Origin of the sequence: Mesorhizobium sp. B2-3-4 (genome assembly GCF_006442315.1) — a bacterium.
Lineage (GTDB): Bacteria > Pseudomonadota > Alphaproteobacteria > Rhizobiales > Rhizobiaceae > Mesorhizobium.
The window spans coordinates 549,845-603,256 of sequence record NZ_VFVY01000001.1 but is presented as its reverse complement, the minus strand read 5'-3'; the positions used below and the strand labels follow the sequence as shown (position 1 = coordinate 603,256).

Below are 53,412 nucleotides of genomic sequence, written 5' to 3'. Positions count from 1 at the left end.
GCCCAGCCGAGGCCGCACAGGAAGTGGGCGACCAGGAATTCCCTTCGCGTTTGCAATGGGTTGAGCGCGGAAGCTTCAGTCCGCTCGATCCGCCTCGCCATGAAGGCGACAATGGTGTAGCAGGTGAGCGTGACCAGCGCCCAAAGCCCGATCTCGTTGCCGACACCGGCGAGACGGCCGGCCGCGGCGATCGCCAGCACAAGCAGCGGGATGACCACGGCGCCGCTAGTCATGGCCCGCGCGTGGAGCTTCAGCAGTTCGCGATCGAAATCGGGGTTGCCGGCCTGCTGCGAAAGACGGTCGCGCGTCTTGCGCACCGCGCGCGCGACATCGCTGTTGCGATGCCGTTTCATGCGGTCCACAATGAACTTGTCCGCTGTGTTCGAGCGTTGCAAGGGCATCAAAAACTTCAGTTTATGCGTGCAGCGGTTTCAAGGTGTTAAGCTACGTTCGAATGATTAACCAACCGTTTGCCATATGAGCCGTTCGTGGTCGCCGAGGTCGCGCCGGCGGTACGCCGCACCGCGACCGAGAAGCCTGTGGCGCAAGCTGCTCGACTACGGGCTGGCCGTCATCATCCTGGGGCTGCTGATCCTGCTTGCGGCGCGTCTCGACCGGGTGGAGACGCGCAAGACACAAGGTACGGCCGTCATAAACGACGGCGATTCGATCACGCTGGGCACGGAGCGCATCCGCATGCGCGGCATCGATGCTCCAGAATACACCCAGACCTGCCGCAAGAACGGCGTCGATTATGCCTGCGGCACGCTGGCGCGCCAATCGCTGGTGCGCCTGATTGCCAGCAGGCCGGTCACTTGCAGCGGCTGGCAGCGCGATCGCTACGGCCGGTTGCTTGGCGACTGCAAGGCCGGCGACACCAACCTCAACCGCGCCCAGGTCGAAGCGGGCTGGGCTGTTGCCTATGGCGACTTCGAGGGCGAGGAAGCGACGGCGCGCGCGGCGAGGCTCGGCATCTGGGCAGGCACGTTCGACCGGCCGCAGGACTGGCGCGACAGCCACCATGGCGAGGTCGTCGAACGAAAACACGGGACGCTGGCGTCGATCGGCGACGCTGTTCGCGAGATCTTTCGCTTCTGGTGAAGCCTTGTCTGGCGTAACGAAAAGGAGGATGGACATGAAGCTGTTCGACGGCGGCCGGGCGCCCAACCCGCGGCGGGTTCGCGTTTTTCTGGCCGAAAAGGGGATCGCCGTTCCACTGGTGCCGGTCGACATGGGCGCACTGGAGCACAGGCAGCAGTCGGTCAGTTCGCGCAATCCGCTGCGGCGTCTGCCGGTTCTTGAGCTCGATGACGGCACCATCCTTACCGAATCCGTCGCCATCTGCCGCTACTTCGAGGAACTCCATCCCGAGCCGGCATTGTTCGGGCGCGGCGCGCTCGGCAGGGCGCGGGTCGAGATGTGGCAGAGACGGATGGAGTTCAACCTGCTCAGCAGCGTCGCGCAGGCCTTCCGTCACATCCATCCGGCCATGAAGGAATGGGAAATCCCGCAGATTCCAGAGTGGGGCGAAGCCAACAAGCCGAAGGCGGTCGAATTCCTGAAAATTCTCGACGGCGAGTTGGCAGATCGGGAATTCGCCGCCGGCGACAGCTATTCGATCGCCGACATCACGGGGCTGATCGCGATCGATTTCATGAAGCCGGCACGCATCAAGGTGCCGGAGGAATGCACCAATGTGTTGCGCTGGCACCAGGCTGTCTCCGGCCGGCCGAGTGCCGCCGCTTGAGCGTCGAACTGGACAAGCTCGCGGCAACGGTCCGCGCCTGCCGCATCTGCGTCGACAATCCCATCGGCAAGCCGTTGCCGCATGAACCGCGGCCGGTGCTGCGACCCTCGTCCAGCGCCCGCATTCTGATCGCCAGCCAGGCGCCCGGAACCAAGGTGCATCTGTCGGGCATGCCTTTCACCGATGCGTCCGGCGACCGCCTGCGCAGTTGGCTTGGCGTGACCAGCGAGGAATTCTACGACACCGGGAAGTTCGCCATCGTGCCGATGGGCTTCTGCTTTCCCGGACAAGACGCCGAGGGTGGCGACCTTCCGCCGAGACGCGAATGCGCCCCGGCGTGGCGCGCGCCCCTGATGGCGCTGATGCCGCGCATCGACCTGGTGCTGACGATCGGCATCTATGCGCAGACCTGGCACATGGGCGCGGCGCGGCGCCCCTCGCTGACGGAAACGGTGATGGACTGGCGCGCCATCTGGGAGAGTTCCGTCAGCCCCAAAGTGCTGCCATTGCCGCATCCCTCCTGGCGCAACACCGGCTGGTTGAAGCAGAATCCCTGGTTTGAAATGGATTTGCTGCCCTTCCTGCGGTCGGAAATCCGCTATCGTCTCCATTAGCCATTCAGCAAGAAATCACTCGCTTTTTCGCCTGATGGCAGAATTTCTTTCTTGTGAACGGCCTAGATAAAAGGGATTATGGCGAAACTATTCCACGAGGAGCCTCCGATGGACCGCCTTGACCGAAAAATTCTCCGCCTCCTGCAGGAGGACGCGACGCTCGCGGTCGCCGATGTTGCCAAGAAAGTCGGCCTGTCGACCACGCCGTGCTGGCGGCGTATCCAGAAGCTCGAGGAAGAGGGCGTCATCAAGCGCCGCGTCGCCATTCTCGACCACGAAAAGGTCAATGTGCGCGTCACCGTCTTCGTGTCGATCCGCACCAATTCGCACAGCCATGAATGGCTACGGCGGTTTTCCGAGGTCATCCAGGAATTCCCGGAAGTGGTCGAATTCTATCGCATGAGCGGCGATGTCGATTATCTGCTGCGCGTTGTCGTGCCCGACATCGCCGCCTATGACGCCTTCTACAAGCGGCTGATCGCCAAGATCGAAATCCGTGACGTATCGTCGTCCTTCGCCATGGAGCAGATCAAATACACGACCGAGATCCCGCTCGACTACATGGTGCTGGACAAGGAATCGGGCGCCAACGCGGCCTGAGGCCGCGCTCAGTTCTTCTTGTTGAGGAACGTCCAGGGCGAATTGACCGGCAGGACTACGGAGTCGGGTACGGTATCGATTGCCACGACCTCGGCCTTGCGCACCGAATAGCCGGACTGGATGACGCTGACGCCGTCGAGGATGAACAGCTGGCTCTTTTCCATGTCCGGCTTCAAGGCGCCGGTGACGGAGACGGATTCGTATGCCTCCGTCATCTTGTACGGATGGGCTGGCGTGACCAGCACGATCTGGTTGGGCGGCGGCGTCGGCATGTGGCTGCAAGCGCCGGTCCAGGGCACCAGCAGGAACTGGTAGACGAGGTCGCCGTCGCGATCGACCGGTAATACATAGCCGGCTAATTGTACCGTCTTATCCTGCAGTCCGACCGATAGCGTTTCACCGTGGTCGGGCAATTTTGCCGCGATCATCGGCAGTTCGGCGTCCTGTGCGACCGCCTGGGTTGCCGGGCGCAGGTCCTTCCAGAAGATGTGCATGGTCTCTGCCGAAGCGCCACCAGCGTCGAACGCGAATGTCGCGGCAGCGAGCGCGATGACGGATTTGAGATGAGTGCCCATTGGCCGTTTCCCTTCGCTGCGGAGTAAAGACGCCAGCGCCAGTCGCGTCAACGCGCCGGCGCAATCAACAGGTCGTCATCCGCGGCCCGAGGATAGCGAGGCATGGCGCGTTCGACCCCGTCAGGACACGCTCTCAAGCCTTGGCGGCGATACGCTGAAGCGTCCTGGCATCCGACAATTCCCTGACCGCATCCTTGCCGATCCAGCGCGACGTCTTGTCCGGGGAAGCCGCAAGTTCCTGCGCCAACGCAAGGGCAGAGGCGTGCAGTTCCGCCGATCGTTTGCCGATCTGCCGCAGCGCCCAGTTGACCGCCTTCCTGACGAAATTACGCTCGTCGCAGGCATGCGTTTCGATCAAGAACAGATAGGCCTGGAAGGTCGCATCTGGCTCCTTCTTCAGATGCACCGCTGCCCATGCCAGCATGGCGAATGCCGTGCGGCGGACAAATTCGCGCTCGTCGGAAGCGAATTCGTCGATCAGTTCGCGCCAGAACGGCGTATCGACGAACATGTCGGAGACGGTATCGACCACTTCCCAGCTGTCGAAATCGTCGGCCCAGCGGCGGCATGTCGCAATGGTGATCTTCTTCGGCTCGCCGGTGAAGGCGGCCATCAGCCGTGCTTCGCGAATGCCGCTGTCCCACAGCGCCTGGGCTCGCTCCTGGTCGCGTTTCACCTTGCGCGCCAAGGGTCGCAAGTCCGCATTGCCAACGCCGAGCGCGGTCGCGGTCTTGATGCCGAACCGCGCCATTCCGGCCCGGTTTTCCTCTGTACCGATCGAGCGCAAATGCGCGACGATCTCCTGCGCGGTCCAGTTCGGAGCGGGCAGGGACATTGCCGCCTACTTCTCCAGCCGCGCCAGCAGCGAGGACGTGTCCCAGCGCTTGCCACCCATCGCCTGCACGTCCTTGTAGAACTGGTCGACCAGCGCGGTCACCGGCAGCCGGGCGCCATTGCGGTCGGCCTCTTCAAGGCAGATGCCGAGATCCTTGCGCATCCAGTCGACGGCGAAGCCGAAATCATATTTACCGGCATTCATGGTCTTGTGCCGGTTTTCCATCTGCCAGGAGCCAGCGGCGCCCTTGGAAATCACCTCGATCACCTTCTCGATGTCGAGCCCGGCCTTCTTGCCGAAATGGATGCCTTCCGACAGTCCCTGCACCAGTCCGGCGATGCAGATCTGGTTGATCATCTTAGTCAGCTGGCCGGCACCCGCCGGCCCCATCAAGCCGACCATGCGGGCATAGGCGTCGATGATCGGCCTGGCCTGGTCGAACGCAGCCTGATCGCCGCCGACCATGACGGTCAGCACGCCGTTCTCGGCGCCGGCCTGGCCACCGGAGACCGGCGCGTCGAGAAACGAGAATCCTCCCGACTGCGCGGCTTCGGCCAACTCGCGCGCGACTTCGGCCGAAGCCGTCGTGTTGTCGATGAAGACCGAGCCCTTCTTCATTGCCTTGAAGGCGCCTTCCGGCCCCGTGGTCACCGAGCGCAGATCGTCGTCATTGCCGACGCAGGAAAAGACGAAATCCTTGCCTTCGGCGGCCTGCGCCGGTGTCGCGGCATGGCTGCCGCCATGTTGGGCGACCCATTGCTCGCCTTTCGCGCCGGTGCGGTTGTAGACGGTGACGTCGTGGCCGCCCTTGTTCTTCAGGTGTCCGGCCATGGGATAGCCCATGACGCCAAGACCGAGAAATGCCACCGATGCCATACCTTGTCCTTCCGGCGAAACAGAGTTTTCAGTCGCGGAAGCTCTAGGCCATGCGGCGAATTCGTCAAGGCGCGCGCCACCCGCATCGACTGGCACAGGCCAGGCGGAAACGGCTGGCTGAGGTCAGCGATGCAGATGGATGGTGATCCGGCGCTCTATCCATTCGACGCCATGGCGCAGAATCTCGACCATCACCAGATAGACGATGGCGACCCAGACATAGGCCTGGAAATCGAAGGATTTGGCATAGGCGAGCTTGGCGTTGCCCATCAGGTCATAGACGGTGATGATGGCGACGATGGCCGAAGCCTTGATCATCAGGACTAGCTCATTGCCGTAGGGCCGCAAGGCCACGATGAACGCCTGCGGCAGGATGACCTTGCGCAGCGTCTGCAGCTTGTGCAGGCCGAGCGAGGCAGCGCCTTCCCACTGGCCCCTGGGCACGCTCTCTATGGCGCCGCGCAGGATCTCGGCCTGGTAGGCGGCGGTGTTGAGCGCGAAGGCAAACACGCCGCAGTTGAAGGCTTCCCGGAAGAACCACCACAATCCGACGGATTCGAGCTGTGGCCGGAAGGAGCCCAGCCCGTAATAGACCAGGTATACCTGGACGAGCAGCGGTGTGCCGCGGAAGAAATAGACATAGCAATAGGCAAGGCCGGACAAGAACCGGTTCCGCGACATGCGGCCATAGGTGACCGGCAGCGAAAAGATCGCGCCCACCACCATGGAAATCGCGACGAGCGACAGCGTGGTCCAAAGCCCCTGCAGATAGGCCGGCGCATATCTGGCAAAGAACTCGCCATTCCAGGCGTAGATGAGATAGGCGAGGATGCCGATGCTGAAGAGGATCCATAAGCCGACGAGCGCATAGCCCACGATACGGGCGCGCGGCCAGCCGCGTGCCCGCGGCGGCGGCCGTTCGACTGAAATGGCCTCGCTGACGCTCATCGCGGCTGCCTCCGTCCCAGCGAGCGCAAGATGAACCCCGTCGCGATCGACGACAGGATCGCCAAAACGAGGAACACCAGGGCCGCCACGCTGTAGAACAGGAACGCGTGTTTCGTGACGCGCGCGGCCACGCCCGCATTGCGCAAGGTTTCGGCGAGGTTGACGACCGAAACCAGGGCGGTGTCCTTGAGCAGGCTGAGCCAGCAATTCTCGAGGCCGGGAAAGGCGATGCGCAGCAGTTGCGGCAAGATTATCTTGCGCATGGTCAGCCACTTCGAAAGGCCGATCGCGTAGCCGCCCTCATACTGGCCCTTGGGAATGGCGCGAAAGGCCGAGAGAAACACCTCGCTGGCATAGGAAGAAAAGATCAGCGACAGCACGATCATGCCGGCAATGAAGCTGTCGACGTCGATCGTCGCCTCGGGCTTGAAGAGGCGGATGACGTATTGCAGCAGAATGGGCATGCCGAAAAAGAACAGGAACAGCGTCACCAGTTCAGGCAGGCCTCGAAACACGGTGGTGTAGATATTGGCGGCCACCCGCAGCGACGGTTCTTCGGACTGTTTGGCCCAGGCTACGAAAAAGCCGATCGTCAGGCCGATCGGCAGCGTTGCAAGTGCGAGCGCGATGGTAACCAACGCGCCATAGGCAATATCGTCACTCCAGCCCTCGGGTCCCCAACTGAGCAGTGTCCATATGCTTTGGGCTGGCATTGACCGGTGTTACCCCCACGGCGCTCCCGAGACGAAAAAGGCGGCAGGGTATCCCTGCCGCCTTGGCATGACTATCAGGACTCGGCGCCGTAGACGTCGAACTTGAAGTACTTGTCGTTGATTTCCTTATATTTTCCGTTGGCGCGAATGGCGTCGATGGCGGAATTCAGCTTGTTGACGAGGTCTGTGTCGCCCTTGCGGACGGCAATGCCGGCGCCAGGCCCGAAGATTTCGACCGGTTGCGGCTTGGGCTGGCCGAGAATCTTGCAGCAGGCGCCGTCGGGCGAATCCAACCACTGCTGCAGCACGACAATGTCGTCCTCGATGGCGTCGAGGCGGCCATTGGCCAGGTCAGCCTGTTCCTCGGGGCTGCTCGGATAACCCTTGATGGTGCTGTCCGTATAAGTCTTCGAGGCATAGTTGAAATGCGTCGTCGTGGTGGCCACGCCGATGTTCTTGCCGGCAAGGTCTTCCTTGGTAACGCCCTTGAGCGGCGAATCCTTCGGCACGGCAAGCGCCGACGGGGTATTGTAGTATTTGTGCGAGAAGTCGACCTTCTCCTGACGCTCCGGTGTGATCGACATCGAGGCAACGATGGCGTCGAACTTGCCGGCTTGAAGAGCTGGAATGATACCGTCCCAATCCTGGGCGACGAAGGTGCACTTGACCTTCATCTCATCGCAAAGCGCCTTGGCGATGTCGATATCGAAGCCGACAAGCTGGCCATCGGCGGTGAGGTTGTTGAATGGGGGGTAGGCGCCTTCGGTGCCGATCCGCAGGGTCTTTTCCTGGGCCTGGGCTACGCCGAGCGTCAGCAGCGCAGCCGATGCGGCGAGCGCGATACGCAGTGCAATACGCATGATAGTCCTCTCTTTATGGTCCCGGCCGTCGTTCCGAAACGGCTCTGTGGGGCGGTGCTTTTGACCGCCCGCTGACGGCGATACTCCCACTCTTTCCAAGAAAAAAGCAACTGCAAAACCGCCGAAATCGGTAATGAGGTTCTGCCGTTACGTTACTTCTCAAGCAACGAGGCCGGTCGTGCGCTCGATGAAGTCGGCTATGGATTTTGCGTCGTCGAGGTCGAACACCGGCAGATGCTCGCCGGCAATGACGAAATCGGCGGCGATGGCGACAATATTGGGATCACCTGCTGAAAGCGGCGTGCGGTCCTTAGCCTCCAGCCGCCGCGCTTCGACCTTGAGGTGGGCTTCGCGCTTGTAGCCTTCGACCAGGACGATGTCGCAGGGGGCGAGCCGTGACAGGATGGCGTCCAGCGGCGGCTCCTGCTCGCCTCGCAGCTCATGCATCAGCGCCCAGCGATTGCCCGATACGATCGCAACCTCGGTTGCGCCGGCCTGACGGTGGCGGAAGCTGTCCGCGCCGGGCTTGTCGATGTCGAAATCATGATGGGCGTGCTTGACCGTGGAGACTGTCCAGCCGCGCCGCACGAGCTCTGCGACCAGCTTTTCGGTCAGGGTGGTCTTGCCGGAGTTTTTCCAGCCGGTGATGCCGAAGACGCGTCTGTTCATGATGTCATGCTCTGCAACAGGTCTTCGGCCCGGGCAAGATCGTCCGGCACGTTGATGTTGAAGAAAGGATCGACGGGTTGGCCGGCGGATTGCAGGACCGGGAATTCGACCTCGACATGGCCCTGCCTTTCGATGAAGGCCGAAACCCGCCTGTTGTCCTCGCCGACCAGGAAATGCCGCAAGGCGCCACGGCATTCGACGGGCCACAGCGCGAAAGTCGGGTGGCGCCTGCCTGAGGAGAACGCGACGGCGATCGAACCGGGATGTCCACCAGCCGCGGCCACCAGACGATCGACAAGATCCGCTGGCAGGAAAGGCGTGTCGCCGGCCGCGCTGACGATTGCCTTGCAAGGCGTACCGGCAGCGGCCCATTCGAGGCCGGTGAGTATCCCGGCAAGCGGCCCGGCAAAGCCTTCGACGGTATCGGCGAGCACCGGCAGCCCGAAACGGGCGAATCGTGCCGGGTCGCCATTGGCGCTCAGCGCCAGCATGTCGAGTTGCGGACCAAACCGGGACAGGACTTCATCAAGCACGCAGCCACCACCGAGCGGCAACAGGCTTTTGTCGCCGCCGCCCATCCGCCTCGACTGGCCACCGGCCAGGATGATCCCCGCTACATCCAGATTCATGCAATTCAGCCTGTACCCCGGCCGCCGGAAACCGCAAGCAACTTCACCACAAGCAACTTCAAGGGCCGTGGCTAGATTCCGTCCGGCGCCATGGCCGGACCGGTGGTTTCGGCGACGATCCTGCGCCGGCCGACCACCCGCTCGCGATAAAGCGCGTAGAGACCAGAGCCGACGACGATGGTGGCGCCGGCGATCATCGGCATGTCCGGTATGTCACCGAATATGATCAGGCCAAGCAATATCGACCAGAGCAGTGCGGTATAGCGGAAGGGCGCGATGAAAGAGATCTCGCCCGAGCGCATCGCCATGATGATGAATTGGTACCCGATGAGCACCAGAACCGCCGCAAGTGCCAGTAGCGCCGTGCCCTTGCCGGTCATCGGTGTCCATCCACCCATGGGAGACAGCAGCGCCGCGCCGACGATGGTCATGGCAAGCGCGGTGGCCGTCGAGACCAGCATCGTGGGGATGGCTTTCGGGATGCGCTTGGTCGAGAGGTCGCGCACGGTGCAACACGCGACGGAGGCAAGCGCCCAAAGAGAATAGACGCTGAAGCCGTCGAAGCCCGGCCGCACGATAACCAGCACGCCGATAAAGCCGACCGCGATCGCGAGCCAGCGCCGCCAGCCTACCGCTTCGCCGAAAAACAGGGCGGCCCCCATCGTCACGGCCAGCGGCAGCGCCTGCAGAACGGCGGAGACGCTGCCGATCGGCAAATGGGCGAGTGCGACCAGGAAGGACACCGTGGCGCCCGCTTCACCCAGCACACGGATCGCCACCATCGGATGCAGCATCAGGCGAGGCTGGACGAGGGCGCCGCGTTGCCAGGCAAGCACGCCGACGAAGAGCGAGGCGAATGCCCCTCTGATCAGCATGACCTGCGCCATGTTCATCGACTGCGAAGAGTATTTGGTAATGGCGTCGTTGAGCGTGAAGCCAACCATCGCCACCATCATGAACAATGCGCCGCGAAGATTTGGAGAAAGGGGCAAGACACCTACCGGTTGCTTTGGCAAGCAAGCCTGTAACAGCCCGCCACGAAACAGCAACGGCAAAGGGCTGGGCCAGAACCGGATATCCATCTTCGCCGGCGTGAAATCATCCTGCGGTCAGGTTACACTTGGTATCGGAAGGCGGTATCGCCTCCCGATACGTGTCCAGCCGCGGCGGCGGCTATTTCTTCGGTGTCAGCACTTCGGTGCCATTGCCTTCCTTGCCGGCAATGGTCCACAGGCCATGCAGCGACCCGTCATCCTCGACCTTGTAGACGACGAGGCCGATATCCTTGTCCATGACGTAGCCGGCGGAGAATGCGTTGTCGTTGCGCATGCAGATGCCATCCGAGGACGAGCCGCCCGTCTCCCAGTGGATCGTGCAGGTGGTGCCGCTGGTCAGCGTGATGGTGGCTTCGCCGCCATAGGTCGAGCCGTCGAAATTGGTGCCGGCGACGGTGTAGGTGCCGCCGATCGACTGGGCAGCCGCAGGCAAGGCAGCGAAACCGAGGAAGGCGAAGGAAAGAAGAAGTTTGCGCATGATGTCATCCCCCACAGAGCGATAGCCGCTACGCGACGTAGGCTAGGCGGGAAAATTCCGGGGGTAAATCAGGCGGGCATTCACTGACGGAGATTTGTTTGCGGTGTGGCTAAAATACTCGTGGTCCACCTAAGGTTCACGGTCCCTTGAGGCTGCCGGCGATGGCGCCGACCAGCGGATTATATTTAGATTTCAACGCCGGCAGATAGTCGATCCAGACCGTCCGGATCACGCCATCCCTGCCAAACAGACGCCGCTCGTAGAAGATCTTCCCATCCTTCATGCCCGACAGCACCGCCCAGTCCTTTCCGGTCTTGCTGTAGGTCACCTTGTAGCCTGGCTCCTTGCTCGCCTTTTCGCCGGCGACGAAGTTTTTCGGCGTGTCGTCGTCGATGTTGAGGATGCCCGAGCATGTCAGGCTGGCGCCGTCCTTGCTCAGCCATATCTGGCCATCGCCGTTTTCTGGCTCGGGCTGGCGATCGGTGAAGATTTCGTCGGGAAAGGTGCAGACGGTGCCGAAGCGCTCGTTCACGTAGGTGGATTGCGCGGCAATCGCGGCGCCCGCCGAGATCACGACCAGAGATGTAGCGATTGAAAAAATCCGTCGCATGTCTTGCCCCGAAGCCAATGATTGCGAGGCAATTCTCGCACAGGCAGGCGAGAAGGTCAGCCGCCCGTAACACTCATATGCCGCGATACCGATGGTCGGCTGGTGCGCCGGTCGATGATGAAGTCATGGCCTTTCGGCTTGCGGCCGATAGCCTCGTCTATCGCCGCGGCGACGAGTTCGTTGCCCTCGGACGCGCGCAGCGGCGCGCGCAGGTCCGCAGCGTCCTCCTGGCCGAGGCACATATAGAGCGTACCTGTGCAGGTCAGCCGCACGCGATTGCAGCTTTCGCAGAAATTATGCGTCATCGGCGTGATGAAGCCGAGTTTGCCGCCTGTCTCGGCGACGTGGACGTAGCGCGCCGGGCCGCCGGTCTTGAAGGGAATGTCGGTCAGCGTGAACTGGCGCTCGAGCGAGGCGCGCAGCAGCGACAGCGGCAGATACTGGTCGGTGCGGTCGGCGTCGATCTCGCCCATCGGCATGGTTTCGATGACCGTCAGGTCCATGCCGCGGCCATGCGCCCAGCGCATCATTTCGGGCAGTTCGGCGTCATTGAAGTCCTTCAGCGCCACTGCGTTGAGTTTGACCTTCAGTCCGGCCGCCTGCGCGGCATCGATGCCTGCCATGACCTTGCCGAGGTGGCCCCAGCGGGTGACGGCGTGGAATTTGTCGGCATCGAGCGTGTCGAGTGAAACATTGATGCGCTTGACGCCACAGTCGGCGAGTTCGGCGGCGAAGCGCGACAGCTGCGAGCCGTTGGTGGTCAGCGTCAGCTCTTCCAGCGCGCCGCTTTCCAGATGCCGCGAAAGCTGGCGCACCAGATGCATGATGTTCTTGCGCACCAGCGGCTCACCGCCGGTGAGGCGCAGCCGCCTGACACCCTTTTCGATGAACACAGTGCAGAGGCGGTCGAGTTCTTCGAGCGACAGCAGGTCCTTCTTGGGCAGGAAGGCCATATCCTCGGCCATGCAATAGGTGCAGCGGAAATCGCAGCGGTCGGTGACCGACACTCTGAGATAGCTGATCGTGCGACCGAAGGGGTCGATCATGTTCATGTTTGCGCGCTTCCGTGGCCGTTGCCGGCGTCGTCATATGCGTCGTTATATACAGCTATGTGATACGATCCAGCCCGCCATTCAAGATAGCCGGCCTCGATCTTTGGTAACATCTCCCGACCGACATTGCGTGTCGGACACCTTCCACGCCCTTTGCGCACGGCGCGAAGCAGAGTACGGAAGGACATTCAAGCAGGACCGACCATGACAGCGCCAAAAGAACTGAGGGTCTCCATGGACCGCAAGCTGCTTACCGTGACGTTTCCCGGCCATCAGCCGTTCGAACTGCCAGCGGAGCTTTTGCGCGTAGCCTCGCCCTCGGCCGAGGTACAGGGCCATTCGCCCGAACAGAGGGTGACGGTTCCCGGCAAGCGCAACGTGGCCATCCTCAAGATCGAGCCGGTCGGCAATTATGCCGTGCGCATCACCTTCGACGATTTCCATGACACCGGCATCTTCACCTGGAACTATCTGCACACGCTCGGCCACGAGAAGGACGAGCGCTGGAACATCTATGTCGCGGAACTCGCCGAGAAGGGCCTGAGCCGCGATGGTTAGCCGCCGTCGTCGTCGTCAAAACGTCATGGATCGGGAGTAGGGGGCGGCGGATCGGGAGACGAAGAAAGATGTCGGTCATCACCACAGTCGAGCAGCTCGAAGCCCTTTACGGGCTGCCCGGTGAAGCGTCCGTGGTCAAGGAACTCGACCATGTCATTCCCGAGTATGCCGCCTTTATCGAAGCCTCACCCTTTGTCGCACTCGCGACCAGCGGGCCGGAGGGGCTGGACTGTTCGCCGCGCGGCGATCTCGCCGGCTTCGTGCGCATTGTCGACGCGAAAACACTGATGATGCCCGACCGGCGCGGCAACAACCGTGCCGATTCGCTGAAGAACATCATCAGGGATCCGCGCGTCGGCCTTCTGTTCCTTGTGCCGGGGTCCGGCACCACGCTGCGCATCAACGGCCGGGCGCATATCACCACCGACGCAACGCTGTGCGCGTCGTTCACGGTCGACGGCAAGCCGGCGCGTTCGGTGACCGTGGTCGATGTCGATTCGGTCTATTTCCAGTGCGCCCGGGCGATCGTGCGGTCGGAACTCTGGAATCCGGCCAGGCACATCGATCCGAAATCGCTGCCAACACCCGGACAGATCCTGGAAATCACCAGCCGCAAGAACATCGACGGCGAAACCTACGACAGGGAATGGCCGGAGCGGGCGAAGAAGTCGATGTGGTAGCCGAACGGGCAGGGGCCGCTCACGCCTCGTTCAGCACTTCATAAATTTTGCGCATCTGCTCGCCGATCATGTCGCATTGCTCCGGCGTCGACTGGCTCATTGCCTTTTCGATCAGCGCCATATGGACTTTCAGCGCCTGCATCAACAGCGCCTCGCCGGCTTCGGTCAGCGTAAGCCGCAAGATGCGCTTGTCCTTCTCGTCGCCTTCGCGCCGCAGCAGGCCGCGCGCCTCCAGTTGCGGCAGCAGCATGGTGATGTTGGAGCGGCCGACGAGCAGCTTGCGGGCAAGGTCGTGCTGCGACATGCCGGGATGCCGGTAGAGGTTCATCAGCACGTCGAGTTGTGCCGGCTTCAGGTCGAGCGGCGCGAGCTTCACCGCCAGCGTGCGCTCCAGCACATGGCAGGCGCGCGCCACCGCGACCCAGTTGCGAAAACGCGGGTTGTCCCAGGGTAGCTCTTGTTTATTGTTCATCTTTGAACTATTATGTTCATGCTTGAACGTATGGATGGATTCCCACTATGGCATCATTCGGACTGAAGGTCATCCGAGGTGTGTTTGGTGCGGCCGAACATGTGGCGCCACGCCTGAGCGGCCGTGCCGCCTTCGAACTGTTCTGCCGCACGCCGAGTGTGAAGACGCTGAGCGACGGCGAACGCCGCGCGGTCGACCGCGCCGCTGGCTTCATGGCCGAGGCGCGCCATCACCGGCTCAAGACCAAGACCGGCTGCGTCATGGTACACGAATTTCGGCCTGAGCCGGGGAGAGCGTCCATGGGCACGGTGCTGGTCGTCCATGGCTGGCGCTCGCGCACCGAATATATGCGCGCGCTGATCGAAGGGTATCGCAATGCCGGCTACAGGGTCGCCTCGCTCGACCTGCCGGGCCACGGCCAGTCGCTCGGCCGTCATCTCAATATGGTCAATGCGGTCGAGGCGGTGAGCGTGGCGTCCGACTGGTTCGGACCGTTCAAGGCGATCGTGGGCCATTCCTTTGGCGGCGCCGTCGCCGCCAACGCCATTGCCGGTTCCATCAAGGGCATCCTGCCGGTGGCGGCCGGGCGGCTGGTGCTGGTTGCCGCACCCAGCTCGCTCCCGGCAATCTTCGCCGACTTCAGCCGCATGCTCAATGTCGGCCCGCGTTCGCAGATCTCGATGGCCAATCAGGTGAAGCGGCTGTCAGGCCGGCCGCTCGACGAATTCACCGGCGACCGCCAGCTGGCCGAGGCGCCGGTGCCGACGCTGGTCATCCATGCGCCCGACGACCGTGAGGTGCCGGCGGAACATGCGCGCCGCTATGCCGGTGCCGGCGACCATGTTCAGCTGCATTGGGCCGACGGGCTCGGCCACCGCCGCATTCTGGCCGACAAGGGCGTGGTTGAAAGCGCCGTCGGCTTCGTGACCACGCAGCCCGAGCCGTCGCGGCTCCACTGATCGCCATTCAGGCTATTTCTTCTTTTCGCCAGGCTCGACGGGCAGCCCGGCCGCCTTCCAGGCGGTATAGCCGCCCAGAATGTGCTTGACCGGGGATAGACCCATGTCCTGCGCCGTCTTGGTGGCGAGCGCCGAACGCCAGCCGCCGGCGCAGAAGAAGACGAAGCTTTTGCCGGAAGCGAAGAAGGGCTTGTGGTACGGGCTTTCGGGGTCGATCCAGAATTCCAGCATGCCGCGCGTGACATGTTTGGCGCCGGGAATCCGGCCGTCGCGTTCGATCTCGCGCGGATCGCGCAGATCGACAAAAACAGTGTCCTCGTCGTCGAGCAGCCCGGCTGCTTCCTCGGGCGATACCACTTCGATCTCGGCATTGGCCTCGTCGAGCAGCTCGCGATACCCTTTTTTCACGGACGATCCCTCCCGGCGCTCTTTCGCCGCAGACCGGATTTCCAGCACAACGCCGACGCTTTGTCACGCCGTTCCGGCAAGTCCCTGCCATGCCGCCATCGCTCCGGCGACGGTCGCCATCAGCGCGTCACACGACGCGCCGTCCCGGGCCTGGATCGACATGCCGTGCTGGACCGTCGCATAGAAGGTCGCCGCTGCATCGCTGTCGAACCCCGCCGGCAGCTCGCCTTCGGCAACGCCGCGTTCCAGCCGCCTGAGCAAAAGGGTGTGGTTTTCGGCGCGGCGGCGGCGCAGATCATCGCAAATGGCGCCGCTGCTTGAATCCTGGTGCAGCGCGCCAAGCGCGATCAGACAACCCTGCGGGCGGTCGTTCTGCGAATAGGCCCTGGCTGTCTGGCGCAGGAAATTCTCGATCGCCTGACAGGCCGTCGGTGCTTCGTCCAGCGTGGCCCAGATCTCCGTGCCTTCGGTGCTCGTGTAATAGTCGGTCGCTTCGAGGAACAGTGCCTCCTTGCTGCCGAAGGCGGCATAGAGGCTGGGTGAGCCGATGCCCATCGCCGCCGTCAGGTCGGCAATCGAGGTGCCTTCATAGCCTTTGGCCCAGAACAGCTCCATCGCCCGCCGCAAGGCAGCGGTTCGATCGAAAGTGCGGGGACGGCCTCTTTCCGGCATGGCGCTCGTTTGTGTGTTGATCGATACATAATTCAGTTGACGTCACCCGGCAAGGCTGCCAGATATTTATGTATCGATCGTTACAGAAAAGGAGAATGACATGTCAGCGAACGGATTGAACGGCAAGGCGGCCTTGGTCACCGGCGGCAGCCGCGGCATAGGTGCCGCGATTGCAAAGCGGCTTGCCGCCGATGGCGCGGATGTCGCCATCACTTACGTCAATAGCGCGGCGCCGGCCCATGCTGTCGTGGCCGAGATTGTCGCGGCGGGCGGGCGCGCTATTGCGATCCAGGCCGACAATCGCGACGCCACCGCCATCGAAGGCTCGGTCACCGAGACGGTGAACGCCTTCGGCCGCCTCGACATCCTGGTCAACAGCGCCGGTATCTGGCGCGCCGCACCCGTCGATCAGATGTCACTCGCCGACTTCGACGAGACCATGGAAGTCAATCTGCGGGCACCGTTCGTAGCCTCGAAGGCGGCAGCCGCTCATATGGGCGAGGGCGGCCGCATCATCTCGATCGGCAGCAATCTGGCCGAGCGCGTCACCGACACCAGCCTAAGCGCTTATTCCACCAGCAAGGCGGCGCTGGTGGGGCTCACCAAGGCATTGGCCCGCGACCTCGGCTCACGCGGCATCACCGCCAATGTCGTCCATCCCGGCTCGACCGATACCGACATGAACCCGGCCGACGGCCCGCATGCCGATCATCAGCGCCAGAAAATGGCGACCCCGCGATTCGGCAAGGCGGAGGATATCGCCGGCATGGTTGCCTGGCTTGCCGGTCCGCAAGGGCGCTTCGTCACCGGGGCCGCGCTGACCATCGACGGCGGCGCCAACGCCTGAAGCGCCCGCATCCCAACGGCCGGCGCGGCAGTCTGGCCGCGCCGGCCGTCACGATGTTGTGAAACCGTTCTGCAACAGCCCGGCCGAAATTTATGAAAGCTTAACGAAATCGGTATGAATCGGTATAGTCGCGCCCTACATCCGCCATGCGGTGAGCGGGACGGTCTAGCGTGCGGAACGGGAACCGGTTGCGACCGGAGCGGGTGATCCATGAAATTCCTCGGTAAAAAAGCAACCGTGATGCCGCTGGTGGCGATTACGGCGACGCTTGCTTTCGGCATGCCTCAGGCGGGAGCCCAAGGGCTTTTCGACATGCTGTTCGGCGGCGGCATCAGGCATGAGCCGAAAGGCGAGTTTCCGCCCCCTCCGCCAAAGCACAAACCCAAGCCGAAGGCCCCGGGCGGCGGTGGCGGCGTGAGGATCAGCAGTCCGTCCTACTATACGTACAAGGCCGACAAGCTGGTGCGTATCGACTTCTCGACGCTTGCCGCCGCGCCGCAGCCGGCGACGCCGCAAGACGCCGCTTTCGTTCCCTCGGCAACGGGTGCGGCCTTCCATGAAGCCATCGCCGGGCTCTCCGATTACGAACTCTACGCAGAGCCGGACATTGCCAAGGCGCTGATCGCCTATTACTCGGCCAACCCGGATTTCATCTGGGTGAGCGGAACCAGCCCCAACAACCGCGCTCAGGACGCCGTCCGGGTGCTTGGCGAGGCGGCCAGCTACGGTCTCGCGCCCGCCGACTACACCGTCGACGTGCCTGCCGCCGCTTCGTCCTCGACGGACGACGCAGCCAAGCTCAGGGAACTGGTCCGTTTCGAAATGGCGCTGTCGGCACGTGTCCTGCGCTACGCCCATGACGCCCAGAATGGCCGTGTCGAACCCAACCGGATGACCGGCTATTACGATTTCCCGGCCAAGCCGCTCGACCTGGGTGGCGTGCTGAAAACACTGGCGCATACGCAGGAAGTGCGCACCTATCTGGAATCGCGCCATCCGCAAAATGCGGAATACCAGGCGCTGCGGGTCGAACTGGAATCGCTGCAGGCGAGCGCCGAGAACGAAATCGTCGTCGATCCCAAACTGCTTTTGAAGCCCGGCGAAACCAGCCCGGAACTGCCGAAGCTGCTGTCGCTGATCGCGCGCAATCTCGATGACGAGATGGGCGGCAGCTATGGCGAGATCCTGTCGCGGCTGGCAACCAGCGAAGTCTATGTCCCCGAACTGGTGCCGCTCATCAAGGCGGTGCAGGTCAAGGAAGGCATGAAGGGCGACGGTGTCATCGGACCGCGCACCGTCGCCTCGCTGGCCGGCACATCGAAGGCCGACAGGCTGCTCAAGGTTCAGGTGGCGCTGGAAGAACTGCGCTGGCTGCCGTCGGACCTCGGCAGTCCGAGGGTCTTCATCAACCAGCCGGCCTTTACCGCGAGCTATATCGACGATGGCCAGGAAAAGCTGAAGACGCGCGCCGTTATCGGCCGGGTCACCAACCAGACAGCCTTCTTCTACGACCAGATCAAGCAGGTCGACTTCCATCCCTACTGGGGCGTGCCGCAGTCGATCATCGTCAACGAAATGCTGCCGAGGTTGCGCAATGATCCCGGCTATCTCGATCGTGCCGGCTACGAAGTGACGGATTCGCGCGGCAAGCGCATTCCGTCGTCGGCGGTCAACTGGGGCGCCTATGGCGCCAACATTCCCTACAATGTGCGCCAGCAGCCGAGCGAGGCCAATGCACTTGGTGAATTGAAGATCCTGTTCCCCAACAAGCACGCGATCTACATGCACGACACGCCGCAGAAGTCGTTCTTCAAGCAGGATATGCGCGCGCTCAGCCATGGCTGCGTGCGTCTGCAGGATCCGCGCGGCATGGCCGCGGCGGTGCTTGGGACTTCGGTCGACTATGTCGCCGAGAAGCTGAAGCATGGCCATTCGACCGAGGATGTGACGCGGAAGATTCCAGTCTATGTCGCCTATTTCACCGCCTGGCCCGACATGTCCGGCAAGGTCGAGTATTTCAGCGATGTCTACGATCGCGATTCGCGGCTGAAGCAAGCCCTGGACGCAACCGAGGCGGTGCGCTCACCCTCGAGCTAAGGCGAAACAGCTCGCGCTTTGCCTGCCTGTTTTGTGAATTATCGCTCCGATAGCGGGCGCCGGAACCCGGCGTCACGCCCGGCGATCAGCCAATAGACGAGCCCGGCGACCAGACCGGCGGCGGCTATGATGCCGATGTCGGCCCAGCGCTCCGGGTCGATGTCCGCCAGCGAATCCGGTTGCCCGATCAAGGCGAAGCCGCCGGCGGCGGCGGCCGCGCCAAGGAACATGTGCATCAGGAAATTGCGCAGCGAAAAGAACTCGGCAATCAGCGCAAAGATGAGGGCCTGCAGGCCGGTGACGACGATCGCGAGGAAATAGACGAACATGCCAAGCGGCGGCACGAGCAGGAGGGCGACCGGTGTCATGCTCATGGCGCCGAAATATTCAGGTGCGTTTGGCAGCGAACTCAACGCGACGTAGAACACCACGATGGCGATGAGGCCGACGAGCACGGCGACGAGATAGCCAGCCAGCATCATCAGGACGCGTTTCAATATGTGCTTTGCGGTCGACATGCCCACCCCCGTGAAGCCCGGTCCGTTCACAATCAGCCATCAATGGTGACTTGACGCAAGGGGACACAGGAGACGGCGGCCAGCGTCATGGCCTGCCGGGCGAAATCCCACGTTCAAGCGCCGCCGCACATGTGCTGGGAATCCGGCAGGGCCCAGGACCCTTTCGCGACGAGGTCGACGGAATAATAGACCCGGCCACGGTCGTCATCCCTGGGACAGTCCCTGGGAATGGAGATCAGGCACATCATGACGGGGTCCCCGACCTTGGAGGCGGCCAAGCCGGCTTCGCGATCATAGGAGACAGCCCCGCCACCATTGGTGAACGTGGCCGCGCTGCCCGCGTCGGCAGTGGCCGTCTCCAGCGGATCGTCGCCAAGCCGCGTGGTAAGCGTCTTGATATGCGTCGACGCGCATTGGCCGATCGCCGAGGGCAGGGACTGGTCCTTGTTGCCCGGGTTGCGAGCGGCTGCGTCCAGCGCCTTCTTGCCGATCAGCGAGATGTTATAGTCCTGCACCCAGGACGGCGCGTTGCCGTAGGTCTGCAAAGCGTTGTTGAGCGCGCTGACTATACAGGCCGTATCGCTCTTGCAGGCGTTGCGGTCGGCGATCAGGCCGCGGGCGATCTTGCGCTTGTCGCCGCCGAACGCCGGCTCAAATCCCCTGTACGCCTTCGAAACCAGCAGGTCGATCGCCGACAGCTGCGGATCGGCGCAGATCGCCTTTTCAGCGGGCAAAACAGCCTTGGTGCAGTCGAAGGACGGGCCATCAGCCCGCGCGGGAACGGTTCCAAGGATGGCCGCGGCCAAGATCAATGCCGGCCCGACAAACCAGGTTCGAACAGAAAATCGCATCATCCCCCCGCATGCCCAAGGCGCTGTTCTCGCGCCCGTGCACACTTCAAGCGCCAAGGATGGATATTTTTAGGCAGGGCTGCGCGCGCTTCGCGGCAAGGAGCGCGAGAAACAAGCGCCGGAGGTTCCGCCTACGCCCTATTTGGGCTCGGCTGTGACCGGGTCGTAGGTGATTTCGACCTTCGCCTTGTCCGAAGTGTAATAGGTGACGGTGTAGGCGCCATTGTCCCAGTCGACTTCGTTGACGTAACGAAACCCGTCACGCTGTTCGACCTTGGCGATGATCTCAGACAATTTCTTGGCATTGGGCGGCGGCAACGGTTTTTCATCGGCGGCCAAAGCAGAACCCGCACCACAAAGAAGTGCGACGCCGGCCACGAGAACCAATCTGGACATGATTTCCCTCATATTCGAACGCAAGGAAACGTCCGGTCAAAGCGTTTGTTCCGCCACATGGCCTCGCCGTGGGATGACAAATAGCTTTGGACGTTGATGCATTCCAATTCCGGCTGCGCTAATATGCTTGCGGGGACATATCTGGCGGGCGGAAAGACCGGACGAAGTTCCCGGTTTCCAGCCCCTTGGGGTGGGGCAATCGCCTAGGATGAGACGTCTGTTGTTTGTCGGCGGCAGCCCCGAGCCGGGCGGCCTGCAGATTCATACGGCCGATGTGATGCAGGCCATCGCCGCACTCGGTCATTGCGTGGCGATGGTGAGCGGCGAAAGAGACTATTTCGCCAAAATCACCCCGCGCGACAGGGTGCCCTTCGAAAGGATCCGCCACCTCTCGGTCGGCCGGTTCATCAAACAGCCAGTGCTGAATGGGCTGATGCGAACAGTCGCGCTGATATCGGTGCTGTCCCGGTACAAGGGCTATGATGTCGTCCTCTGCAGCGGCAGGTTCGGCGAGACGCCTTGCCTGGACATGCTGCTGGCAAAAGTCTTCGGCAGGACGATCTATGCGATCGAGCACGCGCCATGGGTGGCGGGTTGGCCGTTCCTGGTCTCGAAGTCGCGCTACGGGCGCGTCATGGACAGATGCCTGCACCGGATCATTACGGTCTCCGGGGAACTGGCGGAAATCGCGGCGAGCGATTTTCAGATATCGCCGGACAGAATGCGCATCTGCCGCAACTGGGTCGATCCAATATTTCGCCCTGCCGGCAGCGAGCGCAAGCGTGAGGCGCGCCGCCGTTTCGGTCTGCCGCAGGATGCGACGATCATCGGTCATCTCGGCCGGCTGGGACCTGAAAAACGCGTCGATGTCCTCATCGACGCCTTTCGGCAGCATCGTGCGCGCCGGGAGGCATCCAATCCTGTTCTCGTGATCGCGGGAGAGGGGGCGACGCGAGCCGGGTTGGAGGCACAGGCCGCCTCGGCGAGCATCGACCGACATGTCCGGTTTGTCGGCTGGCAGAGCGATCCCCGCGATGTCTTCGATCTGCTCGACATTTTCGTCCTGCCAAGCCTGGTGGAAGGCTTTCCGCTCGCCCTCATGGAGGCGATGGCAAGCGGGCTGGCATGCATCGCCCACCCGATGTCGAGCACCGGGGAGTTGATCGACAGCGGCCGGAACGGAATGCTGGCGGACCTGTCGGCTGCGCAATCATTAGCCGAACAACTGACGGCGCTGCAGGATGCCGGCCGCGACCATCGGGCCGTGATGGGCCAGGCCGCGGCCGAGACGATCACGAAACACTTTTCCCGCGACGTCAGGCTGAAGGCAGTGCTCGACGCCCTCGACATCGACCTTAATGGCGCCGCAGTGCCTGCGCCATATCAGCGAAACATGGACTATCGGGGTTGAACGGCTGGCATCACCGGCTGGCCATATCGTGTCGACGAATAACAGGGGGTCTCAATGCGCACGCGCCATCTCGTCATGCTTGCAGCTTCGGTGCTCGCCATACCGGCCGTTTCGGTCCCGGTGCAGAAAGCCAGGGCGCTGGAACCGGAGCGATATACTGTCTACTGCGCCGACGACCGTATCGAGGTGTCGTTCTGGGATCTCGACCAGATGAAGGTACGGCGCGGCTCCAACGTCTGCCAGTTCCAGAGCTACACCAGCTATTCGAGTGCGCTGAACTTCGCGCAGAAGAATTTTGGTGGGGAAGGGGCGGACTGCAGCTGTTAGCCGTGCTGGCGCGAACGTGCTTTTCAGTAAGGTAGATGGTGGGCGATGCAGGGATTGAACCTGCGACCCCACCCGTGTGAAGGGTGTGCTCTCCCGCTGAGCTAATCGCCCGCTCGTTGCCCGAAGGCCAAGCGAGCCGCGATATAAGGTAGGCGGGCTCGGGAAGTCAAGGCGATCTCTGGCGATCTTTGAAGGATTGGATCCGCCGGTTCGAAGGCCGCCCGTGCGCGGCCCGTTACTGCGCCGCTGCGGCGATCAGCCTGTCCGCCAGATCGACCGTCAGCGCGTCGAAATGCGAGATCACCACCGAGGGCTCGAACTCGCTCACATGGCGGTCGGTGTAACCGAAATCTACGGCCACGACCGGTATGCCGGCGGCCTTCGCCGTGTCGATGTCGGTCTGCGAATCGCCGACCATCACGGCGCGGTGCGGGTCGCCGCCGGCAAGCTTGATCGTTTCGATCAGATGGCGCGGGTCGGGTTTGCGGAAGGCGAATGTGTCCTGTCCGGCGATCGCGGCGAAATGAGAGGTCAGCCCGAGCGCGTCGATCAGCGCCAGCGAATTGGCTTCGTATTTGTTGGTGCAGACGGCCAGGAGATAGCCGGCCTTCTCGAAGCGGGCGATCGCCTCGATCACGCCGGGGTAGGGGCGCGATTTGCCGGGGATGTTGAGCGTGTAGTGGTCGAGGAACAATTTCAACAGCCGGTCGTGCTCGGCGACGTCGAGCGACCGCTGCTGGGCAGTATGCGCCCGCTCGATCATGACGCGGCCGCCATGGCCGACGAAGCGCTTGAAGCCGGCCTCGTCGACGGCGGCGAGTTCGCTGGCGGCCAGGCTGTGGTTGAGGCTGTCGAGCAGGTCCGGCGCCGTGTCGATCAGCGTTCCGTCGAGGTCGAACACGATGATCGGTCGGGTCATGGTCTGTTCCTGTGCAGATTTGCTGTTTTGGACGCGATAGCGGCTGCGGGCCCTCTAGGCAAGCATTCGCACATGCGGGACGACACCTGCGCGCTCAAGGGCTTTGACCCGCCCGGCAAAAATGCTAGGAGCCCAAACACCAGTTTCCCGGGGCAGCAAGCGGCATGGATGCAAGGCAATTGAAGGTCGAGGCCGCGCGTGCGGCGCTTGCCCATGTGAGCGACGGCATGCGCCTCGGCATCGGCACCGGCACCACGGCCGAAGAGTTCGTGCGGCTGCTCGCCGACAAGGTCGCCACCGGCATGAAGGTCATCGGCGTGCCGACCTCCGAACGAACCGCCGCGCTCTGCCGCGACCTTGGCGTGCCGCTATCGACGCTGGAGGAGACGCCCCAACTCGATCTCACCGTCGACGGCGCCGACGAGGTCGATCCGGAGCTGACATTGATCAAGGGCGGCGGCGGCGCGCTGCTGCGCGAGAAGATCGTGGCGGCGGCCTCGCAGCGCATGATCGTCATCGCCGACCGTTCGAAGATGGTCGAGACGCTCGGCCGCTTTCCACTGCCGATCGAAGTCAATCAGTTCGGCCTGCGCGCGACCGAGATCGCGGTGGCCGCGGCGGCTGGAAATCTCGGCCTTTCAGGTCCGGTGACATTGAGGATGACGCAAGGCCAGCCTTTTGTTACAGACGGCGGCCATTTTATCCTTGATGCATCTTTTGGCCGCATTCCGGATACAAGAGCGCTTTCGAATGCTCTCCACGCCATTCCGGGTGTGGTCGAGCATGGTCTTTTCATCGGGCTGGCGTCAGCGGCCATCATCGCCGGGGGCGATGGCATCCAAACCGTCCTTGCCGCCTGAAAAACAGGGAGTTCTACCAATCATGATGTTGCACAACCGGGTCCGCCGCCTCTGCGTCCTTATGACGGCTTCGGCCGTCTTCGCGTTCTCCTCGCCTGTCTTCGCGCAGGACGTCACGGAATCGCATCTGAAGGCCGCGCGCGCCGCCGTCGCCGCCATCCACGCGACCGACCCGTTCGACAACATCCTGCCGCAGGCGGCCGCCGCGCTCGAATCGCAGCTCATCCAGAAGAACCCCGACATGGAGGAGCTGATCGGCAAGACCATCGCCGAGAAGGCACTTGCCCTGGCCTCGCGCCGCGCCGACCTCGAGAAGGAAGCCGCTCTTGCCTATGCGAAGGTGTTTTCCGAACAGGAACTCAACGACATCGCGACCTTCTACGGCTCCGAGGCCGGCAAGAAGCTGCTCGACAGCGGCCCGGCCGTGACGCGTGACCTCGTCAAGGCAGCCGACATCTGGCAGAACGGCGTCGGCCGCGATCTGGCCCAGCAGGTCGGCGAGACGCTGGCCGCAGCCGCCAAGGCCAAGGCCGCCGCGGCAGCTCCCGCGGCGCCGGCCGATGCAACGGCTCCCGCCGATGGCGCAGCGCCTGCCGATGGTTCTGCTCCGGCTGACAATTCGGCGAACTGATCCCGTCTTTTTCGAACGGCCTCGCGGCCATCTCGGAAAGCCCGGCTTGTCCGGGCTTTTCTTTTGATTGTTTGCGGCCTACCTGTCACTGACATTTTCGACGTTCAAGGAGCCGTTTCATGGCCGGTTATGACTACGATCTCTTCGTCATCGGCGGCGGCTCCGGCGGGGTGAGGGCGGCACGGGTCGCGGCGGCGCTTGGCAAGCGGGTCGGTATCGCCGAGGAGTACCGGTTCGGGGGCACCTGCGTCATCCGGGGCTGCGTGCCGAAGAAGCTCTACGTCTACGCCTCGCAGTTTCCCGAGCATTTCGCCGATGCCGCCGGCTATGGCTGGACGGTTCCCGAAGCCAGTTTCGACTGGCAGACGCTGGTCGCCAACAAGGACCGCGAGATCAGCCGCCTGGAAGCGATCTACAAGAAGAATGTCGAGGGCTCGGGCGGCGAGACCTTTCATTCGCGAGCGATGATCGTCGACCCGCATGTGATCCATCTCCTGGGCGAGGACCGCACCGTGACCGCCGACCAGATCCTGATCGCCACCGGCGGCCGTCCGGCGGCGCATCCGGCGCTGCCGGGCCATGAGCACTGCATCTTTTCCAACGAGGCTTTCGACCTCGAGCAGCTGCCCAAGGCGATCATGATCGAGGGCGGCGGCTATATCGCGGTGGAGTTCGCCAACATCTTCCACGGCCTCGGCGTCGACACCACGCTGGTGTACCGCGGCAAGGAGATTCTCGGCCGCTTCGACATGGACCTGCGGCGCACTTTGCACGAGACGATGGAGAAGAAGGGAATCAAAATCCTTTGCCACGCCGTCTCCGAATGGGTCCGCAAGCGGCCGGACGGGCGGCTCGACGCGCTGGTTACCGGGGGACGGGTGCTGACGGTCGACCAGGTGATGCTGGCCATCGGGCGCCTCCCCAACACCGAAAACATGGGGCTGGAAGGCATCGGCATCGAGATGACCGAGACCGGGGCCATCAAGGTCGACGATTATTCACGCACCAACATCGACAACATCTGGGCGATCGGCGACGTCACCAACCGCGTGCAATTGACGCCGGTGGCGATTCACGAAGCCATGTGCTTCGTCGAAACGGCGTTCAGGAGCAATCCGACCGCGCCCGACCACGATACGATCGCGACAGCCGTCTTCTCGCAACCTGAAATCGGCACGGTCGGCCTGTCGGAGGACGAGGCCATCAAGCGCTTCGCCGACATCGAGATTTACCGCGCCAGCTTCCGGCCGATGCGGCACACTCTATCGGGCCGTGACGAAAAGATGCTGGTGAAGCTGGTGGTCGACGGCGCCTCGCGCAAGGTGCTCGGCGCCCACATATTGGGGCCTGATGCCGGCGAAATGGCGCAGTTGCTCGGCATTCCCCTGAAGGCGGGGCTGACCAAGGATGATTTCGATCGCACCATGGCCGTGCATCCGACCGCGGCCGAAGAACTCGTCACCATGTATAAGCCGACCTATCGGGTGAAGAACGGCGAGCGCGTCTGAGGCCTCGCAGGAATGACGGGCGCCTTTCCGGATGCGCTGCGCGATGCGATCTGCGGCAGTCGGGCCTTGAGACAATACCCCGCCGCCGGACGATCGCCGGCAGCGGGGTATTGGCCGCAGCCTACAGCAGCGTGCCGCGCAGGATGACCAGGGCAACCGAGAAATAGATCACCAATCCGGTGACATCGACCAGCGTGGCCACGAAAGGCGCGGATGCGCTGGCGGGATCGAAGCCGACCCGTTTCAGCGCGAAAGGCAGCATCGACCCGGACAGCGAGCCGAAGGTGACGATGCCAACCAATGCGGCGCCAACCGTCGCGGCGATCAGCGGCCAGTGCGGACCGTAGTCGTAGAAGCCGAAATACTGCCACAGCGTTATACGGCAAACCCCGACGACGCCCAGGATCGAGCCCAGCACCAGCCCTGTCGGCAGTTCGCGCAAGGCGACCCGCCACCAGTCGCGCAAACCGATCTCACGAAGCGCCATCGCACGGATAACCAGCGAGGTCGCCTGCGAGCCGGAATTGCCGCCGGAGCTCATGATCAGCGGGATGAACAGCGTCAGCACGATCGCCTTTTCCAGTTCGCTCTCGTAGCTCTGCATCGCATTGGCCGTCAGCATCTCGCTTAGGAACAGCGCGCACAGCCAGCCGGCGCGCTTCTGGATCATCGCGAGGAAGCTCATCTTCATATAGGGTTCGTCGAGCGCCTCCATGCCGCCGAACCGGTGCACGTCCTCGGTGGTCTCTTCGATCATCGTGTCGATGATGTCGTCGATTGTGACGATGCCGAGGATCTTGCCGTGGTCGACGACCGGGACGGCCAGCAGATCGTATTTGGAGATCGTCTGCGCCAGGTTTTCGCGATCGGTCAGCGGGGTGACAGTTACAGGCATGCGGTCGGGCGCGACCGACAGGATAGGGTCGTCCGGCTCCCCGGTGATGAGCCGGCGCAAACCGGTCGAGCGGACCAAGAGGTGCGTTTGCGGATCGACGATGTAGATCGCGTAGACGGTTTCGCGCGTCCGCTCGACCTTTCTGATGTAGTCGAGCGTGCGCCCGACGGTCCAGTCCGAAGGGACGCTGACGAACTCCGTCGTCATGATCGAGGCGGCACTGCCTTCGGGATAGCCCAGAATGGAAAGCAGGGTCGCCCGCAGCGGCGGCGCCAGCGCACCGAGCAGCTCTGAGCGTGCCGGCTCGTCGAGCTCGCGCAGGATGTCGGCCGCGCGGTCGACGGACATTGCAGTGATGAGCTTGCTCGCCTTTGGGCGGGGCAGGGCTTCCGCGAGTTCCGGTGCGCCTTCAAGTTCAGGCTGGTCGAAAATCTCGACCAGCCGCTCGAAGGGCACGGCGCAGAGCAGATCGACCGCGGTTTCGCGCGTTTCATGATTGAGCGCCTCGACAACGTCGGCGACGTGGTCGTTGGCAAGGATGCGGGCGATGGCGACGGCTTCGTCGTCCGCTACGGGGGAAAAATCGTTCATGGTTCACTCCTTGCCGTCCGGCAGGACATGAACCAGTCAGGTCACGTCTAGGCGGACGGCGGTTGCGTTCGACTGTGACTGTCGCCAGGCATGGCGCGGTGACCTTTCTGCTTGCGGGTTCGCTTCTTGAATGGCTGCAAGCCGGCGCAACATAGGAGCGCCGCTTGCCGAGTCAATCGCGGTGAAGACGGAAAACCGTGCCGGACGGCTCTGATCGCGAGACTGTGATCAGCGTGGGCCGCTCAAGGCGGCAAGCCACGGTGAAATCATCGTTATTTCTGCTTCAGCCGCCGCGAGAAACGCGTCCATTTGTCCTCGACCGGCCTGGGCTGGGCCAGAATCGTGGTGAGTTCGAGAGGCAGGCTCGGAGCAAGCGGCTTCTTGGTGGCGACACCATCGGCGATCAGCACCATCGAGTGGTAGAACTCGGTGCCGGTTGCCGATCTCGGCGCCACGGCCTCGTGCATGACACTGATCACGGTAACATCGGGGCAATTGTCCTTGATGGCCTGATGGAAGGCAATCTTGCCGTCAGGGTCGAGGGCACCGGTCGCCTCGTCGAGGAACAGCAGCCCCGGCTGCTGCAGGATGATGCGAGCCACCACGAGCTTCTGCTTCTGGCCGCCCGACAGGACCTGGTCCCAGCTTTTGCCCTCGCGGCTTTCATTGCCCATGTGTTCGATGAAATCGCCAAGGCCGGCCTTGTGCAGCGCCGCCGCGACCTGGGCATCGCCATGGTCGCCTTCGGAGCCGGGCAGGCAGACCAGCTGTTTCAGCGACACTTGCGGCAGCTTGACTTCCTGGGCGGCGTAGAAGCTTTTTACGCCCTCGGGGAAGACGATGGTGCCGCGGCCATAGGGCCACAGGCCGTTGATCGCCTTGATCAGCGAGGTCTTGCCGCAACCGGATTCGCCCTTCAGGAAGGTCCATTCGCCGCGCCGGAAGCGCAGGTTGGCGGAACTGAGGAACGGCGTCGCATCCTCGCCCTGATGGGCCAGTTCCAACTTCTGGATGGTCAGGCCGAAGACCGGATTCTGGCTGGCATAGTGGAAGTCGGAGCGACCGCTCTGGCTGTAGAATTCCTGCGGGTGCTGGACATTCTCGATCGCGGTTGCGAGCTCCGTCACGCGCTGGCTGTTGGCGCGCAGCGTGGCGATAGCGGGCATGACATGGATGAACCACGAACATTGGCTGATGAGCTGCGCAACCATTTCGGAGCCGGTGATGTAGCCCTTGTAGTCGAGGCGGCTGTGGATGAACGGCACAAGGCCTGGAGCATAGGCGACGATACGGGCGCCGACGAAATTGTAGATCAGCTCGAAAGACATATAGCTGCTGTTGACGACATTCAGCCGCCCCCATGTGCGGTCGATGTCGACATAGAGCCGGTCGTGCATCTTCTTCTGCACGCCCTCGCCGTGCGAGGCGGCGACATGGAAGCTGCGGCGCAGGAATGTCGTCAGTTCGCTGCGATAGCTTCCCTCGGCCTTCTGCATGCGAATGTTGAGACGTTCGAGCAGGCTGCCGAGCTTGACGGCGACCCAGGTGTTGAGGGGCACGTAGATGGCAACCGCGAGCAGGGCCAGGACAGCGCTGCCGTAGCTGCCAAGGAACTCCAGGCCTTTGACCTCCACCGACGACTGCAGCAGGTTCTGGCCGATAAAATAGAGCGAAGTCGCAAGGCCCAGCACGCCCATGGCCAGACCGATCGCACCACCGGTCATGTCCTTGATCGATTCCTGGATGCGCTGGTCAACATTGTCGGGCGCAACGATGCCACCCTCGGCGGACCCATGTTGAGCATGAAAATGGGTATGGTTGCCGTCGAGCAAGGCCTGGTTGAATTGGTCATTGAGCCAGCCACGCCATTTGCGGTGCAAGGTTGCCGAGACGAGATTGCGTATACCGGTGAAGCCGGCGTCCTTGAGCACGACCAGCAGCACCAGAATGCCGGCGTTGGTCAGGATTGTCTCCAGCGGGCTCGTATTGGCGGCGTCGTGCAGGAAGGCGATCGAATTCACCAGTTCGCCCGAAGCCATCGCGAACCACACGCTGGCTTTGCTGGACAGCGCTGTCAGCAGCGCAATCACCAACGTCAGCGTCCAGGCTTCCTTCCAGCGGTCCGAAACCCAGTAGGCCCGCATAAGCCCCCAGAAATTGCGCATCGAGGATACCGGCGTCATATGCGACCGCCCAGCGGCGTCGCCCTGTAGTCCATCCGGTACTGACTCCCGCGATCGTCTGCCGATCCGAATCACGATCCCGCCCAAACCTTTTTTGTTTTGTTACGGATGGTAACACCAATTGATCATTTTCCATTAATTTTTAAAGCGGGCAGACGGGATTGCTCCCGCCGGCGTTGCCCAGAGGCAACAGATCGGGGGCCGTGCCGGCCAGGAACGGTTTTGAGGAATCAGGAATCTTCTATATATTTCAGCCTGTTGGCGCATCTGCTACGGGCGGCCGATATCTTCCCCTGGGGAAGGTCCGCGCACGGTTTTGTGACTCAAAAAACGTATGCGTCGGAGATTTTTCTTATTGGGGACCCACCAGAATTCCCGAAAACGCGCCGTCCTTGACGACTGATTCCTTACCGTCGTCGTCCTTGCCGGATGCTGAGAAATGACCCGAGACGGTATTTGTCGCGGCGTCGTACTTGTCGATCACCACTTCGCCGGTTTTGAACCTGACATGCCCGACCATGGCGCCGGAATCGAGGATGTTGAAATTGCCGGCATTGCCCGGAAAACCGCCACCGAATTGGTAGGCGCCGACATAATCGCCCGGTTTTTTGAGCGCCAGCATCGCGTTGAACGTCATTGTCGGCGAACCCTGTTGCGTCCCTGACAGGTTCAAGACCGGCTTGCCGCCCACGTCCAAAGTGGTGCCCTGGGCAAAGGATGCCGCCCATGGCTTGCCATCCACCGTCGCCGTCATGACCGCGTCCTCGGCCCTGGCATCAGGCATGATATCAGTGCATGCCAAAGTCGTCAGGCAAAGCAGGAGGGACAAGCCACCACCGCGAAATCCCGTGAGCATGGAAGGCCTCCATCCGACAACAGATGGCGACATTAGCGCAGACACTGGCCGCAGGCGACTCACCCGATCGCGGGCGAAGCCGTGGCATCCGTTTCGATCGGATCAGGACGCGTTGACAATTCCTTCGCTTGGGACTGAACCTCGGCAGGCACTGCCGACACCCATGCATACCGGTTCTCCAAGGAGGAATTGCATCATGCTGACACGCTCGGCCGTCTTTATAGCCCTGTCTTTCCTGGCCTGGCTGCCGCCGGCTCATGCCGCCGACCAGGCCATCGCGGAGAGTACAGGCGGTCAGATCGAGTTCAACACGCCGTCGGACAATATCGGCTGCATCTACACGCCGAAGGGAGGCACCAGCACCTATGAGCCGCAGGACGGTGGCCCGGAACTGAGCTGCTCGCGTGTCGAGCCGAGCTACATCACCATCATCCTGGGTCCAAAGGGGCCGGCAACACTGATCAAGAATCCCGGTGAGCAATCCTGCTGCAGCGACGTCGCCAAACTTGCCTACGGAAACAGCTGGAGTGCCGGACCGTTCTCTTGCCAGTCGTCGACCAAAGGGTTGACCTGCATCGGCGCCAATGGCCACGGTTTCTTCATCAGCAAGGCCAAGGCGACGGTGAAATAGCGGCTGGTCTTGCCATCGGGAAAGGTGCTTGCCTCAGCCGGCCGTTTCCAGTTCGCCGCGCGCTTTGGCGGCCGCGACCTGACGGATGGCATCGGCCAAGGTGTCGGCGTCCTGCGCGCCCATCACGGCATATTTGCCTTCGAGCAGGAAGCACGGCACCCCCGTAATGCCCATGCGTGAAGCGGTGGCGATCTCGGTGCGAACAGCCTCGACGTCGGCGTCGCTCGGCAGGAGTGTTTCAACGACCGAGGCGTCCATGCCGGCCTCGCGGGCGGCCTCGACCAACACGGAGTGGTCGCCGATATTGGCACCTTCCTCGAAATTCATCTGGAACAGGCGTCGCACCAGCCGGTTCTGAACGTCCTCGCCGGCGGCACCAGCCCAGCGGATCAGCCGATGCGCGTCGAGCGTGTTCGGCGCCATTTTTATGGCGTCGAAGGCGAAGGAAATGCCCTCGGCCGCGCCAAGCGGTCCGATACGCGCGTGAATGTCGCGAATGCGTTCGTCACTGCCGAACTTGGCCAGCATGTATTCGCGGCGGTCCTTGCCTTGCGGCGGAATGGTCGGATCGAGCTGGAACGGCCGCCAGCGAATATGCACCTCGACGTCACCGGCCGCGGCCACCGCCTTGTCCAGCCGTTTCTGACCGATGAAGCACCAAGGGCAGACGACGTCCGACACCACATCGACGGTTATGGCGTTCGCTTCGCTCATCTCGATCTCCGGATTTTCAGTTCGGTTTGCGCCACCAGGTCGGCAGCTGATAACCGAATATGGGCGTCTTCTTCGGATGTTCCAAGTAGCTCCAGTAGGCGATCCATTGCTGTGTGTTGTACTGTGTCGGCACCATGTAGTTGCCGGAGATCAGCAGGCGGTCAAGAACCCTGACGGCAGCGACGTAGTCCTCCTTCGAGCGGGCACGCAGCATTGCCTCGATCGCCGCATCGACCGCCGGGTCGGCGACCCCGGCGAGGTTGAAGGAGCCTTCGGCCTTGGCTGCTTCTGATCCCCAGCGCCCGAGCTGTTCGAAGCCGGGCGACAGCGAATTGTTGAAGCCGCTCGATCCGATCAAGGCCTCGAAATCGAAGCGCTGCTTGCGGGACTGAATCTGGTCGCCGTCAAGGCTGCGAATGCCGACATTGATGCCAATTTTCTCCAGTGTTCGCTGATAGATGCCGGCGAGGCGCTCCTCGTCCTGGGAGGCAACCAGTATTTCGAAGCCGAAAGGTTGCCCGTCCGGGTCGAGCATCGTCCCGTCCTTGACGTGATAGCCGATGCTTTTCAGCAGATCGAAGGCAACTTTCAGCACTTTGCGGTCCTGACCTGAACCGTCGGTGACCGGTGGCCGGTATGTACCGTCCATGACATCGGCCGGCACGCGGCCGGGGTAGGGTGCCAGGAGCGCCTTTTCCCTGTCGTCGGCCGGGTGGCCGAGCGCCGAAAGTTCGGAATTCTGCCAGTAGCTCATTGCGCGCGTATATTTGCCGCCGAACAGGCTCTTGTTGGCCCATTCGAAATCGTAAAGCATGCCGAGTGCGCGCCGGACGACCGGGTTGGAAAATTTCGGCAGTCTCGTATTGAACAGAAAACCCGTCACCACGGGCGGAATGCCGGTGTCGAAGGTTTCAGCAACCACGTCCCCCCTATGGAAAGCCGGGAAGTCGAGATCACGCTCGCGCTTGACCGGGTCGCTGTCGTCGTCGATGGCGCAAAGGCCTTTCTTGAAGGCCTCGAGCTTGGCGTTGGCGTTGAGAAAATACTCGATGGTGATCTGGTCGTAATTGTCGAAGCCGCGCTTGGCTGGAACGTCCTTGCCCCAATAATCGGGGTTGCGCTTGAACACGATGCGCTGGCCGGGCTGCACCTGGGCGATGGTATAAGGTCCGCTGCCGATCAGCGGCTTCAACGTTGTCTTGTCGAAGGTCTCCTTGTTGAAGGCATGTTTCGGCAGGATCGGCGTCAGAGCGATGATCAGCGGCGTTTCGCGATTGGCCTTTTCATTGAAGGTGAAGCGCACGCTGTGGTCACCTGTTTTTTCAAGCTTCGCGATCAGGCTCATGCGTGCGCTGTAGGGCGGACGGCCCTTGTCGGTGTAGACATCGTAGGTGAACAGCACGTCTTCCGGCGTCACCGGCTCGCCATCAGACCACTTCGCTTTGGGGTTGAGGTGGAATTCGATCGACTTGCGCTCGGAATCCATGTCGGCGCTGTCGGCGAGCAGGCCGTAGAGACTGAAGGGCTCGTCGTAGTTGCGCTGCATCAACGGCTCGAAAACGAGGTTGCCGTAGTTCAGATCCATCATGCCGCGCGCAGTTGTGCGCAGGCTCTTCAGGATGAATGGGTTGAGGTTGTCGAAACTGCCAACCACGCAATAGGTGATGTTGCCACCCTTCGGCGCATCGGGATTGACATAGTCGAAGTGGGGAAAGTCGGGCGGCAATGCCGGCTCGCCCTGCATGGCGATAGCGTGCTTCGGTTCCGACATGGCCGGCCGCGGCGAAAGGGTGAAAAGCGATATCGCGGTGGCCAGCCAAACAAGAACGCGGCTCATGACCGTCTCCATACCGGGTCGGCTTGATGATTCGGTGCGCACCCTAACATGAGCCAACCGTGCTCCTGCCAATCTCGTTGCCAAGATTCACGGATAGCGGGCTGGATTCGACACGGCTTGCAGTGTAACACGCCGACCGAAGTCATTCTGTTGCCTCATTTCGGCAACAGGTAGCTGGACCACACGGCGCGAAGAAGCCGGTCCCGGGATCATTTGAGAGGAAGTGCACGACATGACGAGCCTGAACAGCAATGCGTACCGCCTTTCGGTCATGGCCGCAGGCGTGGTCGGCTTTCTGGGCGCTGGACTTCCCGCTGCTTCCGCACAGCAGCAACAGCAGATTCCGCAGGGCTGGTTCAAGGCCTGCACCAAGCAGGAAGACGTCGACATCTGCAACGTTCAGAACATCACGACGGCCGGCAACGGCCAGTTGGTCACCGGCGTCAGCCTCATCGAGCTCAAGGGCAAGGTGAACCGCAAGGTGTTCCAGGTCACCGTCCCGACCGGCCGGCTGGTTCCTCCCGGCATCGGTTTGCAGATCGACACCGGCAAGGCGCAGAAACTCGACTATGTCATCTGCTTCCCGGACCGTTGCGTGGCCGAAGTGCCGCTGACCGACCAGCTCGTCGCCTCCTTCAAGAAGGGCCAGGCGATCACGCTGACCTCGATCAACTTCCAGAACCAGGCCAACCCGATCAAGATCGCGCTGCAGGGTTTCAGCGGCGCCTATGACGGCCCGCCGCTGCAGCAGTCGGACATCGAGGACCGGCAGAAGAAGCTGCAGGACTTCGTCGCCAAGAACAATCAGGACTTCGCCAAGAAGCTGAAGGACGAGCAGGACAAGGCCAAGACCGCCAACTGATCGCCCGTCAACGGGTCATCGCAACGAAAAAGCGGGGTCATGCCCCGCTTTTTCGTTTCCGGGCTTTTTCTTTTCTCGCCTTGGCGAAACGGCCTGATGGTCAGTGCCTGGATTGCCGCTTCGGCGCATAGCGCCCATCCGGCTTCTTGTCGAACATCTCCTTGATCTGGGGATGGCGGACCGGCTCGCCCGACTGATCCTCGAGCAGGTTCTGCTCGGAGACGTAGGCGATGTACTCGGTCTCGGCGTTTTCGGCGAGCAGGTGGTAGAAGGGCTGGTCCTTGCGCGGACGTACGTCGGCGGGGATGGCCTCGTACCATTCATCAGTGTTGGCGAATTGCGGGTCGACGTCGAAAATGATGCCGCGAAACGGAAACAGCCGATGGCGAACCACCTGTCCGATAGCGAATTTGGCTGTTTTCATCGTACTCACCACTGAATTCCTTGGCTTTATTTGGCGCAGACTCCGCGTCAATTCAATCCCGACGCGCTTGACGCGCCGTGAAGCTACGGGCTAGCCGGTCAGGAAGGTTTCGAGCCAGCTTTCAAAATGTCTGACGTCGTCGGTCTTGTTCTTCCGTTCTTCGGTCTGATTTTCGTGGGTTTCCTGGTGGCGCGCATCACCAGGCAACCACTGGAAGCGCTCGGCTGGATGAACACCTTCGTCGTGTATGTCGCGCTGCCGGCACTGTTCTTCCAACTGCTCGCCAGGACGCCGTTCGAAAGATTGACGGAATGGCGCTTCATTTTCGGCTCGGTCGTTTCGACCTATCTGGTTTTCTCGTTGATGTTCGTGGGATCCGTGCTGACATCACGCGGCGAGATCGCACAGTCGACCATCAAGGCGCTGGCGGCCGCCTACGGCAATATCGGCTATATGGGGCCGGGGTTGGCACTCTTGGCTTTCGGCGAAGAGGCGGCCGTGCCGGTCGCCCTGATATTCTGCTTTGAAAACATCATGCATTTTGCCATCGCGCCGATGATGATGGCGCTGTCGGGTGCCGAAAAGACCGCCCCACACCGGCTTGTGCTGGACGTCGTGCGCAAGATCGTGCTGCACCCGTTCATCATCGCGACCGCGCTCGGCGTCGGTGCGGCCTATATCGGCTTCAAGCCGCCCGTGCCGGCGGAACGCTTCCTGGACTATCTTTCCCGGGCCGCGGCACCTTGCGCGCTGTTTGCCATGGGCGTCACGCTGGCGCTCAGGCCGCTCAACCGGGTGCCGCATGAGGTGGGTGCGATCGCGGTGCTGAAACTGATCCTGCATCCGCTGCTCTGCTATGTCATGTTGAGCTGGATCGGCAATTTCTCTCCGATCTGGATATTCTCGGCGGTCCTTTTAGCCGCGTTGCCGACCGCTACCAATGTCTTCGTCATTGCCCAGCAATATGGCGTCTGGGTACAGCGCGCTTCCGCGAGCATACTGATCACCACCTGCCTCTCGGTGGCGACAGTAACAGGGCTGCTCTACATGATCCGCCACGGCGTGCTAGCGCCGGACCTGTTTCCTTAAACCGCCGCCAAGTGCCGCAAAGCCGCTGCCGGGGCGCAGTCCTTCGCGCATGAAAAAGGCGCGTAGCGGCGCAAAGCCGCCAAGCACGCCAAGACCCGCGCCGCGTGCCATCTGTGCCGGCAACATGTCGGACAGAAGCGACATGTTGAGCAGATTGACCGCGCTGCTGCGCGCCAGAATGTCAGGCCGACGTTTGAAATCATAGGCGGCAAGAGCCTTGGGAGCGCCAGGGTCTCCGCGATTTTCAGACGCAATTCCAACCAGATCGTCGATATCCCTGATGCCAAGGTTGAGACCTTGCGCGCCGATCGGCGGGAACACATGGGCAGCTTCGCCGACAAGCGCCACACGGTCCCTCGCGAAACGCAGGGGGGTCACGGTCGAGAGCGGATAGATCTGACGGCCGGGCTCCACCGCGACCCGCCCCAGCATCGACTGCATCCGCCGTTCGACCCGCAGCGAGAGCGTTGCGTCGTCCAACGCGGCGAGGTCCCTGGCGCTCTCCGGTTCGACCACCCAGACAAGGCTGGAGCGATTGCCTGGCAGCGGAACCTGCGTGAATGGACCTGTCTCGGTATGGAACTCGGTCGACGTGAAGCCATGTTCGCGGCTGTGGCCGAAATTGAGGACGAGTGCCGCCTGCGGGTAGGCGCGTGCGGCTGTCGAGATGCCCGCGGCCTCGCGGGCCGGCGACAGGCGGCCATCGGCAGCGACTGCAAGGGAGGCATCGACCTCGCTTCCGTCAGCCAGTTCCGCATGGGCCTCGGCGGCGCCGAGATGCCAGGTCTTCACCATCGATCTGCGCCATTCGATCCCCGAATGCGCGGCCACCTTGCCGGCAAGCGTCGGCACAAAGACACTGTTGGGCAGGTTCAGGCCGAACTGTTCCTCGTCGATTTCGCTGGCGCGGAAAGTGACGACGGGGCTGCGGATCAGCCGGCCGGTCGCATCGACAATGCGCATGACCTTCAAGGGCGCTGCCTGGGGCCTGATATCACCGAGGATATCAAGCCGTTCAAGCACCTTCAGGGCAGGCGTCATGAGCGCCGTGGTGCGGCCATCGGGCGCCGAAACCTCGGGTCCGGCAATCGTCACGGGAAAGCCGGCGTCAGCGAAGGCAAGTGCTGCGATCAATCCCGCCGGCCCCGTGCCCGCGATCAGTATCCGCGCTGTATCCAAGATCGGCTTCCGGCTTGCTGTGCGAGGCGGCCACCAGGACCCGCCAGTCGAGAGACCGATATAGGGCAGATCATGTGGCTTGATCAACGCGGCGATTCAGCCCATTCGAATGTCATGACCGGCCACCAGGACGATTTCAGCCACCTCGACCGCGCCGGCCGCGCCGCGGCTGATATCGCGGGCAACCCGCGCCTGATGGTCAATGTCGTCGTCGGGGCCGGCATCGCACTTGCCTGGCTGCTGCTTGCCGCGATGGCGATTCGGGGCGCCGAAGCTTGGGGAGGGGCGCCCGGCGACACTTTGCTGCGTGACTTGCCGCAGCTTCCGCTGCCCGCCTTTCTCGAACGCTTCTTCGCCCTGTGCCTCTCGCCGGCGTCGCTGGACGGGAGCATCGGGTCGCGTGCCCTGGCGCTCACCGCGATGTGGTTTCTGATGGCGATCGCCGCGATGCTGCCGTCGGCCGCGCCAATGATCCGCACCTATTGCGAGATAGCCGACACGGCGCGGATCAAGGGGGAGCCAGTCGTCCATCCACTGGTGCTGGTTTCCGGCTACCTCTTCGTCTGGCTGGCCGCCTCGTTGCTGTTTGCGGCGCTGACACTTGCCGTGCACGCACTGGCCGCCTCGGGCGGGATATTCGATCCGGTGCTCGGCATTGCCGGCGGGCTCGCCTTGCTGGTTGCCGGTCTCTACCAGTTCAGCGGCTTGAAGGAGGCCTGCCTGACCAAGTGCCGGAACCCGTTTTCCATCCTGTTTTCGAACTGGAGCGCGAGACCTGTCCGCATCTTCCGGCTCGGCGTGGCGCAAGGCATATGGTGCCTGGGATGCTGCTGGGCGCTGATGCTGGTGATGTTCGCCGTGGGCGTGATGAACGTCTTCTGGATGGCGCTCATCGGGGTGTTCACCCTGATTGAAAAACAGACGACGGGCAGTCTTCCAACCCGGCTGGCTGGTGCGATACTGCTTGTCTGGGCAGCCGCGCTGCTAGTAGTCTCGCTATGACTGGGGGAAATTCGATGGCGGATCAGAGCTGGGCAATGAAGGGAGAGCTCGTACTCTCCTGCAATTGCACGGTTTTTTGCCCTTGCGTGCTGTCGCTCGGCAATCATCCTCCGACCGAGGGCTATTGCCAGACCTGGGCTGGTTTTCGTATCGACGCCGGGCATTTCGGCGAGGTTGACCTGTCCGGCCTCAATCTTGGGCTGATCATGGAAATCCCCGGCTATATGAGCCGCGGCAACTGGACCGCGGGCCTGTTCATCGATAGCAGGGCCTCGGTCTATGCGGTCAAGGCGCTGACCAAGATCTTCACCGGCAAGGCCGGCGGGACCACATCGCTGCTGTCGATTCTCGTCGGCAAATTCCTCGGTGTCGAACAGGTGCCGATAAGCTACGAGACGCGCGACAAGACGCGTATTTTCCAGATACCGAAGATCATCGACGGGGCGGTCACGCCAATCGCGGGCAAGGACCGCGAGAAGGACACGGTGATCACCAATTCCGAATACTGGATCGCGCCGGAGATAATCGTGGCGAGGTCCGACAAGAGCAAGATGCGGGCCTTTGGCCGCAACTGGAATTTCGCCGGCCGCTCGGCCGAGATATGCAAGCTGGATTGGCGGGGCCCGTGAGGAAGAACACCAAGGCCCGCAAGATCGCAGAGAAGATCACCGAACGGATTCCACGGCCGAAGAAGAAGGTCACCTGGCCGCAGGCGCGCGCCTTTTCGGTGCATCTGCTGACCGCCTCCGGTTCGTTCCTGGCTTTCCTGTCGCTGGTGGCGGCGAGCGAAGAGCGCTGGACGGCGATGTTCTGGTGGCTCGGACTGGCGCTGTTCGTCGATGGCATCGACGGGCCGATCGCCCGCAAACTGGAGGTCAAGGAGATCCTGCCGACCTGGTCGGGCGAACTCCTCGACAACATCATCGATTATGTGACCTACGTGCTGATCCCGGCTTTCGCGCTCTATCAGCGCGGCTTCATGGGCGAGGGTCTGTCGTTCCTGTCCGCGGCCATCATCGTCGTCTCCAGCGCCATCTACTATGCCGACACCGGCATGAAGACGAAGGAGAATTTCTTCAAGGGATTTCCGGTGGTCTGGAACATGGTGGTGTTCACGCTGTTCGTCATCGAGCCGGGACAATGGGTTTCGTTCGCGGTGGTGGTGGTGGCCGGCATTCTGACGTTTATTCCGATAAACTTCATCCATCCGGTGCGAGTAGTGCGGTTGCGGCCGATCAATCTCGGCATGACCCTTTTGTGGTGCGCCTTCGGCGCGCTTGCGCTCGCGCAGGCGGCGCTCGCCGCTTTCTACGACCAGATCGGCGTGCTGGGCGAACAGGTCAGCACCTTCACCAAGATCGGCATCACCGTTGCCGGGCTCTATCTGGCTTGCATCGGCGGCATCATGCAGTTCTTTCCAAAACTCGGTGCCAAAAAGGCCTGATCAGCCGCTCTTCAAGGAAACCAGCCCATGTCCAAAGCGATCCGCATCCACGCCAATGGCGGTCCGGAAGTCCTGACTTATGAAGACGCCGATCCCGGCCAGCCGGGTTCGGGGCAGATCCTGGTCAGGCATACGGCGATCGGCCTCAACTTCATCGACGTCTATCATCGTTCGGGCCTCTATCCGCCGCCCGGCGGATTTCCGCTCGTTGCGGGCAGCGAAGCCGCCGGCTCGGTGCTGGAGGTCGGTAAGGGCGTCGACTGGCTGAAGCCTGGCGACCGGATTGCCTATGCCGTGACGACGGGCGCCTATGCCCAGGAGCGCGTCATCGATGCCGGCAAGGTCGTCAAGGTGCCGGACGGGATCAGCGACGAGCAGGCCGCCGCCATGATGCTGAAGGGGATGACTGCGGAGTATCTCCTGCGCCGCACCTTCAAGGTGAAGGCAGGCGACACCATCCTCTTCCATGCCGCGGCCGGCGGCGTCGGGCTCATTCTCGGCCAATGGGCAAAGCATCTGGGCGCGACCGTCATCGGCACCGCCAGTTCCACCGACAAGATCGAACTGGCCAAGGCACATGGCTTCGACCATGTCATCAACTACAAGGAGCAGGATTTCGTCGCCGGGGTTGCCGCCATAACCGGTGGCAGGAAGTGCGACGTCGTCTATGATTCGGTGGGCAACGACACGTTTCCGGCCTCGCTCGACTGCCTGAAGCCGCTCGGCATGTTCGTCAGCTTCGGCCAATCCTCGGGCCCGATCCCGCCTTTCTCGATGTCGCTGCTGGCGCAGAAGGGCTCTCTGTTCGCCACGAGGCCGACGCTGTTCGTCTACAATGCAAAACGCGAGGATCTCGACGCCTCCGCGGCCGCGCTGTTCGAAGTCGTGCTCAGCGGTGCCGTCGAGATCAAGATCAATCAGCGCTACGCCCTCAAGGACGCCGGCAAGGCGCACGCCGACCTTGAAGGCCGTAGAACGACAGGCACGACCATCCTGGTTCCCTGACGGAAGTTTGCCTTGGTTTTCAGCGCCCTGCCGTCGCCATGGGCAGGGTTTGGAGGAAAAGCCGGCGGGTCGCGTCCTTGTGCGAGGAGGACAAATCTTTGCCCTTGAGTTTCCGCTGAAATTCTTGAAGCTCTTTCAAGTTGGGTGCTGCTTTCGCACCAGAGCCGGCCGCGCATACGATGCTTGCGGGAACACAGAACATATCCGGTAATCCGGATGGGAGGCACTGTGAGTGCAAATCATGATGGAACGAACCTGCTCGAGGTTCGTGGCCTGACCAAGATATTCGGCGCGCTGACAGCGTGCGATCACATCGACCTCAACATCGCCAAAGGTGAAATCCACGCTTTGCTTGGTGAGAACGGCGCCGGCAAGTCGACGCTGGTCAAGATGTTGTTCGGCTCGCTGGAGCCCAATTCGGGTGAGATCTTCTGGAACGGCCAGGCCGTCCGGATCACCAGCCCGGGCGTCGCCAAAAAGCTCGGCATCGGCATGGTGTTCCAGCATTTCTCTCTGTTCGAGGCGCTGACGGCGGCCGAAAACATCGCGCTGTCGCTGGATGACGGCTCGCCGATCAGCAGCATCGCTGCCAAGGCGAGGGCGCTTTCCTACAGCTACGGCCTGCCGCTCGATCCGGAATCGCTGGTCGGCGACCTGTCGGTCGGCGAGCGCCAGCGCATCGAGATCATCCGCTGCCTGCTGCAGACACCGCAACTCATCATCCTGGACGAACCGACGTCGGTGCTGACGCCACAGGAAGCGGACAAGCTGTTCGAGACGCTGGAGCGGTTGCGCGCGGAGGGCAAATCGATCCTCTACATTTCGCACCGTCTGGAAGAGGTCAAACGCATCTGTGACCGCGCCACGGTGCTGCGGCATGGCAAGGTGGTCGGTCATTGCAATCCGCGCGAGGAGACAGCCGCCTCGCTGGCCCGCATGATGGTCGGCAACGAGGTGAAGGCCGTGGTGCGGGCACCGGTCGACGGCATCGAAACCGCGCAGCCGCTGCTCGAAATCCGCAGCCTCAACCGCAAACCGGCAACGCCGTTCTCCATTCCGCTCAAGAATGTCAGCCTCAATGTGCGGGCCGGCGAGGTGATCGGCATTGCCGGTGTCGCCGGCAATGGCCAAGGCGAGTTCTTCGAATCCGTCTCCGGCGAGGTGTTGCAGCAGGATAGCGCCTCGGTGCGTATCCGCGGCAAGGACGCCGGTGGCCTCACCATCACCGGAAGGCGCCTGTTGGGCGCGGCCTTCGTGCCGGAAGAACGTCTTGGCCACGGCGCCGCGCCGCGCATGAAACTCTCGGAAAACCTGCTTCTGTCGCGCCACGCCACCGACGGCAAAGCCTTTGTCGGAAGCGGCGGCATGGTCAAGGGCGCGGCGGTCTATGCCGCGGCTCAGCGCATCATCGAAGTGATGGATGTCCGCAAAAGCGCGCCCGATCCAGAAGCGGCCGCGCTGTCAGGCGGCAATTTGCAGAAATTCATCGTCGGCCGTGAGCTCGACCGCCGTCCAAGCGTTATGGTGGTGAACCAGCCGACCTGGGGTGTCGATGCCGGTGCCGCCGCCCACATCCGCCAGGCGCTGATCGAGCTTTCCCGCAGCGGATCGGCGGTGCTGGTGATCAGCCAGGATCTCGACGAGCTGTTCGAGATATCCGACGCGATCGCGGTGATGCACAATGGAGAATTGTCAAAGCCGATGCCGATCGCCGATGCGACTTTCGAGAAGGTCGGCTTGCTGATGGGCGGCGCCGAACCCGGCCACGCCGAACATACGCTGGAGACGGCATGATGCGCCTCGAACTCGTCAAACGCCCGCAGCGCTCGGCGCTGTTTTCGATGCTGTCGCCGTTCATCGCCTTCGCGTTGACCATCATTGCCGGCGCGGTTCTGTTCGCGCTGCTCGGCGTCAATCCGCTCAACGCTTTCAAGATCTATTTCGTCGAGCCGATAAGCCAGGTCTGGCAGTTGCATGAACTGGCGATCAAGGCGGCCCCCCTGATCCTGATCGCCGTTGGCCTGTCGGTCTGCTACAAGGCCAATATCTGGAACATCGGCGCCGAGGGCCAGTTCATTTTCGGGGCCATCTTCGGCTCGGCCATTCCGGTGCTGTTCCCACAATTCGAAGGCCCGCTGGTGCTGCCGCTGATGCTGCTGCTCGGCATGGTCGGCGGCGCGGCCTATGCGGCCATCCCGGCTTTTCTGAAGACCCGGTTTTCCACCAACGAAATCCTGACCAGCCTGATGCTGGTCTATGTCGCCCAGTTGTTCCTCGACTGGCTGGTGCGTGGCCCCTGGCGCGACCCGCAGGGACACGGCTTCCCGCAGACGATCCAGTTCGGCGACTCGGCGGTGCTGCCGGAACTGATGCCGGATGCCGGGCGCGCCAATTGGGGCTTCGTCTTCGCCCTGGTGGCGGCGGTGCTGGTCTGGATCCTGATGGGTCGCATGCTCAAGGGCTTCGAGGTGCGCGTGCTGGGCTCCAGCCCGAGGGCAGGGCGCTTCGCCGGCTTCGGCCTCAACCGGATGGTGTTCTTCGCCTTCCTGCTGTCGGGAGCGCTGGCCGGCCTTGCCGGCATCTCGGAAGTCTCCGGCGCCATCGGGCAGCTTCAGCCGGTGATTTCGCCCGGCTACGGCTTCACCGCCATCATCGTGGCCTTCCTCGGCCGTCTCAATCCGCTGGGCATCATCGGCGCGGGCCTCGTCCTGGCGCTGACCTATCTCGGCGGCGAGGCCGTGCAGAGCGCGCTCGGCATTTCCGACAAGGTGGCAAGGGTGTTCCAGGGGATGCTGCTGTTCTTCGTGCTCGGCTGCGACACACTCATCCATTACCGCATCCGGTTGATCGGCCTGGCGCTGACGAAACAGGAGCCCGCCGCCAAGATCGAGGCCGCGCCCAAGCTGAAGGAAGCCCGCTGATGGACATCACCGTCAACATCCTCCTGACCATCGCCACGGCGGCGACCCCGCTTTTGATCGCCGCGATCGGCGAATTGGTGGTCGAACGGTCCGGCGTGCTCAATCTCGGCGTCGAAGGCATGATGATCATGGGCGCGGTCGGCGGCTTCGGCGCCGGCTATCTGACCGGTTCGCCCTGGCTGGGCCTCCTGGCGGCGATCATCATGGGGGCGCTGTTCTCGCTGCTGTTTGCCGTCATGACGCTGTCGCTGGCGACCAACCAGGTGGCGACCGGCCTTTCGCTGACGCTGCTCGGCCTCGGCCTCTCCGGCATGATGGGCACGAGCTTCGTCGGCCAGCCAGGCGTCAGGTTGCCCAATCTCGACATTCCCGGCCTCAGTTCGATCCCGGTGGTGGGCAAGCTGCTGTTCGGCCAGGATCCTGTATTCTACATCTCGATCGCGCTGACGGCAGCCGTCATGTGGTTCCTGTTCAAGACGCGTACCGGGCTGACGCTGCGCTCGATCGGCGACAGCCACACGTCGGCGCATGCGCTCGGCATCAAGGTCATCCGCTACCGCTATCTCGCGGTGATCTTCGGCGGTGCCTGCGCCGGTCTCGCCGGCGGCCACCTGTCGCTGGTCTACACCCCGCAATGGGTGGAGAACATGTCGGCCGGACGCGGCTGGATCGCGCTGGCCTTGGTGGTGTTCGCGTCCTGGCGGCCGTGGCGGGTGCTGGCCGGCGCCTATATTTTCGGTGCGGTGTGGATCGGCCAGCTTCATGCACAGGCTTTTGGCATTCCAGTGCCCTCGCAGGTGCTTTCTTCTCTGCCCTATCTGGCAACCGTCGTGGTTCTCGTTCTAATCTCGCGCAACAAGCGTCTGACGATGATGAACACGCCGGCATCCCTGGGGCAGCCATTCGTTCCGGATCGTTGACAACAAAAACAAACGGGAAGCTCCAAGGCTAAACTCAGAGAGGTAACACAATGAAAAGACTGCTTATTGCTCTTATGACCACGACCGCGGCCATGTCGCTGGCGGCGTCCGCCCAGGCCGCCGACAAGCTGAAAGCGTGCTGGGTCTACACCGGCCCGATCGGCGATTTCGGCTATTCCTACCAGCATGACCAGGGCCGCCTCGAGGTCGAGAAGGCGCTCGGCGACAAGGTCGAGACCGCTTATCTCGAAAACGTCTCCGAAGGCCCGGATGCCGACCGCGCTTTCGAGCGGCTGGCACGCGAGGGCTGCAAGATCATCTTCGGCACCTCGTTCGGTTTCATGGACGCCGAAGTGAAGGTCGCCAAGAAGTTTCCCAAGGTGATGTTCGAGCACGCCACCGGCTACAAGACCTCGGACAATCTGGGCATCTACAATGCGCGCTTCTATGAAGGCCGCTACGTGCTCGGCCAGATCGCGGCCAAGGAATCGAAATCCGGCGTCGCCGGCTACATCGTCTCCTTCCCGATCCCGGAAGTGGTGATGGGCATCAACTCCTTCATGCTCGGCGCACAGTCGATCAATCCGAACTTCAAGGCCAAGATCGTCTGGGTGAACTCGTGGTTCGATCCGGGCAAGGAAGCCGACGCCGCCAAGGCGCTGTTCGACCAGGGCGCCGACATCATCGTCCAGCACACGGACTCGACCGCCGCCCTTCAGGTCGCCGAGGAGCGCAAGCTGCACGGTTTCGGCCAGTCCTCAGACATGATCAAGTTCGCGCCGAATTCGCAGCTGACTTCGCTGACCGACGAATGGGGCCCGTACTACATCAGCCGCGTGCAGGCAGCCATCGACGGCACCTGGAAGCCGGACAATGTCTGGCTCGGCATCAAGGACGGCGCCGTCAAGCTCGCGCCCTACACCAACATGCCTGACGACGTGAAGGCGATGGCGCAAGCCACCGAGAAGAAGATCGCCGGCGGCTGGAACCCCTTCACCGGACCGATCGCCAAGCAGGACGGCTCGCCCTGGCTGAAGGACGGCGAAGTCGCCGACGACGGCACGCTGCTCGGCATGAACTTCTACGTCAAGGGTGTCGACGACAAGCTGCCGCAGTAAGCGGCGCATCCTTTGCCGAAAGTCGAAAGGGCGCCTCGCGGCGCCCTTTTTCATTCAAGGCGTCCGCCGCCGGTCGCGACCGTCCGCCCGTGGCGTTCAAACAGCCGAACCGTAGAGATCGTAGGCGTCGGCGCGCTCGATCTTAACGGTGACGATGTCGCCGGCGCGCATCGGACGGCGCGACTGGATGTGGACCGAGCCATCGATCTCGGGCGCGTCGTATTTGGTGCGGCCCTTGGCCGAGGTGCCATGCGCTTCGTCGATCAGGACCGGCAGGCGCTTGCCGACCTTCCGGGCCAGCTGCGTCGCCGAGATCCTCTGCTGGCGCTGCATGAAGCGATGCCAGCGCGCTTCCTTGATCTCTTGCGGCACCTGTTCGAGACCGAGGTCGTTAGAACGGGCACCTCTGACCGGCTCGTATTTGAAACAGCCGGCGCGATCGATCTTGGCCTCGTCCAGCCAGTCGAGCAGCATCTCGAAATCGTCCTCCGTCTCGCCGGGGAAGCCGACGATGAAGGTCGAGCGGATGGCAAGATCCGGGCACACGTCGCGCCAGCCGCGAATGCGCTCGAGCGTCTTTTCGCCATGTGCCGGCCGCCGCATGTTCTTCAGCACCTGCGGCGAAGCGTGCTGGAAGGGGATGTCCAGATAGGGAAGGATCTTGCCCTCGGCCATCAGCGGGATGACGTCGGCGACATGCGGGTAGGGGTAGACATAATGCATGCGCACCCAGATGCCGAGCTTGCCCAGTTCCTCGGAGAGATCGAGGAACTTGGCGCGGACCTCTCGGTCGCCGAACATCGACGTCTGATATTTGATGTCGATGCCGTAGGCGCTGGTGTCCTGCGAGATGACAAGGAGTTCCTTGACGCCGGCCTTGGCCAGTTTCTCGGCTTCGCGCAGCACGTCGGCGGCCGGCCGTGAAACGAGATCGCCGCGCAGTGCCGGGATGATGCAGAAGGTGCAGCGGTTGTTGCAGCCTTCGGAAATCTTCAGATAGGCGTAGTGGCGCGGCGTCAGCTTGACGCCTTGCGGCGGCAGCAGGTCGATATAGGGATCGTGCGAAGGAGGGGCTGCCTCGTGCACGGCGGCCATCACGCTCTCATAGGCCTGCGGCCCCGTAATCGCCAGCACATTGGGATGCTTCTCGCGGATCACGTCCGGCTCGGCGCCCAGGCAGCCGGTGACGATGACCCTGCCGTTTTCCGAAAGCGCGGAACCGATGGCGTTGAGCGACTCGTCGCGGGCGGAATCGAGGAAACCGCAGGTGTTGACGACGACGAGATCCGCGCCGTCATGCTTGCGCGCGATTTCGTAGCCCTCGGCCCGCAAACGCGTGATGATGCGCTCGGAATCGACGAGGGCTTTGGGACATCCGAGACTGACGAAGCTGACGCGCGGGGCGGACATGGGCAAGTTTCCAAAGGACGCGAACCGGAAACACAGATCCGGCCGGCAGTCTCAACATATAACGGTTTGCGTGGCTCCTGGCAGGAGCTCAATTCGGGCGGCGCAATAGCACGGCTTCCCCAATCAGGCAAACGGAGCCCGAACGGCCTGCCTGAGCGTCAGTGCCCGCTTGACCCGAACCACGGCGACAGGAAGGCGAAATGATCGGGAAATTGCTGCACTGCCCCGTCAAGCAGCATCTTGACCGCGACGTAGAGGATGATCACCAGGCCGATATAGGCAATCCAGCGATATTTGTGCAGCAGGCGTGCGACGAAAGATGCGGCAAAGCCCATCAACGCGATCGACAGCGCCAGACCGACGATCAGCACCGTCGGGTGGTTCATGGCGGCGCCCGCCACGGCGAGCACATTGTCGAGCGACATCGAGACGTCGGCGATGACGATCTGCCAGGCGGCCTGCGAGAAGGTCTTGCTTGGCCCCTTGCCGCCAACGACCCCATCCTTGTTGAAGTCGCCGTTCGACAGCGCCTCGGTGGCATCGCGCTCGTCGTCGTGGCTGACACGCAGTTCGCGCCACATCTTCCAGCAAACCCACAGCAGGAGCAGGCCGCCGCCGATAAGCAGCATCGGCCCGATAGTCAGCAGCCATTGCGTTATCAGGGCGAAGAAAATGCGAAGGACGGTGGCAGCCGCAATGCCGACGAGAATGGCCCGTTGGCGTTGGGTTGCCGGCAGGCCGGCGGCGGCGAGGCCGATGACGATGGCGTTGTCGCCCGCGAGCGCAAGGTCGATAGCGATGACCTGAAGGAGAGCCGAGAAGCCCGCGGCGGTAAATATTTCCATCGACCTGGAAGCCCTTCGTCGAGTGTTCGTCGTCGATCGTCCGAACGGGCCTAAAGGCATGGTCCGCTGGCGTCAAGTCGCAGCAACGGACAACGCTGGAAAACCATTTGCGTGGCAGTGGAATTACAGGAGATTTTCAACAACCGCGCGCGGCAGGCCAAATGCCGGCGCAAGCCCGCCAAAACTAATCGTAGAGATTGTACTTTGCCCAGTCGGCTTCGGGAATCTCATCGCCGATGCGGTAGCGGAGCTGGAGAACCTCCATATGGTCCGGTCCCGTCTGGCATTTGAACTTCAGCCGGTACCACTGTCCCTTGCTGCGGAAGGCAGCACCTGGACTCCTGATCGCATCGGCGCTCATCTCGGGCGTCGCGAAGGCGTAGGCGACGACGCGATCGGCCTTGAACTTGCGATCATCATGGGTGATCCGATCCAGGATCTCGGCGTCGCAACGCTGCTCGAGGCGAGTCTGCGGATCAAGTTTCATCAGCCCGGCACGCAAGGCGTTGTCCATCGCACTGGCCGGAAAAGCCAGCGTCAGGGACGCGATGGCCATCATGCAGAGTGTCTTCATGGGCGGGACTAGCAGCATATTTTGTCTGAAAAATCAACCAACAGGGGCGCTTCATGCTCGCCAAACCGGGCATTCAGGGGGCCGGCGCAATCAAAATCTCGTGTCGGGCCTCATCGTGAGGGAGCTGCGGCCAACGAACCAGCGAGTCGCGGCCGGCGTCCGTCAGATCGTAGAGACCGCGCTCGACCCGGGCGAACCAGCCATAGACATTGTGCTGCAGAATCTTGGGCGCGATCGGCGTGACGGCTTTCAGATCGCGCGGCCGTCTGGGACCGTCGGCGAGGGCGGCGGCACAGGCGAGGGCGCTCTGCCGGTAGGCGGTCATGATGGGATTGCGCGATCCTCCGCCCACGACAGGATCACCCCGGCGGCGCCGGTGCTCGTCGACAAGGCGAGAGCGCCGTCGCGCATTCTTGCGCGGAGCCAGGGCGATCGGGCTGAGAAGCACCTCGATCCGGTCGGTGGCCGTCACGCCGAGCAGGCCGAAGCCGAGCCGGCGGCAGAGATTGCGGAACCTGGCATCGCTTTCGCGCCCCTTGCCCCGCGCCGACATGCGCGCCGCCAGCCACACTTCGTCGCAAGCAGCCGCACGGTCGACGCCCTGCAGCACCAGTTCGAGATTGAACTGCAGTTTGAGTTCGCAGATGACGACGATCGGCGGCTCGCCCTCGCGCAGCGCGACGATATCGCATCCGCCGATTTCCCCCTTCACGACGAAGTCGAGGTTTTCGAGGAAACGCTTCACCGGCGCATAGAGTGAGGTCTCGTTCATCCCGCAAGGCATAGCCGATTCGATACGAAAAGCCTCCCAGGCGCGTGACGTCTCACGCCTTCCGGCCGGAGTGAAGGATTGCGCAAGCGGTGTGGCGGGGTCTCAGGAACGAATTTTCGAAAGGAAAGACAACAGGACACGGTTGAACTGTTCGGGACGCTGCAGCGGCGCGAAATGGCTGACGTCGGGCAGCATGATCAATTCCGATGCCGGTATGCTGCCGGCCAGATAGGCGGCATGCTCGTCCTTGATAAACTCGTCATGCTCGCTTTGGACGACAGCCACGGGCACACGGATTTCTCCAAGCTCGGCGGCAGAATAGTTGGGTTCGCTCTTCATCATCAGGCTGACGGCTTCGATAAATGCGTCGAACCGGTCTGGCGTCGCCGACAGTTCCACATAGTCCTTCCTGTGCCGTCCGAAACAGCGCTCGATGGTGGGACTGGCCTCGAATTCCTTGGTGCCGCTGGGGTCCATATTGCAGCCGAAGAAGAACACGCCCGCGATGCGCTCGGCGGCCTTCATGCCAAGGATCAGGGCAACGCATGCGCCATCGCTCCAGCCTGCCACGACCGCCTTGTCCAATCGCAGGCGATCCATCACGGCCAGGACGTCGGACGCCATCAGTTCGTATTTGTATGGCCGTCCGTCACGGGTGCTGCGTCCATGGCCGCGGCTGTCGATGGTGATGACCTGATAGCCATGCTCTACCAATGCGGGGACCTGAAATCCCCAATTGCCGCTATGGCCGAGGCCGCCATGCAGCAGGATCACGGGATAGCCCGCTCCAAACGTGGCGTACCAGATTTTCGCACCGTCGTGCTCCACCTGGCCTTCATCCGCCGTGGCCGGCAAGGGAGCGGCGCCATGCGCTTCGAATTTCCCGAGGTCGTCGTCGCGATAGTCCATGCCGAAACAACCTCAAGATAAGCGCAGGAACTTACATCTATGGCTGGCACGCGCCAGCACCAACCCATGATGGGGTTTCTGCTGCCACCAGGTGACATGGCAAGCGGGATAGCGCCTGCCTAACGGCCGATATTGACCGCGCTCGCCGCCTCGCTTTTTCGCGCCGGCTGGCTTTCATGGAGGACTTCGCTGTTTTGCGCCGCCCGTTTCGACCGTTTCACGCGGCGTCGGAAGGGATAGGCTACCTGCCCGAAATAGCTGGCGGGGATCGGATCATCGACGCCATATTTCTCCGGCACGCTGTTGCCGGTCGAATTATACGTGCCGAAAACCACGTCGAGGAACGGCAGCTGGCCGGCAAAATTCTTGTCGTAGGCCTCGCGCTGGTTGGCATGGTGCCAGCGATGGAACTGCGGGCTGGCGATGAGCCACTTCAAGGGTCCCAACGGAATGCGCAAATTTGAATGAACAAGCAGCGTGTGCCCGAAATAGATAGCGGAAAAGACAGCGATCGAGCCCTCGGAGAAACCGAGAAAAAAGACCGGCGTCAGCGAAATGGCCTTCGTGACGATGGCGTCGACGGGATGAGAGTGGAAGGCACCCAACCAATCCAGTTCCTCAATGCCGTGATGGACCGCATGGAACTTCCAAAGCGCGGGAATTTCGTGGAACGCGCGGTGTGCCCAGTAAACACCGATGTCGGTGATCAGGATGATTTCGGCGACCTGCAGCCAGATGGGCTGGCCGCCGACCGCCTGCGTTATCCATTGCGGGACCAGCATCGCAGCGGCTTCGAGCGTGTTGGCCGCTATCAGGATTATCGCTGCTTTCACGATCAGGCCGTTGAACAGCACATAGATCAGGTCGACGCCCAGGCCCTTGCGCAGGATCTTTTGCGGCCGCTCGGCGAACAGGTGCTCGAACGGAATGAAGATCAGCGCGCAGATCAACAGGCCCTTGATGCCAAAGATATCCATTCGACCGTTTCTATCGCCTTGCCCTTGGCCGCCGCGACGCGCGCATCAGCTCGCGAACACAACCACATTTCTCCTTTCCAAAGGCTTGACGCAGGCTGCCCGGATGGTGCTCGCGACCGGTGATGTGAAAAGGCACGGACGCCTTTGTCACATCGCTGTCGCAACCTGGCGATATTTCGTCATTGCGCGCTTGACGAACGCAGCGCAACGCGCGTCCTCCCAGGACTAACCCCTCCGGTCCCTGCCGGTGGGGTTTTTCATATAAAAAAGCAAATGCCGTGCGGCTGAGCAGGCTGAGCCGTATCGGTCAGGGCTCGTCGGCGCTCCACAGTCCCTCATGCACGGGCGTCGGGATGAACTGCGCCGGCGTGAACGGTCTTATCGACCTCGGCGGCTCGACGAACTGGCTTGGATAGAGCGCGACGAGCGCCAGCTTCCCGGCGGCCTCGCCGATCGGCCAGAACGAGCGCCGGAGCCGCAGCGATGCGGCGAGGCTTTGGAACCGCAAGAGCCCGTCCGCCCGCGCACGCCAGGCCGCCGCATAGTGAAGATCCTCGTAGAAGGCGATACGCCAGCGCGTCCGCAAGGCCTCATGGTGCCGCAGCACGGTCTTGAGGACCACGAGATGATCGAGGTGGCCGCCGATGGCCATCGGGCAGAAAAGCCAGGGACGGCGGCCTCCGGGCTCTTCGGGCCTCGCCGCGAAGATGGCGTCGATGACGGCATCGCCCAGCAGCCGCGCGTCCTCGTCCGCCCTGGCGGCCTCGAAAGGCCCGCGCCCGCGCAGTGGCGCCTCGTCGAGCCCGCCAAAGCGGGAGGTCAAGCCTGCTTCCCGCGCGAAAGTCAGGTCCTCGCGCTGGCGCAGATTGGAAATCACCGCGATACGCTCGTCGCCCTCGGCCGCGATCGTCCGTGGCCGGGCCACATAAGCCGATCTCGAGAACAAGGTGAGCAGCATGCCCTGCCGGCGCCTGTGCACGAAAGCCCCAAGCGAAAAGCAGATGTCGTCGAAATGCGGGGCGAGATAGAGATCTTGCGCCGAAGTCTCCGCGAGGTCCGCCGGGGCAGGGCGCCGGCGCGCGGCGACATCCCGCGCGGCGAGTCTCAAGTCATGGAAAGCCTTGGGGCCGAAGGACGCGACGGCGTTCCAACTCATGCTGCTGCAATCCACCTGGCTCATGAACTCGGAGCATGCTCTCGCAGGTCATGGCTCTGCTTTGCAAGGAACATTCTGGGGCGGCAACGGACATTTGCCGGCACGACACTCTTCGGACACAACCGCCCGGCATTTCAGCCCTTGGGCCCAGGTCTCAATACCCCCCTAATCTGCGATGCGCCGTAATCGACAGGCCGCGAACATGGCTGACGATTTGACGGGCGCAGACGACCAAAGCGATCACGAACGGCTTTTTCAACTTATCAAGAGCGAGTCCCTCCGCATGACGCCATCTGCACGCGTACGTACCGCAAAATCGCAATGAGCAGCGCAATCCGCTCAACTCCACCAACCTGGCAGTGATCGTAACAGAAATTTAATGACGGAATCGGCAAAAACTTTTGACAGCCGATTTGTCAAGGCTATTTAAAAAGTGACTTCCGCTTATGGTACCAAATAGTATCAACCGCAACATCGGACGAGGAGCGATCACATGGCGAAGACGGCTACGATGGTAGATTCCGCAGGTCTCTACGGCGCGCGTACGATTTCATCAGAGCGATTGTCATCGGTTTCGAGCGTAAAAATCGCATCGAAAAGTGACACAAAAATTGCGATAGCCGCAACACAAAACAGCGGCAGCAAGCGTGGGGGAAATGGTGACAACGCGGACAAAGCTCTACGAAAAGGGTGACTGGGAACGGGAAGCAGCCATACGAATTA

60 protein-coding genes and 1 tRNA gene (2 of these 61 only partly in view) are annotated in these 53,412 nt (G+C 62.4%); 26 read left to right on the top strand and 35 right to left on the bottom strand.

The genetic code is table 11. The annotated features are described in order from the left end of the window. Window positions 1-401 carry the start of a HAMP domain-containing sensor histidine kinase gene (locus tag FJ967_RS03370; protein ID WP_140730262.1) on the bottom strand. 1,120 nt of this gene lie to the left of the window's left edge, so only the first 401 of its 1,521 coding nucleotides appear in the window; its start codon is at window positions 399-401; the stop codon falls past the left edge of the window. A 76-nt stretch (window positions 402-477) separates the two neighbouring features. Here FJ967_RS03370 and FJ967_RS03365 point away from each other — a divergent pair, with 76 nt between their 5' ends. The 4 genes from FJ967_RS03365 to FJ967_RS03350 all read left to right on the top strand — a co-directional run bounded on the left by FJ967_RS03365 (window position 478) and on the right by FJ967_RS03350 (window position 2,961). Continuing rightward, window positions 478-1,101: a thermonuclease family protein gene (locus FJ967_RS03365; protein ID WP_140730261.1), complete on the top strand. Its 624-nt coding sequence runs from the start codon at window positions 478-480 to the stop codon at window positions 1,099-1,101. A 34-nt stretch (window positions 1,102-1,135) separates the two neighbouring features. Beyond that, complete coding sequence (locus FJ967_RS03360) at window positions 1,136-1,747, top strand: glutathione S-transferase (RefSeq protein WP_140730260.1); 612 nt, start codon at window positions 1,136-1,138, stop codon at window positions 1,745-1,747. Beyond that, window positions 1,687-2,361 carry a uracil-DNA glycosylase family protein gene (locus tag FJ967_RS03355; RefSeq protein WP_140730259.1) on the top strand — a complete coding sequence of 225 codons (675 nt, stop codon included), beginning with the start codon at window positions 1,687-1,689 and terminating at the stop codon, window positions 2,359-2,361. Before FJ967_RS03360 ends, FJ967_RS03355 begins: the two co-directional genes overlap by 61 nt. A 108-nt stretch (window positions 2,362-2,469) precedes the next feature. Next, the gene (locus FJ967_RS03350) at window positions 2,470-2,961 is read left to right on the top strand and encodes an Lrp/AsnC family transcriptional regulator (RefSeq protein ID WP_006205209.1); all 492 of its coding nucleotides are present in this window, start codon (window positions 2,470-2,472) and stop codon (window positions 2,959-2,961) included. Window positions 2,962-2,969: 8 nt separating this feature from the next. Here FJ967_RS03350 and FJ967_RS03345 read toward each other — a convergent pair whose 3' ends face one another. From FJ967_RS03345 to moaA, 12 genes are all read right to left on the bottom strand, one after another. Further along, entirely contained in the window at window positions 2,970-3,536 is a 567-nt protein-coding gene (locus FJ967_RS03345; RefSeq protein ID WP_140730258.1) for a DUF3299 domain-containing protein, read from the bottom strand. A gap of 133 nt (window positions 3,537-3,669) precedes the next feature. Next, the gene (locus tag FJ967_RS03340; protein ID WP_140730257.1) at window positions 3,670-4,371 is read right to left on the bottom strand and encodes a DNA alkylation repair protein; all 702 of its coding nucleotides are present in this window, start codon (window positions 4,369-4,371) and stop codon (window positions 3,670-3,672) included. A gap of 6 nt (window positions 4,372-4,377) precedes the next feature. Next, a complete protein-coding gene (locus FJ967_RS03335) occupies window positions 4,378-5,247 on the bottom strand; it encodes an NAD(P)-dependent oxidoreductase (RefSeq protein WP_140730256.1) in 870 nt (289 codons plus the stop codon). Between the two features lie 123 nt (window positions 5,248-5,370). Then, entirely contained in the window at window positions 5,371-6,195 is an 825-nt protein-coding gene (locus FJ967_RS03330) for an ABC transporter permease (protein ID WP_140730255.1), read from the bottom strand. Then, window positions 6,192-6,908, bottom strand: coding sequence for an ABC transporter permease (locus FJ967_RS03325; protein WP_140730254.1), 717 nt, complete (start codon window positions 6,906-6,908; stop codon window positions 6,192-6,194). The genes FJ967_RS03330 and FJ967_RS03325 overlap by 4 nt, the downstream gene beginning before the upstream one ends. 74 nt (window positions 6,909-6,982) lie before the next feature. Next, window positions 6,983-7,768 carry an ABC transporter substrate-binding protein gene (locus FJ967_RS03320; protein ID WP_140730253.1) on the bottom strand — a complete coding sequence of 262 codons (786 nt, stop codon included), beginning with the start codon at window positions 7,766-7,768 and terminating at the stop codon, window positions 6,983-6,985. A gap of 159 nt (window positions 7,769-7,927) precedes the next feature. Then, window positions 7,928-8,437 carry a molybdopterin-guanine dinucleotide biosynthesis protein B gene (gene mobB / locus FJ967_RS03315; RefSeq protein WP_140730252.1) on the bottom strand — a complete coding sequence of 170 codons (510 nt, stop codon included), beginning with the start codon at window positions 8,435-8,437 and terminating at the stop codon, window positions 7,928-7,930. Next, entirely contained in the window at window positions 8,434-9,066 is a 633-nt protein-coding gene (gene mobA, locus FJ967_RS03310; RefSeq protein WP_140730251.1) for a molybdenum cofactor guanylyltransferase MobA, read from the bottom strand. Before mobA ends, mobB begins: the two co-directional genes overlap by 4 nt. 71 nt (window positions 9,067-9,137) lie before the next feature. Beyond that, the gene (locus FJ967_RS03305) at window positions 9,138-10,058 is read right to left on the bottom strand and encodes a DMT family transporter (protein WP_140730250.1); all 921 of its coding nucleotides are present in this window, start codon (window positions 10,056-10,058) and stop codon (window positions 9,138-9,140) included. Between the two features lie 181 nt (window positions 10,059-10,239). Beyond that, window positions 10,240-10,599 carry a hypothetical protein gene (locus FJ967_RS03300; RefSeq protein WP_140730249.1) on the bottom strand — a complete coding sequence of 120 codons (360 nt, stop codon included), beginning with the start codon at window positions 10,597-10,599 and terminating at the stop codon, window positions 10,240-10,242. Between the two features lie 136 nt (window positions 10,600-10,735). Then, window positions 10,736-11,209 carry a hypothetical protein gene (locus FJ967_RS03295; RefSeq protein ID WP_140730248.1) on the bottom strand — a complete coding sequence of 158 codons (474 nt, stop codon included), beginning with the start codon at window positions 11,207-11,209 and terminating at the stop codon, window positions 10,736-10,738. A 56-nt stretch (window positions 11,210-11,265) separates the two neighbouring features. Further along, window positions 11,266-12,261 (bottom strand): GTP 3',8-cyclase MoaA, encoded by a 996-nt coding sequence (gene moaA, locus FJ967_RS03290; RefSeq protein WP_140730247.1) that lies wholly within the window; start codon window positions 12,259-12,261, stop codon window positions 11,266-11,268. A gap of 204 nt (window positions 12,262-12,465) precedes the next feature. Here moaA and FJ967_RS03285 point away from each other — a divergent pair, with 204 nt between their 5' ends. Together FJ967_RS03285 and FJ967_RS03280 are read left to right on the top strand one after the other, a co-directional pair. Next, the gene (locus FJ967_RS03285) at window positions 12,466-12,819 is read left to right on the top strand and encodes a DUF971 domain-containing protein (protein WP_140730246.1); all 354 of its coding nucleotides are present in this window, start codon (window positions 12,466-12,468) and stop codon (window positions 12,817-12,819) included. Window positions 12,820-12,887: 68 nt separating this feature from the next. Beyond that, entirely contained in the window at window positions 12,888-13,499 is a 612-nt protein-coding gene (locus tag FJ967_RS03280; protein ID WP_140730245.1) for a pyridoxamine 5'-phosphate oxidase family protein, read from the top strand. A 19-nt stretch (window positions 13,500-13,518) separates the two neighbouring features. Here FJ967_RS03280 and FJ967_RS03275 read toward each other — a convergent pair whose 3' ends face one another. Beyond that, the gene (locus FJ967_RS03275; protein ID WP_140730244.1) at window positions 13,519-13,971 is read right to left on the bottom strand and encodes a MarR family transcriptional regulator; all 453 of its coding nucleotides are present in this window, start codon (window positions 13,969-13,971) and stop codon (window positions 13,519-13,521) included. 47 nt (window positions 13,972-14,018) lie between these two features. Between FJ967_RS03275 and FJ967_RS03270 the strand changes: the two genes are divergently transcribed. Further along, complete coding sequence (locus tag FJ967_RS03270) at window positions 14,019-14,930, top strand: alpha/beta fold hydrolase (RefSeq protein ID WP_140730243.1); 912 nt, start codon at window positions 14,019-14,021, stop codon at window positions 14,928-14,930. 12 nt (window positions 14,931-14,942) lie between these two features. Here FJ967_RS03270 and FJ967_RS03265 read toward each other — a convergent pair whose 3' ends face one another. After that, on the bottom strand, window positions 14,943-15,338 hold the full coding sequence (locus FJ967_RS03265) for a rhodanese-like domain-containing protein (protein WP_140730242.1): 396 nt from the start codon (window positions 15,336-15,338) through the stop codon (window positions 14,943-14,945). A 63-nt stretch (window positions 15,339-15,401) separates the two neighbouring features. Further along, window positions 15,402-16,010 carry a TetR/AcrR family transcriptional regulator gene (locus FJ967_RS03260; RefSeq protein ID WP_140730241.1) on the bottom strand — a complete coding sequence of 203 codons (609 nt, stop codon included), beginning with the start codon at window positions 16,008-16,010 and terminating at the stop codon, window positions 15,402-15,404. Window positions 16,011-16,110: 100 nt separating this feature from the next. On the opposite strand from FJ967_RS03260, the gene FJ967_RS03255 reads away from it, so the two are divergent. Continuing rightward, window positions 16,111-16,857 carry a 3-oxoacyl-ACP reductase family protein gene (locus FJ967_RS03255; RefSeq protein WP_140730240.1) on the top strand — a complete coding sequence of 249 codons (747 nt, stop codon included), beginning with the start codon at window positions 16,111-16,113 and terminating at the stop codon, window positions 16,855-16,857. Between the two features lie 210 nt (window positions 16,858-17,067). After that, window positions 17,068-18,954, top strand: coding sequence for a murein L,D-transpeptidase (locus FJ967_RS03250; protein WP_140730239.1), 1,887 nt, complete (start codon window positions 17,068-17,070; stop codon window positions 18,952-18,954). A 38-nt stretch (window positions 18,955-18,992) separates the two neighbouring features. On the opposite strand, the gene FJ967_RS03245 is transcribed toward FJ967_RS03250, so the two are convergent. The 3 genes from FJ967_RS03245 to FJ967_RS03235 form a co-directional block, all read right to left on the bottom strand. Beyond that, window positions 18,993-19,472 carry a hypothetical protein gene (locus FJ967_RS03245; RefSeq protein ID WP_140730238.1) on the bottom strand — a complete coding sequence of 160 codons (480 nt, stop codon included), beginning with the start codon at window positions 19,470-19,472 and terminating at the stop codon, window positions 18,993-18,995. A 113-nt stretch (window positions 19,473-19,585) separates the two neighbouring features. Then, on the bottom strand, window positions 19,586-20,278 hold the full coding sequence (locus FJ967_RS03240) for a lysozyme inhibitor LprI family protein (protein ID WP_246675151.1): 693 nt from the start codon (window positions 20,276-20,278) through the stop codon (window positions 19,586-19,588). A gap of 183 nt (window positions 20,279-20,461) precedes the next feature. Continuing rightward, complete coding sequence (locus FJ967_RS03235) at window positions 20,462-20,719, bottom strand: PepSY domain-containing protein (protein WP_140730236.1); 258 nt, start codon at window positions 20,717-20,719, stop codon at window positions 20,462-20,464. 208 nt (window positions 20,720-20,927) lie between these two features. Between FJ967_RS03235 and FJ967_RS03230 the strand changes: the two genes are divergently transcribed. Both FJ967_RS03230 and FJ967_RS03225 read left to right on the top strand, forming a co-directional pair. Next, complete coding sequence (locus FJ967_RS03230; RefSeq protein WP_140730235.1) at window positions 20,928-22,130, top strand: glycosyltransferase family 4 protein; 1,203 nt, start codon at window positions 20,928-20,930, stop codon at window positions 22,128-22,130. 54 nt (window positions 22,131-22,184) lie between these two features. Next, on the top strand, window positions 22,185-22,457 hold the full coding sequence (locus FJ967_RS03225) for a hypothetical protein (RefSeq protein ID WP_140730234.1): 273 nt from the start codon (window positions 22,185-22,187) through the stop codon (window positions 22,455-22,457). A 36-nt stretch (window positions 22,458-22,493) separates the two neighbouring features. On the opposite strand, the gene FJ967_RS03220 is transcribed toward FJ967_RS03225, so the two are convergent. Both FJ967_RS03220 and FJ967_RS03215 read right to left on the bottom strand, forming a co-directional pair. Beyond that, window positions 22,494-22,568: transfer RNA gene (locus tag FJ967_RS03220), tRNA-Val, on the bottom strand. Window positions 22,569-22,692: 124 nt separating this feature from the next. Next, window positions 22,693-23,376: a phosphoglycolate phosphatase gene (locus tag FJ967_RS03215; RefSeq protein ID WP_140730233.1), complete on the bottom strand. Its 684-nt coding sequence runs from the start codon at window positions 23,374-23,376 to the stop codon at window positions 22,693-22,695. 164 nt (window positions 23,377-23,540) lie between these two features. Between FJ967_RS03215 and rpiA the strand changes: the two genes are divergently transcribed. The 3 genes from rpiA (at window position 23,541) to gor (ending at window position 26,375) form a co-directional block, all read left to right on the top strand. Further along, the gene (rpiA, locus tag FJ967_RS03210) at window positions 23,541-24,236 is read left to right on the top strand and encodes a ribose-5-phosphate isomerase RpiA (protein ID WP_140730232.1); all 696 of its coding nucleotides are present in this window, start codon (window positions 23,541-23,543) and stop codon (window positions 24,234-24,236) included. Between the two features lie 22 nt (window positions 24,237-24,258). After that, entirely contained in the window at window positions 24,259-24,867 is a 609-nt protein-coding gene (locus FJ967_RS03205) for a DUF2059 domain-containing protein (protein ID WP_140730231.1), read from the top strand. Window positions 24,868-24,986: 119 nt separating this feature from the next. After that, window positions 24,987-26,375 carry a glutathione-disulfide reductase gene (gor, locus tag FJ967_RS03200; RefSeq protein ID WP_140730230.1) on the top strand — a complete coding sequence of 463 codons (1,389 nt, stop codon included), beginning with the start codon at window positions 24,987-24,989 and terminating at the stop codon, window positions 26,373-26,375. Between the two features lie 121 nt (window positions 26,376-26,496). Here the strand turns inward: gor and mgtE are convergent, their stop codons facing one another. The 3 genes from mgtE to FJ967_RS03185 all read right to left on the bottom strand — a co-directional run bounded on the left by mgtE (window position 26,497) and on the right by FJ967_RS03185 (window position 30,798). Then, window positions 26,497-27,861, bottom strand: a complete 1,365-nt coding sequence (gene mgtE / locus FJ967_RS03195) for a magnesium transporter (RefSeq protein ID WP_140730229.1) — start codon at window positions 27,859-27,861, stop codon at window positions 26,497-26,499. Window positions 27,862-28,133: 272 nt separating this feature from the next. Next, a complete protein-coding gene (locus FJ967_RS03190) occupies window positions 28,134-30,026 on the bottom strand; it encodes an ABC transporter ATP-binding protein/permease (RefSeq protein WP_181175656.1) in 1,893 nt (630 codons plus the stop codon). A 370-nt stretch (window positions 30,027-30,396) separates the two neighbouring features. Then, complete coding sequence (locus tag FJ967_RS03185; RefSeq protein WP_140730227.1) at window positions 30,397-30,798, bottom strand: DUF6252 family protein; 402 nt, start codon at window positions 30,796-30,798, stop codon at window positions 30,397-30,399. 298 nt (window positions 30,799-31,096) lie between these two features. Between FJ967_RS03185 and FJ967_RS03180 the strand changes: the two genes are divergently transcribed. Continuing rightward, complete coding sequence (locus tag FJ967_RS03180; RefSeq protein ID WP_140730226.1) at window positions 31,097-31,531, top strand: hypothetical protein; 435 nt, start codon at window positions 31,097-31,099, stop codon at window positions 31,529-31,531. A gap of 33 nt (window positions 31,532-31,564) precedes the next feature. Here the strand turns inward: FJ967_RS03180 and FJ967_RS03175 are convergent, their stop codons facing one another. Beyond that, on the bottom strand, window positions 31,565-32,245 hold the full coding sequence (locus FJ967_RS03175; protein WP_140730225.1) for a DsbA family protein: 681 nt from the start codon (window positions 32,243-32,245) through the stop codon (window positions 31,565-31,567). Between the two features lie 16 nt (window positions 32,246-32,261). Further along, window positions 32,262-34,082, bottom strand: coding sequence for an extracellular solute-binding protein (locus FJ967_RS03170; protein ID WP_140730224.1), 1,821 nt, complete (start codon window positions 34,080-34,082; stop codon window positions 32,262-32,264). A 232-nt stretch (window positions 34,083-34,314) separates the two neighbouring features. Between FJ967_RS03170 and FJ967_RS03165 the strand changes: the two genes are divergently transcribed. Next, window positions 34,315-34,944 carry an invasion associated locus B family protein gene (locus FJ967_RS03165; protein ID WP_140730223.1) on the top strand — a complete coding sequence of 210 codons (630 nt, stop codon included), beginning with the start codon at window positions 34,315-34,317 and terminating at the stop codon, window positions 34,942-34,944. A gap of 100 nt (window positions 34,945-35,044) precedes the next feature. Here FJ967_RS03165 and hspQ read toward each other — a convergent pair whose 3' ends face one another. Then, the gene (hspQ, locus tag FJ967_RS03160; RefSeq protein ID WP_181175647.1) at window positions 35,045-35,368 is read right to left on the bottom strand and encodes a heat shock protein HspQ; all 324 of its coding nucleotides are present in this window, start codon (window positions 35,366-35,368) and stop codon (window positions 35,045-35,047) included. Window positions 35,369-35,494: 126 nt separating this feature from the next. On the opposite strand from hspQ, the gene FJ967_RS03155 reads away from it, so the two are divergent. Continuing rightward, the gene (locus FJ967_RS03155) at window positions 35,495-36,457 is read left to right on the top strand and encodes an AEC family transporter (RefSeq protein ID WP_140730221.1); all 963 of its coding nucleotides are present in this window, start codon (window positions 35,495-35,497) and stop codon (window positions 36,455-36,457) included. Here FJ967_RS03155 and FJ967_RS03150 read toward each other — a convergent pair. Further along, on the bottom strand, window positions 36,434-37,636 hold the full coding sequence (locus FJ967_RS03150; protein WP_246675150.1) for a UbiH/UbiF family hydroxylase: 1,203 nt from the start codon (window positions 37,634-37,636) through the stop codon (window positions 36,434-36,436). The two genes, FJ967_RS03155 and FJ967_RS03150, sit on opposite strands and share 24 nt — an antisense overlap. Window positions 37,637-37,708: 72 nt before the next feature. On the opposite strand from FJ967_RS03150, the gene FJ967_RS03145 reads away from it, so the two are divergent. From FJ967_RS03145 to FJ967_RS03110, 8 genes are all read left to right on the top strand, one after another. Next, window positions 37,709-38,638, top strand: a complete 930-nt coding sequence (locus FJ967_RS03145) for a DUF2182 domain-containing protein (protein ID WP_140730220.1) — start codon at window positions 37,709-37,711, stop codon at window positions 38,636-38,638. A gap of 14 nt (window positions 38,639-38,652) precedes the next feature. Continuing rightward, window positions 38,653-39,267: a DUF1326 domain-containing protein gene (locus FJ967_RS03140; protein WP_140730219.1), complete on the top strand. Its 615-nt coding sequence runs from the start codon at window positions 38,653-38,655 to the stop codon at window positions 39,265-39,267. Then, window positions 39,240-40,082 carry a phosphatidylcholine synthase gene (gene pcsA / locus FJ967_RS03135; RefSeq protein WP_140730218.1) on the top strand — a complete coding sequence of 281 codons (843 nt, stop codon included), beginning with the start codon at window positions 39,240-39,242 and terminating at the stop codon, window positions 40,080-40,082. Before FJ967_RS03140 ends, pcsA begins: the two co-directional genes overlap by 28 nt. Before the next feature lie 27 nt (window positions 40,083-40,109). Further along, window positions 40,110-41,087 (top strand): quinone oxidoreductase, encoded by a 978-nt coding sequence (locus FJ967_RS03130; protein ID WP_140730217.1) that lies wholly within the window; start codon window positions 40,110-40,112, stop codon window positions 41,085-41,087. A 216-nt stretch (window positions 41,088-41,303) separates the two neighbouring features. Then, entirely contained in the window at window positions 41,304-42,881 is a 1,578-nt protein-coding gene (locus tag FJ967_RS03125) for an ABC transporter ATP-binding protein (protein WP_181175646.1), read from the top strand. After that, a complete protein-coding gene (locus FJ967_RS03120) occupies window positions 42,878-44,008 on the top strand; it encodes an ABC transporter permease (protein WP_140730215.1) in 1,131 nt (376 codons plus the stop codon). The genes FJ967_RS03125 and FJ967_RS03120 overlap by 4 nt, the downstream gene beginning before the upstream one ends. Beyond that, entirely contained in the window at window positions 44,008-44,928 is a 921-nt protein-coding gene (locus FJ967_RS03115; protein ID WP_140730214.1) for an ABC transporter permease, read from the top strand. The genes FJ967_RS03120 and FJ967_RS03115 overlap by 1 nt, the downstream gene beginning before the upstream one ends. Before the next feature lie 50 nt (window positions 44,929-44,978). Next, window positions 44,979-46,046, top strand: a complete 1,068-nt coding sequence (locus tag FJ967_RS03110) for a BMP family ABC transporter substrate-binding protein (protein WP_140730213.1) — start codon at window positions 44,979-44,981, stop codon at window positions 46,044-46,046. 96 nt (window positions 46,047-46,142) lie between these two features. On the opposite strand, the gene rimO is transcribed toward FJ967_RS03110, so the two are convergent. The 7 genes from rimO to FJ967_RS03075 form a co-directional block, all read right to left on the bottom strand. After that, window positions 46,143-47,456, bottom strand: a complete 1,314-nt coding sequence (gene rimO / locus FJ967_RS03105; protein ID WP_140730212.1) for a 30S ribosomal protein S12 methylthiotransferase RimO — start codon at window positions 47,454-47,456, stop codon at window positions 46,143-46,145. 158 nt (window positions 47,457-47,614) lie between these two features. Continuing rightward, window positions 47,615-48,301, bottom strand: coding sequence for a TerC family protein (locus FJ967_RS03100; RefSeq protein ID WP_140730211.1), 687 nt, complete (start codon window positions 48,299-48,301; stop codon window positions 47,615-47,617). A 184-nt stretch (window positions 48,302-48,485) separates the two neighbouring features. Then, window positions 48,486-48,893 (bottom strand): DUF930 domain-containing protein, encoded by a 408-nt coding sequence (locus FJ967_RS03095; RefSeq protein ID WP_041163455.1) that lies wholly within the window; start codon window positions 48,891-48,893, stop codon window positions 48,486-48,488. A 55-nt stretch (window positions 48,894-48,948) separates the two neighbouring features. After that, window positions 48,949-49,647, bottom strand: coding sequence for a DUF2161 family putative PD-(D/E)XK-type phosphodiesterase (locus FJ967_RS03090; RefSeq protein ID WP_140730210.1), 699 nt, complete (start codon window positions 49,645-49,647; stop codon window positions 48,949-48,951). 102 nt (window positions 49,648-49,749) lie between these two features. Further along, window positions 49,750-50,556, bottom strand: coding sequence for an alpha/beta hydrolase (locus tag FJ967_RS03085; protein WP_140730209.1), 807 nt, complete (start codon window positions 50,554-50,556; stop codon window positions 49,750-49,752). A 119-nt stretch (window positions 50,557-50,675) separates the two neighbouring features. Beyond that, window positions 50,676-51,533: a sterol desaturase family protein gene (locus FJ967_RS03080; protein ID WP_140730208.1), complete on the bottom strand. Its 858-nt coding sequence runs from the start codon at window positions 51,531-51,533 to the stop codon at window positions 50,676-50,678. Between the two features lie 307 nt (window positions 51,534-51,840). Next, complete coding sequence (locus FJ967_RS03075; RefSeq protein ID WP_140730207.1) at window positions 51,841-52,689, bottom strand: hypothetical protein; 849 nt, start codon at window positions 52,687-52,689, stop codon at window positions 51,841-51,843. A 659-nt stretch (window positions 52,690-53,348) separates the two neighbouring features. Between FJ967_RS03075 and dgt the strand changes: the two genes are divergently transcribed. Beyond that, on the top strand, window positions 53,349-53,412 hold the start of the coding sequence (gene dgt / locus FJ967_RS03070) for a dGTP triphosphohydrolase (RefSeq protein ID WP_181175645.1). It continues 1,430 nt past the right edge of the window; 64 of the gene's 1,494 nt are visible here — the first part of the coding sequence; it begins with the start codon at window positions 53,349-53,351; the stop codon falls past the right edge of the window.

What these genes read in the sequence shown, in the direction of transcription:
- FJ967_RS03365 (WP_140730261.1), top strand. Translation starts at nt 478, where the DNA reads ATGAGCCGTTCGTGGTCGCCGAGGTCGCGCCGGCGGTACGCCGCACCG.
- FJ967_RS03360 (WP_140730260.1), top strand. Translation starts at nt 1,136, where the DNA reads ATGAAGCTGTTCGACGGCGGCCGGGCGCCCAACCCGCGGCGGGTTCGC.
- FJ967_RS03355 (WP_140730259.1), top strand. Translation starts at nt 1,687, where the DNA reads ATGCACCAATGTGTTGCGCTGGCACCAGGCTGTCTCCGGCCGGCCGAG.
- FJ967_RS03350 (WP_006205209.1), top strand. Translation starts at nt 2,470, where the DNA reads ATGGACCGCCTTGACCGAAAAATTCTCCGCCTCCTGCAGGAGGACGCG.
- FJ967_RS03345 (WP_140730258.1), bottom strand. Translation starts at nt 3,536, where the DNA reads ATGGGCACTCATCTCAAATCCGTCATCGCGCTCGCTGCCGCGACATTC.
- FJ967_RS03340 (WP_140730257.1), bottom strand. Translation starts at nt 4,371, where the DNA reads ATGTCCCTGCCCGCTCCGAACTGGACCGCGCAGGAGATCGTCGCGCAT.
- FJ967_RS03335 (WP_140730256.1), bottom strand. Translation starts at nt 5,247, where the DNA reads ATGGCATCGGTGGCATTTCTCGGTCTTGGCGTCATGGGCTATCCCATG.
- FJ967_RS03330 (WP_140730255.1), bottom strand. Translation starts at nt 6,195, where the DNA reads ATGAGCGTCAGCGAGGCCATTTCAGTCGAACGGCCGCCGCCGCGGGCA.
- FJ967_RS03325 (WP_140730254.1), bottom strand. Translation starts at nt 6,908, where the DNA reads ATGCCAGCCCAAAGCATATGGACACTGCTCAGTTGGGGACCCGAGGGC.
- FJ967_RS03320 (WP_140730253.1), bottom strand. Translation starts at nt 7,768, where the DNA reads ATGCGTATTGCACTGCGTATCGCGCTCGCCGCATCGGCTGCGCTGCTG.
- mobB (WP_140730252.1), bottom strand. Translation starts at nt 8,437, where the DNA reads ATGAACAGACGCGTCTTCGGCATCACCGGCTGGAAAAACTCCGGCAAG.
- mobA (WP_140730251.1), bottom strand. Translation starts at nt 9,066, where the DNA reads ATGAATCTGGATGTAGCGGGGATCATCCTGGCCGGTGGCCAGTCGAGG.
- FJ967_RS03300 (WP_140730249.1), bottom strand. Translation starts at nt 10,599, where the DNA reads ATGCGCAAACTTCTTCTTTCCTTCGCCTTCCTCGGTTTCGCTGCCTTG.
- FJ967_RS03295 (WP_140730248.1), bottom strand. Translation starts at nt 11,209, where the DNA reads ATGCGACGGATTTTTTCAATCGCTACATCTCTGGTCGTGATCTCGGCG.
- moaA (WP_140730247.1), bottom strand. Translation starts at nt 12,261, where the DNA reads ATGAACATGATCGACCCCTTCGGTCGCACGATCAGCTATCTCAGAGTG.
- FJ967_RS03285 (WP_140730246.1), top strand. Translation starts at nt 12,466, where the DNA reads ATGACAGCGCCAAAAGAACTGAGGGTCTCCATGGACCGCAAGCTGCTT.
- FJ967_RS03280 (WP_140730245.1), top strand. Translation starts at nt 12,888, where the DNA reads ATGTCGGTCATCACCACAGTCGAGCAGCTCGAAGCCCTTTACGGGCTG.
- FJ967_RS03275 (WP_140730244.1), bottom strand. Translation starts at nt 13,971, where the DNA reads ATGAACAATAAACAAGAGCTACCCTGGGACAACCCGCGTTTTCGCAAC.
- FJ967_RS03270 (WP_140730243.1), top strand. Translation starts at nt 14,019, where the DNA reads ATGGCATCATTCGGACTGAAGGTCATCCGAGGTGTGTTTGGTGCGGCC.
- FJ967_RS03260 (WP_140730241.1), bottom strand. Translation starts at nt 16,010, where the DNA reads ATGCCGGAAAGAGGCCGTCCCCGCACTTTCGATCGAACCGCTGCCTTG.
- FJ967_RS03255 (WP_140730240.1), top strand. Translation starts at nt 16,111, where the DNA reads ATGTCAGCGAACGGATTGAACGGCAAGGCGGCCTTGGTCACCGGCGGC.
- FJ967_RS03250 (WP_140730239.1), top strand. Translation starts at nt 17,068, where the DNA reads ATGAAATTCCTCGGTAAAAAAGCAACCGTGATGCCGCTGGTGGCGATT.
- FJ967_RS03245 (WP_140730238.1), bottom strand. Translation starts at nt 19,472, where the DNA reads ATGTCGACCGCAAAGCACATATTGAAACGCGTCCTGATGATGCTGGCT.
- FJ967_RS03235 (WP_140730236.1), bottom strand. Translation starts at nt 20,719, where the DNA reads ATGTCCAGATTGGTTCTCGTGGCCGGCGTCGCACTTCTTTGTGGTGCG.
- FJ967_RS03230 (WP_140730235.1), top strand. Translation starts at nt 20,928, where the DNA reads ATGAGACGTCTGTTGTTTGTCGGCGGCAGCCCCGAGCCGGGCGGCCTG.
- FJ967_RS03225 (WP_140730234.1), top strand. Translation starts at nt 22,185, where the DNA reads ATGCGCACGCGCCATCTCGTCATGCTTGCAGCTTCGGTGCTCGCCATA.
- FJ967_RS03215 (WP_140730233.1), bottom strand. Translation starts at nt 23,376, where the DNA reads ATGACCCGACCGATCATCGTGTTCGACCTCGACGGAACGCTGATCGAC.
- rpiA (WP_140730232.1), top strand. Translation starts at nt 23,541, where the DNA reads ATGGATGCAAGGCAATTGAAGGTCGAGGCCGCGCGTGCGGCGCTTGCC.
- FJ967_RS03205 (WP_140730231.1), top strand. Translation starts at nt 24,259, where the DNA reads ATGATGTTGCACAACCGGGTCCGCCGCCTCTGCGTCCTTATGACGGCT.
- gor (WP_140730230.1), top strand. Translation starts at nt 24,987, where the DNA reads ATGGCCGGTTATGACTACGATCTCTTCGTCATCGGCGGCGGCTCCGGC.
- mgtE (WP_140730229.1), bottom strand. Translation starts at nt 27,861, where the DNA reads ATGAACGATTTTTCCCCCGTAGCGGACGACGAAGCCGTCGCCATCGCC.
- FJ967_RS03190 (WP_181175656.1), bottom strand. Translation starts at nt 30,026, where the DNA reads ATGCGCAATTTCTGGGGGCTTATGCGGGCCTACTGGGTTTCGGACCGC.
- FJ967_RS03185 (WP_140730227.1), bottom strand. Translation starts at nt 30,798, where the DNA reads ATGACGGCGACGGTGGATGGCAAGCCATGGGCGGCATCCTTTGCCCAG.
- FJ967_RS03180 (WP_140730226.1), top strand. Translation starts at nt 31,097, where the DNA reads ATGCTGACACGCTCGGCCGTCTTTATAGCCCTGTCTTTCCTGGCCTGG.
- FJ967_RS03175 (WP_140730225.1), bottom strand. Translation starts at nt 32,245, where the DNA reads ATGAGCGAAGCGAACGCCATAACCGTCGATGTGGTGTCGGACGTCGTC.
- FJ967_RS03170 (WP_140730224.1), bottom strand. Translation starts at nt 34,082, where the DNA reads ATGAGCCGCGTTCTTGTTTGGCTGGCCACCGCGATATCGCTTTTCACC.
- FJ967_RS03165 (WP_140730223.1), top strand. Translation starts at nt 34,315, where the DNA reads ATGACGAGCCTGAACAGCAATGCGTACCGCCTTTCGGTCATGGCCGCA.
- hspQ (WP_181175647.1), bottom strand. Translation starts at nt 35,368, where the DNA reads ATGAAAACAGCCAAATTCGCTATCGGACAGGTGGTTCGCCATCGGCTG.
- FJ967_RS03155 (WP_140730221.1), top strand. Translation starts at nt 35,495, where the DNA reads ATGTCTGACGTCGTCGGTCTTGTTCTTCCGTTCTTCGGTCTGATTTTC.
- FJ967_RS03145 (WP_140730220.1), top strand. Translation starts at nt 37,709, where the DNA reads ATGTGGCTTGATCAACGCGGCGATTCAGCCCATTCGAATGTCATGACC.
- FJ967_RS03140 (WP_140730219.1), top strand. Translation starts at nt 38,653, where the DNA reads ATGGCGGATCAGAGCTGGGCAATGAAGGGAGAGCTCGTACTCTCCTGC.
- pcsA (WP_140730218.1), top strand. Translation starts at nt 39,240, where the DNA reads ATGCAAGCTGGATTGGCGGGGCCCGTGAGGAAGAACACCAAGGCCCGC.
- FJ967_RS03130 (WP_140730217.1), top strand. Translation starts at nt 40,110, where the DNA reads ATGTCCAAAGCGATCCGCATCCACGCCAATGGCGGTCCGGAAGTCCTG.
- FJ967_RS03125 (WP_181175646.1), top strand. Translation starts at nt 41,304, where the DNA reads ATGGGAGGCACTGTGAGTGCAAATCATGATGGAACGAACCTGCTCGAG.
- FJ967_RS03120 (WP_140730215.1), top strand. Translation starts at nt 42,878, where the DNA reads ATGATGCGCCTCGAACTCGTCAAACGCCCGCAGCGCTCGGCGCTGTTT.
- FJ967_RS03115 (WP_140730214.1), top strand. Translation starts at nt 44,008, where the DNA reads ATGGACATCACCGTCAACATCCTCCTGACCATCGCCACGGCGGCGACC.
- FJ967_RS03110 (WP_140730213.1), top strand. Translation starts at nt 44,979, where the DNA reads ATGAAAAGACTGCTTATTGCTCTTATGACCACGACCGCGGCCATGTCG.
- rimO (WP_140730212.1), bottom strand. Translation starts at nt 47,456, where the DNA reads ATGTCCGCCCCGCGCGTCAGCTTCGTCAGTCTCGGATGTCCCAAAGCC.
- FJ967_RS03100 (WP_140730211.1), bottom strand. Translation starts at nt 48,301, where the DNA reads ATGGAAATATTTACCGCCGCGGGCTTCTCGGCTCTCCTTCAGGTCATC.
- FJ967_RS03095 (WP_041163455.1), bottom strand. Translation starts at nt 48,893, where the DNA reads ATGCTGCTAGTCCCGCCCATGAAGACACTCTGCATGATGGCCATCGCG.
- FJ967_RS03090 (WP_140730210.1), bottom strand. Translation starts at nt 49,647, where the DNA reads ATGAACGAGACCTCACTCTATGCGCCGGTGAAGCGTTTCCTCGAAAAC.
- FJ967_RS03085 (WP_140730209.1), bottom strand. Translation starts at nt 50,556, where the DNA reads ATGGACTATCGCGACGACGACCTCGGGAAATTCGAAGCGCATGGCGCC.
- FJ967_RS03080 (WP_140730208.1), bottom strand. Translation starts at nt 51,533, where the DNA reads ATGGATATCTTTGGCATCAAGGGCCTGTTGATCTGCGCGCTGATCTTC.
- FJ967_RS03075 (WP_140730207.1), bottom strand. Translation starts at nt 52,689, where the DNA reads ATGAGTTGGAACGCCGTCGCGTCCTTCGGCCCCAAGGCTTTCCATGAC.